This is a genomic window from Aquibium carbonis (assembly GCF_003970795.1).
GTDB classification, from domain to species: Bacteria; Pseudomonadota; Alphaproteobacteria; order Rhizobiales; family Rhizobiaceae; genus Aquibium; species Aquibium carbonis.
Genome location: NZ_RWKW01000014.1, coordinates 1 through 42,134, shown reverse-complemented (window position 1 = coordinate 42,134; position 42,134 = coordinate 1). Strand labels below are relative to the sequence as shown.

Sequence of the window (42,134 nt, the reverse complement as noted above, 5' to 3'; positions counted from 1 at the left end):
GGCCGGTGGCGCCCATGGGCCGGGCCTCGCCTCAGGCCGCCGTCCAGCGGCGGCCGCGCGTCTCGACCCCGAACCGCGCCGGTGTGCGCGCGTAGGCGGCAAGGCCCGTCAGCGCCGCCAGCGGATGGGTGATGACGTAAATCGGGATCGCCTTCATCAGCGCGCTGTGCGGCGCCTTGTCCTCGAAGGCGGCGCGGAAGCGCGGATGCTTCAGCGCCTCGACGATCTTCTGGGCGATGCCGCCGGTGAGGTAGACGCCGCCCCGGCTCATGAACACCAGCGCGAGGTCCCCGGCGATCCGTCCGAGGCAGGTCACGAACATCTCCAGCGTCTCCACCGCGGTCGGGTCGCTGCCGGCGAGCCCGGCGGTGGTGATTTCGGCCGGCGTCGTGAAGGTGGCTTCGGTCCCGTCGGCCTTGGCGATGGCCCGATAGACGTTGACCAGCCCGCGGCCGCACAGAAGCTGCTCGCCCGAAATCCGCCCTTCGATCCGTTCGATGTGCGGGAACACCTCGAAATCGCGCGGGGTGCGGGGGCCCATGTCCATGTGGCCGCCTTCGCCCGGCACCGGAATCCAGGTCCGGCCGGCATGGATCAGCCCGGCGACGCCGAGCCCCGTTCCCGGTCCGAGCACCACGCGGCCAGCCGTCGCTTCCGCTTCTCCGGCGCCGATCTTGACCATGTGCTCCTCGCCGAGCGCGACCACGGCGAGCGCCTGGGCCTCGAAATCATTGAGCAGGACGATGTCCTCGAGCCCGAGCGTCCTTTGCATTTGCAGCGGCCGCACCACCCAGTCGCAGTTGGTGAGCTCGACCTCGTCGCCGTCGATCGGCCCGGCGACCGCCAGTACCGCCGAGCGCGGCATGATCGACGTGCGATCGAGGATCGACGCCTGGATGGCTTCGTCGATGTTGGCGAAGTCCGCAGTCTGCACGATCGGGAATTCCCGCGGCTCCGCATAGGAATCGACCAGCAGCGCAAAGCGCGCATTGGTGCCGCCGATGTCGCCGATCAACACCGGAAACTTCAGCATGGAAAGCGTCTCGCTTGACTGGGCCATGTCGTCTTCAACCATTCTCGGCCGAAGCGGTCGCCCCGGTCCGTCTGAGTGTGTCCGCCGCGGACAGAACGATCTCGGCCGTCGCCCTGTTCAACGCCATGGGGATATCATAGACCGTCGCCAGCCGCATCAAGGCCTTCACGTCCACGTCGTGCGGCAGCGGCGTGAGCGGGTCGACGAAGAAGAGCAGCACGTCGATGCGCCCTTCCGCGATCAGGGCGCCGATCTGCTGGTCGCCGCCGAGCGGCCCGCTCTTCAGCCGCGTCACAGCCAGAGCCGGGCAGGCATCCAGGATGCGGCCGCCCGTGGTCCCGGTCGCCACCAGCTCGCATGTCGCCAGGAAGCCGGCATGGGCGGTCGCGAAGGCAACCAGATCGTCCTTCTTCTGGTCATGCGCGATGAGCGCGAGACGCAATCTCTCCGCCACGGCTCGTGTCTTCCTTCTCGGCTCGGATGCAAGACGCTACTAAACCGATTTAGCGGGCTTTTGCAACGAGACGGCGACGCGCCGGGCGCGCGTCCTCGGCTTTCCCGTCAGCGCTGCGGACGCGGCGTCGGCACGGGGATCGCACCGGCGCGAACAGGCTCGTCGGCGCTCGCGGTCACGGTCACGGAGACGGCGGCCACAGTCGGCCGCCCGGGGCCGCTCAACGTCACCGAAGCTTCCGACGGCGGCGCCGGCGCGTTCAGCACCGCGCGGCAGGCTGCCGGCAGCGCGGCCATCGTCATGATGTCCCGCGCCTTCGGCGCGTCGGGGTTCTTGTTGGGCCGCCACGGCTCCTCGGTGAACCACCAGGCCAGCGACTTGTCGCAGCCTTCGCTGGCCGGCGCCGGTTCCTGTCCCTTGCAGCCGGCCGAGCCGGGCTGGCAGCCGATGCGGATGTGGAAGTGCGAATCATGGCCCCAGAACGGCCGCACCTTTCGCAGCCAGGTCCGGTCGCCCTTCACCGTGTCGCACAGCTTCTTCTTGATGCCGGGATGCACCAGGATGCGCTCCACCTCGCCATAGCTCGCCGCCCGCCGCAGCACTGCCTCGTGCGACCGCGTCCACACCTTGTCGTCGACGAGCAGGCCGCCGTCCTTGATCATCGACCGCGAACCGATGGTCTCGCGCTCCTGCGCGGTCAGGCGCCGATCGGGCATCGGCGTGAACCAGATGTCGGCGTCGAGGCCGATCTGGTGCGAGGCGTGGCCGCTCAGCATCGGGCCGCCGCGCGGCTGCGAGATGTCGCCGACCAGAAGGCCGTTCCAGCCGTCCTTCGCCGCGTCGCGCGAAAAGCGCTCCAGCAGCGTGATCATCGCCGGGTGACCCCAGCGCCGGTTGCGCGACAGGCGCATGGCCTGCCAGTTGGGGCCGTCGACGGCGATCGCCATGCCGCCGGCAAAGCAGCCCTTGGAGTAGAAGCCGAAGGATTCGGGCGCCGTGGCCGCCGGCAGCTTCTGCGCGCCGAACAGGGTCTTGGCCAGCGGCTCGGCAGCCGTGGCGGGGGCGGGCGCCAGAACCGCGCCGAAGAGGGCGGCCGCCAGCGTCGCGGCACGCAGCAGGAAAGCTGTCTGTCTCATCGCCGAACAGTCTCCACCGTTGGTGGCCTTTTCACGACCGCGCCGGCATGGTCCAGCCGGTCGCTTCAGGCCCGCCAGCCTGTGCGGCTCCGGTTACCGAAACCTTAACCGAACCGCTCGAATGCGAATCATACCATTTTTCGCCGCGTCGTTCGAACCTCGTCCGCCTCGCCGTGCCAGTCGTCCTCGCGCCACATGCGGGTCAACGCGGTCTCGTGGTCGGGATAGCCGAAGTCGAAGCCGGTCTGGCGGATCTTCGCATTGGATACGCGCTTGTTCTCGCCCCAGAACGACAAGGCCATCGGCGACATCACGGCATCCTCGAAGGCCACCTCCGGCGGCGGCTCGACGCCCATCAGCCCGGCCGCGAAGCTGATCACGTCCTGCGGCGGGCAAGGCCGGTCGTCGCTGACGTTGTAGACGCCGCCAAGGCTGAGGCCGCCAAGATGCTCCAGCGCGGCTGCGATGTCGGCCACATGGATGCGGTTGAACACCTGGCCTTCGCGGATTACCCGCTTGGCCGTGCCGCTGGCCAGGTTCACCAGCGCGTTGCGCCCCGGCCCGTAGATGCCCGACAGCCGCAGCACCGCAACCGGCACGCCGCGTGCGCGCCCGATCTCCAGCCAGCCCGCCTCCGCCTTCAGCCGCTCGGTGGAGCGTTGCGCGCTCGGCCGGCATTCGCTGTCCTCGTTCACCCAGGCGCCGTCATGGTCGCCATACACGCCGACGGTCGACAGATAGCCGATCCACTCCAGCGCCGGCATCGCGGAAAGGATCGTCTCCCGCGCCACGGCCAGCACCGGGTCGTCGCCATTCTGCGGCCCGGCCGAGATCACGAGATGCGTCGTCTCGGCCAGCAGCGCGCGCGCCTCGGGTGAAAGGTCCGCGCCGTCGAACAGCACCGGCCGCATGCCGTCGCGCGACAGCGCGTCGAACTTCCCGGCCGAGCGGGTGGTGCCGGCGATCCACTCCGCCTTCCCCTCCATGCGCCTTGCAAAGGCCCGGCCCGAATAGCCGGCGCCGAAGATGAAGATCCTCATGCGTGAACGTCCTCGTGATGGTCGTTGGTCTCGAAGGCTTCGCGCCATTCGTCGGCGGTCTCCGCGTCGTCGCCCTGCTTGGCGTGCAGGCGGCGCAGTTCGTCCGGTTCCAGCAGGCGCGCGACGGCCCAGATCGCGGCGCCGCGCACCAGTGGCGAAGGGTCCGCGAGAAGCGCCGCGCAAAGCGGGCCGAGCGCGGCATCGCCCGAATTGCCGGCCGCGATCAGCGCGTTGCGAATGAAGCGGTCGCGGCCGATCCGCTTGATCGGCGAGCCGGAAAAGGCCTCCCGGAAACCGGCATCGTCGAGCGTCAGCAGGTCGGCCAGCGGCGGCGCCCGCCGGTCGTCGCGCGCGGCGAGCTTGGCCTCCGAGGCGGTGCGGGCAAACTTGTTCCACGGGCAGGCCGCCAGGCAGTCGTCGCATCCGTAGATCCGGTTGCCGATCAGCGCCCGGTACTCGTGCGGGATCGGTCCCTTGTGCTCGATCGTCAGGTAGGAGATGCAGCGCCGCGCATCGAGTTGATAGGGCGCTGGAAATGCGTCGGTCGGACAGATGTCGAGACAGGCCCGGCACGAGCCGCAGTGGTCGCGATCCGGCTCGTCGGCGTCGAGTTCGGCCGTGGTGAAGATCGAGCCGAGGAACAGCCAGGAGCCGAAGTCGCGGCTGACGAGATTGGTGTGCTTGCCTTGCCAGCCGAGACCGGCGGCAGCGGCCAGCGGCTTTTCCATCACCGGCGCGGTGTCGACGAAAACCTTCACGTCGGCGCCCGCCTTCGCCGCGAACTGGCCGGCCAGGATCTTCAGCTTGCCCTTCATCACGTCGTGATAGTCGCGGTTCTGCGCATAGACCGAGATCGCCGCGCGGGACCGGCGTTTCAGCACTGCCAGCGGATCATGTTCCGGTCCGTAGTTCATGCCTAGCATGACGACGCTGCGAACCTCGCCCCACAGCCGGCTCGGCGAGCCGCGGCGATCCATGGTTTCGGGAATCCAGTCCATCGTGCCGTGCCGCCCCTGGCGGACGAATTCGGCAAGGCGCATGGCGGCCTGCGGTGCGGCATCCGGCCGCGTGACCCGCAGCACGTCGATCCCGGCGTCACGGGCGGCCGCGTCGAGAAAGGCCCGCAGCCGGCTCCTGTCGGGCCGTGCGGCGCCCCCGCCCATCAGAAATCGAGGTCCGCGTAGTGGGAGACCGGCGGCAGCCCCGACACCCGGTCGGCGAGCAGCGGCCTGAACGATGGTCGCGACTTGATGCGCACGTACCAGTCCCGCGCCGCCGGATAGTCGCTCCAGTCGATCTCGCCCAGATAGTCGAGCACCGACAGCGAGCCCGCCGCTGCCAGGTCCGCATAGCTCAGCGTCTCGCCGGCCAGCCAGTCGCGGGTTCCGGCCAGCCAGTTGGTATACTTCATGTGCGGCTTCAGGTTGGCGCGCGCCACGCGGATCGCCTGCGCGTCCGGCGAGCCGCCACCCTGCTCGCGCGGCATCATCGGCTTGAACGCCCGTTCGCGCGCCAGGTGCTTGGTCACCTCGGCGTCGGTCTTGCCGAGATACCAGTCGACCAGCCGGCGGGCTTCGGCCCGCGCAAACGGGTTTTCGGCAAACAGGCGCCGCTCGCGCTTGATCGCGCCGCGCGTCTCGTCGAGATATTCGGCGATGACGGTCGCGCCCACGATGGCTGCATCGCCTTCTGCCAGCAGCACCGGCAGGCTGCCGGCCGGATTCAGCGACAGGAATTCCTTGCGCCGCACCCACGGTTTCTCTTCGATCAGGGCAAGCTCCTCGCCGAACTCGCCAAAGACGAGACGGACGAAACGGCAGGAGGCGACGAGAGGATGATGAAACAAGGTCAGCATGGGGCGACTGAATACAACCCTGTGGCGTTTTCGCGACTGCGGCGGTAAGAGCGACCGGCGCTCCGGAGCGTCCGCGGCCCGATCGAAGGAGGCCCGTGCTATAGGGGCATGCGGGCATCATGACAAGCAAGCCGCCCTTCTCGCCTCTCTCGAACGGAATCTCACATGGACAGCCATAGCATCGTGGAAGCCCTACTCCTTGGCCTCCTGGAGGGGCTAACCGAGTTCATTCCGGTTTCCTCCACCGGGCATCTCCTGCTCGCGGGCCATTTTCTCGGCTTCGAATCAGCCGGCAAGTCCTTCGAGGTGCTGATCCAGCTCGGCGCCATCCTGGCCATCCTGACCGTCTATTTCGGCCGGCTGTGGAAGATGCTGACCGACTTTCCGGGCGATCCGCGCACGCGCCGCTTCGTGCTCGGCATCCTCATCGCCTTCTTGCCCGCCGCCGTCATCGGTGCCCTGGCGCATGGCTTCATCAAGGCCGTGCTTTTCGAATCGCCGATGCTGATCTGCGTGATGCTGATCCTCGGCGGCATCATCCTGATCTGGGTCGACCGCTGGGCGTTGAGACCGCGCTACACCGACGTGATGGACTATCCGCTCGGCCTCTACCTGAAGATCGGCCTGTTCCAGTGCCTGGCGATGATTCCGGGAACCTCGCGTTCCGGCGCCACCATCGTCGGCGCGCTGCTGATGGGCACCGACAAGCGTTCGGCGGCGGAGTTCTCCTTCTTCCTCGCCATGCCCACCATGGCCGGCGCCTTTGCCTACGATCTCTACAAGAACCACGACATTCTCTCGGCCGATGACCTGTTGATCATCGCCATCGGTTTCGTGGCGTCCTTCGTGGTGGCGATCTTCGTCGTCCGCTCGCTGCTCGACTTCGTGTCGAAGCGCGGCTACGGGCTGTTCGGCTGGTGGCGGATCGTCGTCGGCTCCGTCGGCCTCGCGGCACTGCTCATCTGGGGATGAGCCGCCCGGCGGCGCGGCGCCTCCGCCCGGTTCCGCCGGGCGAGGCCGTGCGGCTCAGGAGGTGACGCTGCCGGTCGTGTACTGGCCGGCGCGGCGGAAGCGCCACAGGTAGGTCGGCAGGATCGCCTGCAGCGATTGCGGCCGGATGCCGAGACCTTCCAGCGTGCGACCCTCGCGGATGGCGGCTTCGGACACGACGTTGTCGACGGCGAGCTGAAGCAGCTGGTCGCGGGTGAGCAGCGGGTTTGGCAGCAACTCCAGCACCGAGGCCTTCATCCGCGCCAACGGCCACGGCACGCTCACGAGCCAGCGTTTGCGCTCGATCACCTCGAGCATCCGCTCCATGCATTCGCGGAAGGAGAGCACCTCCGGTCCGCCGAGGTCGTAGCTCGTTCCGCCGGCAAGCGTGCCGTCGGCGGCGCGTGCGGCCGCTTCCGCCACATCGGCCACGTAGACCGGCTGGAATTTCGTCTTGCCGCCGCCGATCAGCGGCAGCACGGGCGAGAAGCGCGCCATCTCGGCGAAGCGGTTGAAGAAGGAATCCTCGGGGCCGAAGATGATCGACGGCCGCAGGATCACGGCGTCCGGCACGGCCTCCAGCACCGCCGCCGCACCGGCGGCCTTGCTGCGGGCATAGTCCGACCGGGAATCCGCATCCGCGCCGATGGCGCTGATCTGGGTCATCGAGATGCCGTTGGCCCGGCACACCTCGGCGATCGCCTGCGCGCCGAAGCTCTGCACCGACGAGAAGCGCTGGCGGCCGCTTTCATGCAGGATGCCGACGCAGTTGATGGCGTAGTCGGCGCCCTCCAGCGCCCGCTCGATCGTCCAGCGATAGCGCAGATTGGCCTGGATGGGCTGGATCTGGCCGACATTGCCGAGCGGCTGCAGATGGCCCGCCAGATCCGGCCGGCGGCAGGCGACCCGCACCCGGTAGCCGCGCTTGGCCAGCGTCCGCACGATGTGCCGGCCGACGAAGCCGGAGCCTCCGAATACGGTGACCAGTTTGGGCGTGGATACGATCAGCGCCATCGAATTGTCCTCGTCTGGGTCTGCCCGCACGGACGCGCCGCGCGAGAGCCGAATGCCTGCGGTCCTCATAATCCGTTTCGCCGCAAAGGCAAAGCGCGGCGAATGATCTCGCGCGCCGTCCGTGCTGCGGTGGGCTCAGCCGTCCCGGGCAGCCGCCATCGCTTCCGACAGCACCGCCCGGTCGCCGATGTGGTTGGCGAGGATGAGGATCAGCCGCGCGTTCACCGCGTCGCTTTGCGCCTTGCTCAGCCCCTCGTGCAGGGCCAGCAGCTCGGCGTAGAAATCGTCGGGGCGCGGAATGTTGGGCGTGGTGACGAGCGTGTTCATGTCCATGGTCCTCATGCGCGCCCGGTGGCCCTGGCCAGCGCGGCCGCGACGGCGTCGGCGTCGTAATTGGTCCAGCGCGCCGCCACGTGCTGGTCGGGGCGCATCAGGTAGACCGCGCTTCCGGCCGAGCCGAGATAGCGCTCGGCCAGCATGCCGCTTGGATCGTCGGCCGCCGTCAGCGCGATCCGCTCCACCGCGATCTGGTCGAAGTCGAGCCGGTCCGGCGCATCCGCGTCGATCGTCATCAGCCGGAAGCCGCCGCCCAGCCGGTCGCTCAGCCAGCCGCCCTTCACCGGGGCGTCTGCGGCCGGCGTGCCGGGCCGGGTGCGCGCCGGGAGCCCTGCAGCGTCCGGTCCGTTGAGCGGCAGGCCGTCATAGGCGCAAGGCACCGACAGCCGCCCCGAATTCACCAGCGGCCGGGCGAAGCCGTACCGCTCCGACAGGTCGAGCACCGCATCGCGAAACAGCCGGCTCGTCTCCGATTTCGGCGTGATGAAGTCGGTCGAGCGGGTGGAGTTGAGGATGTTCTCGTCGGCGCCGTGGACGCGCTCGACATCGTAGCTGTCGAGCAGGCTCTCGGGTGCTGCGCCGTCGATGACGAGCTTCAGCTTCCAGGCGAGATTGTCGGTGTCCTGGATGCCGGAATTCGCCCCGCGCGCGCCGAAGGGCGACACCTGGTGCGCGGAATCACCCGCAAAGATCACCGGCCCGTGCCGGAAGCGCTCCATGCGGCGGCACTGGAAGGTGTAGATCGACACCCATTCCAGCTCGAAGGCCACGTCCTCGCCCAGCATCGCCTTCAGCCGCGGGATCACCTTCTCCGGCTTCTTCTCCTCGTCCTTGTCGATGTTCCAGCCGAGCTGCAGGTCGATGCGCCAGATGCCGTCGGGCTGCTTGTGCAGCAGCGCCGACTGACCCTTGTTGAAGGGCGGGTCGAACCAGAACCAGCGCTCGGTCGGGAACTCGGCCTCCATCTTCACGTCGGCGATCAGGAAGTTGTCCTCGAACACGCGCCCGACGAAATCGAGCCCGAGCATCGCGCGAACGGGGGAGTTGGCGCCGTCGCAGGCGATCAGCCAGTCGGCGGCCAGCCGGTAGGGCCCGTCCGGCGTCTCGACCGACAGCGTCACGCCGTTGGCCTGGCGCTCCACGGCGGTCACCCGGCTGCCGCCGCGGATTTCGATCGGCTTGCCCTGGGCGGCCAGTTCCGTCACCCGGTCCACCAGGTACTTCTCGAGATGATATTGCTGGAGATTGATGAAGGCCGGCCGCTTGTGCCCTTCCTCGGGCAGCAGGTTGAAACCGTAGACCTGCCGGTCGCCGAAGAACACCTTGCCCAGGTTCCAGGTCACGCCCTTTTCGACCAGGCCCGGGTCGCCGCCCAGCCGGTCGAGGATTTCCAGCGTGCGCTTGGAAAAGCAGATGGCGCGCGAGCCGAACGACACCTTGTCGTTGTCGTCGAGGACCACAACCGGCACGTCCTTCATGGCGAGATCGATGGCGGCGGCAAGCCCCACGGGCCCCGCGCCGACCACGATCACCGTGTGGCGCCTGGGCTCGGCCGCATCCTGGTCGGGCGAGCGCGTGTAGGGATAGAGCGGCGTCTCGAAGATGCGGGTCATGAGAGGCATCCTGGCTGGTGGGCGCCGGATTTGTCGGCCGGCCCGGATTGGCTTAGATTGAGACGAAACAGGGTGTCTGCCATGAACGAGCCTGCACGGCTGGCCAGCGCGATCCGCGTGACGGCAGAGGAGGCCGAGGCGCGCATCGGCGAACTCCTGCGCCGCGCCGATGCCGGCGAACGCATCGAAGTCACCCGCGACGGGAAACTGGTGGCGGAACTGTCGGCAACGGAAACGCCCGCCGCGCCGAAGCTGCCGCGCGTCGGTGCTTTCGAGGGCCAGTTCGAACTTCCAGAAAACTGGGACGAACTCGGTCCCGAATGGGATGAGTACGTGACCCAACCCGCGACGCCGTCATCCTCGGGCTTGTCCCGAGGATCTGCCGACGGGTCTCGGTAGATCGAAACCTCCCCGTACGGCGCATGGGCGAGGCGGTCGGCGCAGTGACCGTTGGGTCCCATGGGCGACGCACGGCAGATCTTCGGGACAAGCCCGAAGATGACGGCGCGCGAAGGTTCGTCGCCCCCTCCGGCTCTGTTGCTCCGTCTGGCTATGCCGCCCACGCAGCGCCTGCCGCCCGGTCCGGCCATGCTCCCCGGTCCCGATCTGTTGCCTGATCCCCCGCCCATCCGGCTCCTCCCGGGCTGCGCTTCAGCCTTGCAGCCGCTCCCACATCTGCTGGTCGCGCTCGGCGGTCCAGATGCGCGGCGTGTCGATGCCCAGCGCCTCGTCATAGGCGCGCGCCACGTTGAAGGGCAGGCAGTGCTCGTAGATCGCATACGAAGCGAACTTCGGGTCGCAGGCCGCGCGGCAGGCGTCCCAGGCCTCCTTCAGCGAACCGCCGCCCTGCGCGACGCGGGCGATCGGCCGGTATGTCGAGGCAACGAAGTCGGCGGTGTTGTCGAGTGCGGAATTGACCATCTCCTCGCCCACCAGTGCATCGCCGCGTCCCGGCGCGATGGCGTCCAGCCCGTAGGCGCGGATCGCCTCCAGCGTCGCCGGCCAGTCGGCGAAATGCGCGTCGCCACAATAGCAGGCCGAGTGGTATTCCACGAGATCGCCGGTGAACATCACGTTGGCATCCGGCACGTGGGCGACGATGTCGCCGGCCGTATGGCCGCGTCCGAGGAACGTCAGGTCGACGCGCCGCTTGCCGAGAAACAGCGTCATGGCGTCGGTGAAGGTCATGGTCGGCCAGGTCAGGCCGGGAATGGACTCGTGCCCCTGGAACAGGCGCGGGAAGCGGCCGAATTCGGAATCCCAGTCTTCCTGCCCGCGCTCCACCACCATGGCGCGCGCCTTGGCCGACATGATCGTCTCCGACGCGCCATAGGCCGAGGCCCCGAGCACGCGCACGGCGTGGTAGTGGGTCAGCACGACATACTTGATCGGCTTGTCCGTGACGGAGCGGATCTTCTCGATCACCTTGTTGGCGAGCCGGGGCGTTGCCTGCGCGTCGACGATCATCACCGAATCGTCGCCGATGATGACGCCGGTGTTGGGGTCGCCCTGGGCGGTGAAGGCCCACAGGTCGCGTCCGATCTCGGTGAAGGAGATCTCCTTCTCGGTCATGTCTCCGGCGGAGGCGAATTGCTTGGCCATGTCTCTTCCCTTGCTTTCAATCAGGTCGTGCGTCGTTCGAGGCTCGCCTCGCAAATGTCTTGTCCCCGTTCGGGGCGTCGTTAGGGCTCGCACCCCGGGAAGCCGGCGCTTGGCGCGAACCGTCCTCGCTGTGTGTTCAGCGCCCTATCCTCGTCGCCACGGTGCGTCTATCGCGAAGGCGGACGCGCCGACCCTCATCCAGGGTGTGCGAACGCGGCGAGCCTCCGCCCCTCATCCTGAGGTGCGAGTGCAGCGAGCCTCGAAGGATCAGCTCCAGTCCCCCTCGATCGTGCCGTTGAAGCGCTTCTTCAGCCCGTCCCAGCAGTCCACGTAATTGTCCTGCAGCGTGTCCAGTTCGGCGGCGTAGCGGGTCAGGAGCTGCGGAAAGCGCGTTTCGAACATGAACGCCATCGTGTGGTCGAGCTTCACCGGCTTCAGTTCGGCCCGCGACGCCTTGTCGAAGCCGTCTGCATCGGGACCATGCGCCAGCATCATGTTGTGCAGGCTCATGCCGCCCGGCACGAAGCCTTCCTCCTTGGCGTCGTACTTGCCATGGATCAGCCCCATGAACTCGCTCATGATGTTGCGATGGTACCAGGGCGGGCGGAACGTGTTTTCCGCCACCATCCAGCGCGGCGGGAAGATCACGAAGTCGATGTTGGCGGTGCCTTCCTCGCCGGATGGCGCGGTCAGCACCGTGAAGATCGACGGATCGGGATGGTCGAACAGGATCGCGCCCACCGGCGAGAAGGTCGACAGATCGTATTTGTACGGCGCGTAATTGCCGTGCCAGGCCACCACGTCGAGCGGCGAATGCCCCATCCCGGTGACGTGGAAGCCGCCGCACCACTTCACGATCAGCCGGCAGGGCGTTTCCTTTTCCTCATACCAGGCGACCGGCGTCTTGAAATCGCGCGGGTTGGCCAGGCAGTTGGCGCCGATCGGTCCGCGATCCGGCAGGGTGAACTTGGCGCCGTAGTTCTCGCACATGTAGCCGCGGGCCGGGCCGTCCATCAGCTCCACCTTGAAAGTGAGGCCGCGAGGCAACACGCAGATTTCGCCCGGCAGCACTTCCATCACGCCCATTTCGGTCACGAAGCGCAAGCCACCCACCTGCGGCACCACCATCAGCTCGCCATCGGCGTTGAAGAAATGGTCGTCCACCATGTCGGTATTGGCGACGTAGATGTGCGCCGCCATGCCTGCTTGCCCGAACACGTCGCCGGCCGTGGTAACCGTGCGTACCCCGGCAATGAAATCGGTCGGCTCCGTCGGCATCGGCACCGGGTTCCAGCGCAGCTGGCCGAGCGGCAGGTCGTGGTCGCCGGCGTTCGGCGCCGACTTCCACAACGGGTAGGTCGCGGCCGAAAAGCGGCCGTGATGCTTCACCGAAGGCCGGATGCGATAGAGCCAGGAGCGCTCATTGGTGCCGCGCGGGGCGGTGAAGGGCGAGCCTGAAAGCTGTTCGGCATAGAGCCCGTAGGCCGGGCGTTGCGGCGAGTTGCGTCCCTGCGGCAGCGCGCCGGCCAGCGTCTCGGTTTCGAAGTCGTTGCCGAAGCCCGGCATGTAGGCAAAGGTCACGGAAAGCCTCCCTCGTCCGGCGGTCGGACCGCCTGCCGATCAATTCGTTGCGTTCGTAACCATTGAAAATGTAACTATCAACCGCGGCGGCAAGGGCCGGTCGGGGTCTGGCGCCGGAACGGGTCCGCTCAGCAGGTCATCGCGATGGTGCAGCGCCATGCATCCCGGGTGCTCACCGTATAGGCCCGGGGCTGCTGGCCCTCGCCCTCGCATTGGAGGGTGGATGCCTGCGAAACCGGAACGCCGACCTTCACCGGCACCGCGAACTTGCCGTTGGCGATGACCTGGATGACGCCGTGCTTCTCGTAGTAGGTGACGGCTTGCTTGCAGGTCATCTCGTCCGCCAGTTGGGCGAAGGCGGGAGCGGCGATCAGGGCCATGGCCGCCGCAAAAACGAACTTCCTCAACATGCTGCCTCCCATCTCCAACAAGCCGACAGGTTAACCCGATCGGTCGCAAGATCAAGCACAAGCAGGAAACATGAAGAACGTTGCCTACCGGGGCGTATAGGTGAAGCTGTCGAAATCGGCCGGTCTTGCCCGGCCGCTGGTGTCGAAGGCGGCCATGCCCACGAAGGCGCCGGTGAAGGACGCGTGCTCTCCGCGGCCCCCTTCGTCGGAGATCAGGCTGGCGTCGAGAACCTCGCCGATGTCCGTCCAGTCCGCCGCGCCCAGCCTGTAGCGGAAGCGCAGCGCCGCCCCCCGAACCTCGGCGGCCAGACCGACGGGACCGTCCCCGCCGATCGTCAACGGCTCATCCAGCCCGAAGGTCAGGCGGCCGTTCTGCCAGTCGCCGAGGCAAGACATGATCTGGAGCACGCGACCCTTGCCAGGATGGAAGGTGACGGCGAGGAAGTGGAACTTGTGCCGGTTGTAATAGTGCACCAGCCCGGCGGCCTGCTGGTAGGTCTCTGGTGCAAACGCCACCGCCGTCTCGGCGTCGAAATCCCAGTCTTCCTGCCGCCGCGCCACCAGCGCCTGCTCGAACCAGCTGCCGATCGACTCGCGCCCGAAGAGCCTGAGGTGTCCAGGCCGCTCTGCAAGCGAAAACAGGCGCTCGGGCAGCGGCGTGCGCAGCCACTGGAAGTCGAGGGGCAGCGCCGGCTCGTCGAAATCATGGCGAACGGCTGGACGAACGACCGGCGTCGGCGCGCCGGCCGGCGCCTCGACCTCGAGCGCCGGCACCAGGCCGCCATGAACCAGCCGCAGCCAGCCGTCCTCGCCCCAGACGCATTTCTGGATCGCCGTCTCGCGCCCGAGCGGCGAGCGCCGCGTGCCGGGCAGGGGCCGCGAGCACAGATGCGTATGGTAGACCGTCCCGTCCGCCATCTCGACGATCTGGCCGTGGCCGTTGCGCTGCAACGGCGCGTCGGGCGCGTCCTTGGCGGTGATCAAATGGATGTCGGGGTGCAGTTCGTAGGGGCCAGCGATGTCGCGCGAGCGCGCCATGGTGACGGCATGGTCGTAACCCGTGCCGCCCTCGGCGGTGGTGAGGTAGTACCAGCCGTTTCGCTTGAAGAGATGCGGCCCCTCGACCAGCCCGTGCGGGCTTCCGGCGAAGATGTTGCGGATCGGCCCGACGAGTTGTCCGGCTTCCGCGTGATACTCCTGCATGAGAATGCCGTCGAAGGACGGGTGCTTGGGGCTGCCGCCGACGCCGTTCGACACGTGGCACCACTGCATGTTCAGGAACCACTTCTTCCCGTGGTCGTCATGGAACAGCGACGGGTCGAAGCCGCTCGAATTGACGTAGACAGGGTCCGACCACGGCCCCTCGATCGACGGCGCGGTGACGATGTAGTTGTGCGCGTCCTTGAAGTTGCCCTCCAGCCGCTTCACGTCGGTGTAGACCAGCCAGAACAGCCCGTCGGCATGGCTGAGGCAAGGCGCCCAGATGCCGCCCGAATCCGGGTTTCCGCGCATGTCGAGCTGGCTCGCGCGGGTGAGGGGCCGCGTCACCAGTCGCCAGTTCACTAGGTCGGTCGAGTGGTGGATCTGCACGCCCGGATACCACTCGAAGGTCGAGGTGGCGATGAAGAAGTCGCCGCCGACGCGGCAGATCGAGGGGTCCGGGTTGAAGCCCGGCAGGATCGGGTTGCGGATCATGGCTTGCTTTCTTCCTCCAGATGACGACGCCATCTGTAACGTTACAGATTTGTGGCGCAAGACAGGATCGGCGTTCCGGCCCCGTCGCGCCGCCGAAGGGGGCTACCGCGCCGGGCCCTGCCGTTCCGCCGAGGCGGCCCAGATGTTGATGTCGCCTTCGCGCGCGTACTGGTCGATCTCGGCCAGTTCCTCGGCGCTGAAATGCGGGTTCTTCAACGCGCCGACGCTGTCTTCCACCTGCTCGGGGCGGCTCGCGCCGATCAGCGCGGTGGTGACGCGGCCCCCCGAGCCCTGGGCGCGCAACACCCAGGCGATCGCCATCTGCGCCAGCGTCTGGCTGCGCCGTTTCGCGATCGTGTCGAGCGCGCGGATGTTCTCGATGGTGCGTTCGTTGAGAAAGGACGGGCGCAGCGACTTGCCTTGCGCAGCGCGGCTGTCTTCGGGGATCCCGCCGAGATATTTCGACGTCAGCATGCCTGGCGCCAGCGGCGAGAACACGATGGTGCCGATGCCGAGGTCGGACACGGTGTCCAAGAGTCCGTCCTCCTCCACCCACCTATTGATCATCGAATAGCTCGGCTGATGGATCAGGCAGGGCGTGCCGAGATCCTTCAGGATCGCCGCGGCCTCGCGCGTGCGTTGCGAATTGTAGGACGAGAGGCCGGCATAGAGCGCCTTGCCGGAGCGCACCGCTTGGTCGAGCGCGCCCATCGTCTCCTCCAGCGGCGTTTCGGGATCGAAGCGGTGCGAATAGAAGATGTCGACATAGTCGAGCCCGAGCCGCTTCAGGCTCTGGTCGAGCGAGGACAGCAGGTACTTGCGGCTGCTCCACTCGCCATAGGGGCCGGGCCACATGCCGTAGCCGGCCTTGGTCGAGATGACCATCTCGTCGCGATAGCCGGCGAAATCGGTGCGCAGGATCTCGCCGAAGGCGGTTTCGGCCGCGCCGGGCGGCGGACCGTAATTGTTGGCGAGGTCGAAATGCGTGATGCCGAGGTCGAAAGCCTTGCGGCAGATGGCTCGCTTGGTGCGATGCGGCATATCCTCGCCGAAATTGTGCCACAGCCCGAGCGACACGGCCGGCAGCTTCAGCCCGGAACGGCCGCAGCGGTTGTAGGTCATCGTCTGGTAGCGGTCGTCCGCCGGTGTCCACTGGGCCATGCGGCCTCCCTCTGATGCTCTCGGAATGAACCGACGGCTCAGCCGCCCCACGGCCCGTGATGTGCGCCCGATGCGTCGATCCGCTCGAATCCATGCGCGCCGAAGAAATCGCGCTGCGCCTGTATCAGGTTCGCGGTGCCGCGCGCGGCGCGATAGGCATCGAAATAGGCGAGCGCCGCCGAAAGGGCCGGCACCGGAATGCCGGCGAGCGCTGCCCGCGCAACCGTCCGGCGCAGCGCCGGCACGGACTCCTTCATCAGGTCCACGAAGCGCGGCGCCGCCAGCAGGTTGGCGACGTCTCCGTCCTCGAAGGCCTCGGCGATCGTATCCAGGAACTGCGAGCGGATGATGCAGCCGGCCCGCCAGATGCGGGCGATCGTGGCCATCGGCAGGCCCCAGTCGAATTCCTTCGACGCCGCCTCCATCACCGCGAAACCCTGCGCGTAAGCGGCGATCTTGCCGGCGAACAGGGCGAGTTCCAGGTCGTCGATCGCGTTGCGCCCCTCGGCACGCTCGAAACCCTTCGTCGGCGTGCCGTAGAGCGCCTCGGCGGCCCCGCGCTCGGCCATCAGTGCTGAGAGACCTCGCGCGGCCACCGCCGCCTCGATCGCGGTTGCCGGTACGCCCATCATCTGCGCCTCGATAACTGCCCACCGCCCCGTGCCTTTCTGGCCCGCGCTGTCGACGATCACGTCGACCATCGGCCGGCCGGTCGCGGGATCGGCCTCCGTTAGCACCTTGGCCGTGATCTCGATCAGGTAGGATTCCAGCCGCCCGCCGTTCCACCGCTCGAACAGCCGCGCCATGGCGTCGGTGTCGAGCCGCGCTCCGTCGCGCAGCATGCCGTAGATTTCGGCGATCATCTGCATGTCGGCATATTCGATGCCGTTGTGGATGGTCTTGACGAAATGCCCGGCGCCATCGGTGCCGAGCCACGCCACACAGGGCGCGTCTTGATATTTCGCCGAGATCGCGGTCAGCACGGCCTTGACGCGCAGCCAGGAGGCCCGCGTTCCACCGACCATGATGGAGGGGCCATGCCGCGCGCCTTCCTCGCCGCCCGAGACGCCCATGCCGATGAAGGTGAGGCTCGAACCGTCCAGCTCGGAAAATCGGCGCATCGTGTCGCGGAAATTGGCGTTGCCGGCATCGATCAGGATGTCGTCGGCCGACAAGAGCGGCCGCAGCGCCGCGATCTGCTCGTCGACGGCCGCACCCGCCTGCACCATCAGGATGATCGGCCGCGGCGGCCGGATTGCCGCGACGAGGTCTTCCAGCGTCTCGCAGGGTACGATCATGTCGGCGAGCGCGCCTGCCGTCTCGACGAAGCGGCTCGTCCGCTCGGTCGTACGGTTCCACACCGCTACGCGGTATCCATTCTCGGCAATGTTCAGCGCCAGGTTCGAGCCCATGACGCCGAGCCCGATCAGTCCGATTTCCGCCTGCTGCATGGTGTTTGTCTGTGTCCGGGAATGGATGCGGGGTTGGAGGCCGAAAGATGGACCGGCGGGATGGCTTGGTCAACGCGTTCCGAAGGCGGTTGGACAGCGCGGATCAACGCTGCCTTACCTTCACGCGGGGGTGAGAAAATCCTGCCTGGCCGGCGTGAAGCTGTCGACCAGCAGTCCGGATTCCAGTGCGCGCACGCCGTGCACCGCGTTCGATGGCACGATGAAGCTCTGGCCCTTCGACAGAACTTCCGTCACGCCGTCGATCGTCACCTCGAAGCTGCCCTCCGCCACATAGGACGCCTGGATGTGCGGATGATTGTGAAGCTTGCCCACGGCGTCCTGCTCGAACGCGAACTCCACGATCATCAACTGATCGTTGTGGGTGAGGATGCGCCGCCTGACGCCCGGATCGGTCGGCGTCCATTGGCTGTCGCTCGGGCGGACGAAAATCGCACTGTCCATGGTCATGGTTCTCCTATCGCGCCAGCCAGCCGCCATCGACGGGTATCACGGCGCCATGAACGTAGCTTGACGCGTCGCAGGCCAGGAACACGGCCGTCCCGCCGATGTCGGAGGCCTGGCCCCAGCGGCCGGCCGGGATGCGCTTCAGAATGTCTTCGCGCCGCACCGGGTCGTTGCGCAGCGCCTCGGTGTTGTTGGTCTCGATGTAGCCCGGCGCGATGGCGTTGACGTTGATGCCTTTCGCCGCCCACTCGTTGGCGAGGATCTTCGTCAGTCCGGCGAGCCCGCTCTTCGACGCCGTGTAGGAGGCAACGCGTATGCCGCCCTGGAAGGAGAGCAGCGACGCGACGTTGACGATGCGGCCCGGGCGTTCGGTCGCGAAGGCCTTGCGGGCGAAGGCCTGGCACAGCAGGAAGACGGACTTCAGGTTGACGTCCATCACCGCGTCCCAGTCGTCTTCCGTGAAGTCGACCGCATCGGCGCGGCGGATGATGCCGGCATTGTTGACGAGGATGTCGATAGGACCGTGCGCATTCCAGGCGCCGTCGAACATCGCCGCCACACCGGCCGTGTCGCCGAGATCGGCTGAAATCTCGACCAGCTTGCCGCCCTCAGCCTCAATCGTAGCTCGGGTCTCGGCCATCGAAGACCGCCCGACGGCCAGGATTTCCGCGCCGGCCTGCGCCAGCGAGACGGCGATGCCCTGGCCGATCCCTGTGTTGGCGCCGGTCACCATCGCCCGGCGCCCCGTCAGGTCGAAGACGCTTCTCAACGAAGGTCTCCCATGCCGACGGGATCGACGTCTGTGTAATCGACATTGTCACCGGCCATCGCCCAGATGAAGGCGTAGTTGGAGGTGCCGGCGCCGGAATGGATCGACCAGCCGGGCGACAGGATCGCTTCCTCGTTGCGCACGACGAGATGGCGCGTCTCGTCCGGCTCGCCCATGAAGTGGAAGACGCAGGCGTTGTCGGCCAGCGCGAAGTAGAGATAGGCCTCCGAGCGCCGGTCGTGAACGTGGCAGGGCATGGTGTTCCAGACCGAGCCGGCGACGAGTTGCGTCATGCCGACCACGAGTTGGCAGGTTCTGGCTCCCTCGGGATGCACGAACTGGAAGATCGAGCGCTCGTTGGAAGTCTCGCGGCTGCCGAGATCGAGCCGCTTGGCGTCGTCGATCTGGATGAGCCGGGTCGGGTGTGTCTGGTGAGCTGGCGCGCTGAGAAGATAGTATTTCGCGGGAGAACTCGCGTCGTCCGAGGCGAAGCGGACGTCCTGCGCGCCCATCCCGACATAAATCATGTCGCGCGCTCCCAGCGCAAAGCGCTCGCCTTCGACTGTTACGGTGCCCGCGCCGCCGATGTTGACGGCGATCAGCTCGCGCCGATCGAGAAAGGCTATCGTTCCTGTCGGCTTGATCGCCTCCAGCGAAAGCGTCCCGTCGACGGGCAGGGCACCGCCGACGATCATGCGGTCGTAATGCGTATAGGTCAGGGACACGAGGCCCGGCTTGAACAGGTCCGGAATGTGGAAATGGTGCCGCAGTTCGTCGGTGCCCATGGCGGCGCCCGCGGCGGGGTCGATCGCGAAGCGCGACGAATACTCGGTGTTGGCAAGTTTATGTGTCATGAACCTTCTCTTGGCTGCGCGATCGCGTGCGTCACGATCCGCGGGGGCGGGAGGCCGTGGTAATGGTCGCGGGATCGAACCCCGCGAGACGCTCCCGGTAACGTTGCTGGCTGGCGGTGAGGTGCGCGCGCATGGCGTCGCGGGCCGCCTGGCCGTCTCCAGCGGAGATGGCCTTGATGATCTTCCAGTGCTCGCGCTGCAGACCGACCTGGTAGTCCACCGTCAGGACGCTCTCGGTGCCCCAGGGGGAAGCCACGTCGCATGGGATCGTGCGGCCGCCAAGCGCGTCCAACACTTCGACGTAGAATGGGTTGTTGGTGGCGGCCGCGATCGCGCGGTGGATGGCAAAGTCCGATTTTCCCGTGGCCTGCCTCGCCCCGAGCTGGCGGTCGAAATCGGCATACGCCTCGTAGATGCGCGCCTCCTGGGCGCTGTTGCGCCGTTGCGCGGCCAGCGCAGCCGACTCGATCTCGATGCCCATACGCACCTCCAGCACGTTGAGCGCGTGGCTGATCTTGTTGCCGACCTCGGCCGATATCAGGCTGAAGGCGCTTGCCGGCTGCTCGACGACGAAGACGCCGGCGCCTTGGCGCGGCTCCACCAGGCCGTCGGCGGCGAGCGCAGCGATTGCCTCGCGCACCACAGTGCGGCTGACACCATAGGTCTGCGTCAAGCGGCTCTCTGTCGGCAGCTTCTGGCCGGGGGCCAGCGTTCCGGCGATCAGCTGCTGGCGCAGTTCGGCCACCACCCGGTCGGCAAGTTTCGGCCGCCGCTCCGGCCTGGGTTCCTGGAGGATGGTCTCGCTCATCGCGTCCTCACTTGAACACGCTGGGCAGCCACAGCGACAACGCCGGCACGTAGGTGATCAAGCCGAGCACGATCAGGCCCGCGCCGTAGAACGGCCAGATCGAGCGCATCGCGCGCCAGACGCTGATCTTGCCCACCGCACAGGCCACGAACTGCACCGCGCCCACCGGCGGTGTGTTCAGGCCGATGCCGAGATTGAGGATCATGATCACGCCGAAATGCACCGGGTCGACGCCATAGGCCTGCGCCACCGGCAGGAAGATCGGCGTGGCGATGATGATCAGCGGCCCCATGTCCATGAAGGTGCCGAGCCCGAGCAGCAGGAAGTTCATAAGGAGCAGGATGACGTATGGATTTTCCGATACCGCGTTCATCGCCGCCACCAGCGAGGCCGGCACCCGCAGGAACGCCATCAGCCAGGAAAACGCCGCCGCCGTGCCGATGATCAGGAGCACCATGGCCGTGGTGCGAACCGCGCCCAGCGTCGCGTCCACGAAGGCTTCCCACTTCATCTGACGGTAGACGAACACCGTTACCAGCAGCGCGTAGAGCACCGCCACGCAGGAGCTTTCCGTGGCAGTGAAGATGCCCGCCCGCACACCGCCGAAAATGATGGCGATCAGGAGCAGGCCGGGCACGGCGACGGCTGCGAGATGCGCCACCGCCTGGAAGCCGGGGAAGGGCTCCGTCGGGTAGCCGCGGCTCTTGGCCACGAAATAGGCGGTGATCATCAGCGCGCCCGCCAGCATCAGTCCGGGGATGATGCCGGCCGTGAACAGGTCGGCGATCGAGATTTTCCCGCCCGCCGAGATCGAATAGATGATCATGTTGTGCGAGGGCGGCAACAGCAGCGCGATCAGCGCCGACATGGAGGTGACGTTGACGGCATAGTCGACGCCGTAGCCGCGCGCCTTCATCTGCGGGATCATCAGCCCGCCGACGGCGGCCGCCTCCGCCACCGCCGAACCGGAAATGCCGCCAAACAGCGTCGAGGCGGCGATGTTGACCTGTCCCAGCCCGCCGCGCAGGTGCCCGACCAGCGATCCGGCGAAGGCGACGATGCGGCTGGCGATGCCTCCGCGCACCATCAGGTCGCCGGCATAGATGAAGAAGGGGATGGCGAGCAGCGAAAAGACGCTCATGCCCGAGTTCAGCCGCTGGAACACAACCAGCGGCGGCAGGCCCATGTAGGCCACCGTGGCGAAGCTCGCGACGCCGAGGCAGAACGCGATCGGCGTGCCGATCAGCATCAGCGTCACGAAGGTGCCAAAGAGGATCCACAGTTCCATGGTTCAACCCTTCGTCCCGGTGATGTCGCTCGCGGCGTCGAGCTCAACCTCCGCTTCGGGACTCGCGAGCTCCAGTCCCTCGTCGACCGGCGCGCCCGCCAGCCGCAGCACGATTCGCTCGATGGTGAACAGCGACACGAGGATGCCGCCGCCGACCACTGGCATGTAGTCGAAGGCGCCGGAGATGCCGAGCGAGGGAAGAATCGCGTTCCAGGTCAGCTGCACGAGCTGGAGCCCGTAATAGATCATGCCCAGACCGAAGGTCAGGATGACGAGATCGGAAATCATGCGCAGCACGCGCTTGCCGCCGCGCGGAAGGATGTAAAGCAGGATGTCGAAGCCGAGATGATTGTTCTCGCGCACGCCTACGGCGGCGCCGAGAAAGATGAACCAGCTCATCAGCATCACCGCGCCCGGCTCGGTCCAGCTGGGGCTGTCGTTGAGCACGTAGCGGCAGTAGACTTGGTAGGCCACCATGCCGGTCATGACGACCAGCCCGGCGCCGGCGGTCCACAGCGCGGTCGTGCTGATCATCCCGAGCAGGCGGGCCGTGGCGGCGAGGGCGCCGGAACCCTGGTTGTGTTGCATCGTGTTCGCGCCTTCGCGAGAAAGGGCGCGGCTTTCGCCGCGCCCCGTCCGCCGATTGCCTTACTGGACGGCCCGGATGCGCTCGACGAGGCTCTTCAGCTTGTCGTCGGTCACATGCTTTTCATAGACCGGGCCCATCGCGTCGATGAAGGGCTGCTTGTCCGGTGTGGTGATCTGCGAACCGGCGTCCTCGACCATCTTTCGCGATGCTTCCTCGCGGGCGGCCCACAGCTCGCGCTGCTTGGCGACCGAGTCACGCGCCGCCTGCTTGACCAGCGCCTGGTCGTCGGCCGACAGTTTGTCCCAGGACGACTTCGCCATCACCAGAACTTCCGGCACGATCAGGTGCTCGTCGAGCGAGTAGTGCTTGGCGACCTCGGAGTGCTTGGCGGATTCGTAGCTCGGGAAATTGTTCTCCGCGCCGTCGATGACGCCCGTCTCGATCGAGGAGTAGACCTCGCCATAGGGCAGCGGCACGGCATTGGCACCGAGCGCCGCGACCATGTCGACGAAGATGTCGGACTGCATGACGCGGAACTTCATGCCCTTGAGGTCCTCGACCGAGTTGATCGGCTTCTCGCGGTTGTAGAAGGAGCGCGCGCCGCCATCGTAGTAGGCGAGCCCGACGAGGCCATGCGCTTCGAAGCCGGAGAGGATGTCGGCACCGATGTCGCCATCCATCACCTTGTGCATGTGTTCGACGGAGCGGAAGATGTAGGGTAGCGAGACGACGCGTGTCTCTGGCACCAGTCCGTTGAACGGACCCATCGACACGCGATTGAGGTCGATCACGCCGGCGCGCGTCTGCTCGATCGTGTCTTTCTCCTCGCCCAGCTGGGCCGAATGGTAGACCTCGACGGCGATGCGGCCGGCGGAGCGCTCCTTCAGCAACTCGCCCATGTACTTGACCGCTTCCACCGTTGGATAACCATCCGGGTGCGTGTCGGACGAACGCAGCAGGATGTCCTGTGCGTAGGCGGCTGTGCACAATGCGACCGAAACGGCGAGAGCCGCGGTCAGTTTCCTCATCAGGTTCATGGTTTCCTCCCTGTTTCCTGACTTTTCCTCAGAGCCGGTAGGCGGCCTTCGCCAGCCGGTATGCGAGATCGTGTGCGAGTTCGGCCGCCTCCTCCTCCACGAGCAGGCCGGCGCGGACCTGTTCGGCGAGGTAGCCGCAGTCCACTCGCCGTGCCACGTCGTGGCGCGCCGGGATGGACGGGAAGGCTCGCGTGTCGTCGTTGAAGCCGACGGTGTTGTAGAAGCCGGCCGTTTCGGTGGCGGCGGCGCGAAAGCGCTTCATGCCCTCCACGCTGTCGAAGAACCACCAGGGCGGGCCGAGCCGCAGGCACGGATAGACGCCGGCAAGCGGCGCCAGCTCGCGCGAATAGACCGTCTCGTCGAGGGTGAAGAGAATGACCGTCAGGCCGGGCTCCATGCCGACCACGTCCAGCATCGGCTTCAGCGCGTCGACGTAGGAGGTGCGGCGCGGGATGTCGAAACCCTTGTCGCGGCCATGGCTGGCGAAGACCGAGCCCGAATGGTTGCGCCAGGATCCGGCGTGGATCTGCATCACCATGCCGTCCTCGACGCTCATCTTCGCCATTTCGGTTAGCATCTGGGCGCGAAACAGGTTGGCGTCGGCGGCATTGGCTCCGCCCTTCGCGACACGGGCATGAAGCGCCGCCGCTTCGGACGGAGAGAGGTTGGCCGTGTCGGCGGTCGGATGGCCGTGGTCGGTCGCCGTCGCGCCGTGGTCGCGGAAATAGGCGCGCCGCCGCCGGTGTGCTTCCAGGTAGCCGCTCCAGTCGCTCGTGTCGCAGCCGGTAAGCGCGGCGAGTTGGACCAGGTTGGCCGCGAAGCCCTCGAACTCGGGATCCACGACCGCATCGGGGCGGTAGGTCGTAATGACGCGGCCGTTCCAGCCCGAGTCCTTGATCTGGCGGTGCCATTTCAGCGGGTCGAGCGCGCCTTCGGTGGTGGCGATCACTTCCAGCTTGAAGCGTTCGAAAAGTGCGCGTGGAAGATAGGCCTCTGTCGCGAGGCACTCGGCGATGTGATCGTAGTAGAGATCGGCGGTCCCCGCAGACAGCCGGACTTCCATTCCGAACAGGTTCTCGAAGGTATGGTCGAGCCAGAGCCGGGTCGGCGTGCCGCGAAACAGATGGTAGTTCTCCGCGAAGAGACGCCAGATCGCCCGCCCGTCGGTCTGCTCCACGCTGCCGTCGGCGCGCGGCACGCCGAGCGCGTCCAGGCTCACACCCTGGCTCACCAGCATGCGGAAGATGTAGTGATCGGGAACGACGATCAGCTGGGCTGGGTCGGGAAAGGCCGCGTTCTCGGCAAACCACCGCGGGTCGGTGTGGCCGTGCGGGCTGACGATCGGAAGATCCCGTACGGTCTCGTAAAGCGCTCGCGCCAGATCCCGCGCCGCGGAATCGAGCGGAAACAGTCGGTCATCGTCGAGCAGTGCTGCCACCTGGCCCGTTCCTCTCCCAGTCGACGGGCGCCTGTCGCTGCGCCTCTTGCCGTCTTGGTATGGCAGCCAAGCGGGAAGTGTCAATACAAGTTTGAGAAGTCATATGATGAATTTTCGAGTGCGCGAGAACTGGCACGCAGCGGCTCTCCGAGGCGCTGACATGACGCCTTCAAAAGCTCTTCGGGGGGCCATGAATGATTGTCCCGGCCAGCTTGGTCCGACGCAATGACAGCCGGTAGTATTACGTGAAGACTCCAAGAGTGACGGCGATCTCCGGAACCAAGGCTATCGATGAACACAATCGGCCTATAGCGAGCCCTCCGAACGCAACAACCGGAGTATCCCCACGGAATGGGACATCGTCTGAACGCCGCCGCAGCCATGATTGCGGCCTCGCTCGCCTTTACTTTCTCGACCGGGACCGCCTCCGCCCAATGTGGCGCCGCTTCCTGGTACGCGCTCACTTCGAAGACCGCTTCGGGCGAACGCATGAACCCCGCGGCCATGACCGCCGCCCACCGCTCCCTCCCTTTCGGCACCAAGATCAAGGTCGTCAACAAGGCGAACGGCAAGTCCGTCGTCGTGCGCATCAACGACCGAGGCCCCTTCGCCAAGGGGCGCGTGCTCGACCTGTCGAAGGCCGCCGCGCAGCAGCTCGGCTTCATCCGCTCCGGTCACACACCCGTCTGCATCGACAGGCTCAGCTGAGCCGCCGCGCCGCCGTCTCGGCGATCGCTTCGGCGAGCGACAGGTCCCACTGCCGCCGGCAATAGTCCCGGAAATCGAAGCATGGCAGGCCGGGGCAGACTTCGAACTCCAGCAGGTGGACGGAATCGTCCGCCTCGACACGGAAGTCTGCGGAAAACACGTCGCGCAAGCCCAGATGCTCCATCAGTTGCCCGCAGATGGTGCGAATTGCTGCATCCGCGCCCGGCTGGCGGCTCGCCACGCTGACGAGTTCCGGTTCGACGTAGCGTCCGTCCGCGCGTGCCGCGCTGCCGGTGTCTCCGTGGAGGGCGAGGCTGTCGGCCATCGTCTGGAAATCGCCGCCGGAATCGACGAAGACCGCGCCGACCGCCTTGGGGCCGCTGTCCGGTTCCACCGCCAGGAAGCTTGCCCGCACGTTTCGCCCGGCGACGTATCGCTGCACGATCGCATCGTCTCGGTAGTAAGAGTGAATTCGGCGGCTGATATCCAGCGCTTCCTCAGGTGTGCGGCAATGCGAATCCGGCCAGATGCCGATTTTCGCGCCAAGGCGGTTCGGCTTGACGAACCAGCCATTCTCGGTGGTCGGCGGCGGAGCGATCCAGTTTCCATCGCGTGCGAGGCCAGCCTCCGGCGTCGGCATGCCGTGTGCCCGCAGGACCGCGCCGGAGCGGAACTTGTCCTGACACAGTGCAAACAGCGAATCATCCGACCCCAGCACCGAAAGACCTTCCAGCCGGGCCAGCGCGGGCGCAGCGCCGCCGCGGAAATACGCGATGCCGTCGGTCATGGTCCACACCAGCACGTTCTGGCCATAGGCTGTGATCAGCCTCGGCAGGTCGTCGAGCGCCAGCGGCACGAAGCCGATGCCTCGTTGCTTGCATTCCCGCGCAATCGGCTCGAGTTCCGCCGCGATATCGGTGGACTGCGCAAGGTAGGAACTGATCTCGGCGGCGCGGTCGGGCGTATAGCCCTCGGCGGCCAGGCGCGCCTGGCAGGCGCGCTCGGGTTCGTAGACGAGGATCAGGATCGGCGAATCCAGCATGATGCCCCCGCCGGGCGCCTGTCGTTGGCCCGGAGTCTCGACGTTCGTTGTTTAGATGACCACTCGCGTCACCCCCGCGCGACGATCATGCATACATTAGGGGCAAAGGTCGCCCCGTTGCAATTCGCAAGTTGCCGTTGCGGAAGCCTATCCCGACATATTGTCGGCCGAGTGTCCGGTTTCCGTTCCGCATGGCCCTTTCAGGCGAGCGCCACCCTCGGATCGAAACGACCACGCATTGGCAGGTCGACCAGAAATGTCTGTCCTGCCAATGGTTCGCGGCCGATGTCGCGTCCACGCGCGGCCGAAGTGACGATCATGCGTTCGGCGTTGGGGCCGGCGAAAGCCGGGCAGGTCGATTGCTTCGCCGGGAGGGCAATGGTCCGGATCCGGTCACCACGCGGGCTCCAAGCATCGACCGCTCCGGCCGCCCAGCGGGCGTTCCACAACACACCCTCTGCATCCACGACCGAGCCGTCGATGTATCCATCCTGCCCGCGCCAATCGATGAACACCGACGGCTCGCCGATCGGGAGGCCCGTCGCCGGATCGCAGGAAACCCTCATCAGGAGCCCCGTCGGTGTGTCGGTAAAATAGGCGATCGTCCCGTCGGCTGAAAAGCAGATCGAGTTCGGCACGGTGACGTCGCGATAGAGCTTGCGGATTTCACCCTTGAGGAACCAGTATATTGCGCCCGCGGCCTTCTCTTCGCGCTTCGACATGGTGCCGATCCAGAAAGCGCCGCAGGGGTGGACGCGCGCATCGTTCGACCGCGTCGTCTCGTTCTCGGCCTCAAGCGGCGTATGGAGCGCCAGTGTCCCGCTGTCGGCATGGCGCCGGTAGAGCCCGTCCTCCGCTACGATCAACTGCGTACGCTCGTCGACGAACCCGAGTGCGCTAGCCATGAAAGGCAAGTGGTGCACGATGGTCTGGCCATCGGGAAAGGACCTCTCGAGCAGTCGCATCCCTTCGATATCGAACCAGAACAGCTTTCCGCTGGCCGGATCGTAGGAAGGCCCTTCGCCCAACGCGCAGCTGATATCGCACAGCACCGTGTAGCCGTCGCCCATCTTCGTTTCTCCTCCCCGCACCATTGCCTTCGCCACCGCCGCTTTCGGATCCCCGTTCAGACGCTGCCTGCGTCGACGATCAGCGTTTGCGCCGTCATCGCGCGCGATGCGTTCGAAGCGAGGAACAGACAGGGCCCCACCATGTCCTCGGGCTCGATCTCGATCTTCAGGCACTGGCGGTCGACATGCGCCTTCAGCGCGTCCGGCGTAACCCACAGCGCGCGCTGCCGCTCGGTCAGCACCCAGCCGGGAGCGATGGCGTTGACGCGAATGCCGAACGGGCCGAGCGCGCCGGCCAATCCCTTGGTCAGGCCCACCACGCCGCCCTTCGCCGCCGTGTAGGAGGGAAAGCCGCCGCCGTTGATCATGAAGGCGGTCGACGTGAAGTTGATGATCGACCCCTTGCCGGCGGCCTTCATCCCGGGCGTCACCGCCTGCACGGCGAAGAACTGGTGGCGCAGGTTGATCGCCTGATTCTCGTCCCAGAAATCCGGCGTGACCTCCTCGATCGCGTGGCGAGTATCGAGCGCGGCGTTGTTCACCAGCACATCGACCGGTCCGTTCTGGTGCTCGGCCATGGCCGCCGCGGCCTTCAGGGCGTCGATGTCGCGCAGGTCGGCATGCAGGAACAGCGCTTCTCGGCCGGTTTCCTCCTCCAGCCGTCGGCAAAGATCCCGGCTGGCACGGTCGGCGATGTCGATGAAGGCGACGCGCGCGCCCTGCCGGTGAAATCCTTCCGTCAGGCAGGCGCCGATGCCGGTTCCGCCGCCGGTGATCAGGACGGATGCGCCCTCGAGATCCGGATAGCGCACGTCGATTGTCATGCGGGCCCTCCTCCTGACTGCCGCGTCTCCTTCGTATGGGAGATTGTCTGCCAACCGGCAAGCCCCCGAACAACGGGCAGGGGTACAGACGACCCGGCGCAGCAGGCGGTGGACGAGGACGATTCCGCCAGTCGTGCAGGCGGGGAGAAGCCGCGTATCCGCAGCTAGGCGAAGGCCGCGCGGGCGCTGGCGGCATAGCCATGCACATGCGCGGCGGTGGCGTCGGCCCGCATCGGCCGGCCGAACAGGTAGCCCTGCCCCTTCTGGCAACCGAACGCGGCAAGCCGGGCGGCCTGGTCCTCGCATTCGATGCCTTCGGCCACGACGTCCTTCTGCAGTCCGCGGCACATGTCCAGGATGGCGCGCAGGATGTGCTGCGTCGGTGCATCGGCCAGCATGGAGGCCACGAACGCCTGGTCGATCTTGATCGTATCGAAATGGAGCTGCCGCAACCGCCCGAGGCTCGACTGGCCGGTTCCGAAATCGTCGAGTGCGATGCGAATGCCCGCCGCGCGCAGATCCTCGACGATTTTCTCAGCCGAGGCAGGTTCGCACATCATGCCGGTTTCGGTGATCTCGATCTGCAGCCGGCTCGGCGGCAGGCCGGTGTCCCGCAGGATCGTCAGCACCTGCTCGCTCGTGTTCTGGTCGACGAGCTGGGACGGAGAGAGATTGAAAGACAAGGAGACCTCCTCGGGCCAATCGACTGCTGCGCGCGCCGCCTTGCACAGCAGCACCTGCGAGAGCTGGCCGATGAAGCCCCGTTCCTCGGCGATGGGGATGAACTCGGCTGGCGAGACGACGCCGAGATCCCGGTCGGTCCAGCGTGCCAGGGCCTCGTAGCCCAGCACCTGCCGCGTCGAGAGGCTGACGATGGGCTGGAACCAGGGCTCCACCTCGCCGGCCGCCACGGCGCGGCGCAACGCCTGCTCGATGCCGGTGACACGCCTGGCCTTGTCCTCGATCTCCTGGGAATAGACGACCACCTTGCCGCGGCCGGTGCGCTTGGCATCGTAGAGTGCCGACTCGGCCTTGAGAATCAGGTCTTCGGCCGCTTCGGCAGCCGTGAAGTAAAGCGCGCAGCCGACAGAGGCCGACAGCCGGGCGCTGCGCTCCCCGAGGTCATAGGGCGCCGACAGCACCTCGATCAGGATGCGGGCCTGCTCTGTCGCCGCCGCCTCGCTGAAGGTGAGCGGCAGGAGAAAGCCGAACTCGTCTGCCCCCAGTCGAACGATGGAGCAGCGGTCGTCGGTCGCCGCCCGCAGCCGCATCGCCGCCTGGCGCAGGATTTCGTCGCCACAGCCCCTGCCGAAGAGGTCGTTGATGGGTTTGAAGCCGTCGAGGTCGATGATCCCCACGACGAAGGGCGCCGGGTCCGCCGCCCGGTCGTTGATCAGCCGCCTGATCTTCGCCAGGAAGCGTCGGTCGTTGCCGAGGCCGGTCAGCAGATCCGTCATGCCGACGTCCGCCGCCTCCTCCAGTCTCGCGATGCCTAGTGCTGCCGTTCTCATCCGATCCAGGGCCGTTGTCGCGATCGAAAGACCACCATGCCCCACCAAGCGTTTAGGAAGGGTGTAGCTCCGCGATGCTTCGGACGTCGGGTCCCGAGGTTCCTTCCGGTTGGGCCAGTCGCCGCTTGCGCATTGGCATGGCCGCGGCTTTTGTCTACATGGCGGGCCGATAGCCTGGCTCCGGAGGATGTTCGATGCCGCTCAGAATCGCCGTGCAGATGGACCACGTCGCCACCGTCTCCATCGCCGGGGACACCACCTTCGCGCTGTCGCTGGAGGCGCAGCGGCGCGGCCACGAACTCTTCCACTATACGCCCGACAGGCTTTCCCTGCGCGATGGCAAGGTGTCGGCCTGGGCTGAGCCCATGCAGGTGCGCGACGTCAAGGGCGACCATTTCACGCTCGGCGAACAGCAGCGTCTCGACCTCGCCGAGGTGGATGTGGTGTTGCTGCGGCAGGATCCGCCCTTCGACATGAACTACATCACCACCACCCACATGCTGGAGCGCATCCACCCGAAGACGCTGGTCGTCAACGACCCGGCCTGGGTGCGCAACAGCCCCGAGAAGATCTTCGTCACCGAGTTTCCCGACCTGATGCCGGAGACGCTGATCACCAAGGATCCGCGCGAGGTTGCCGCGTTCCGCAAGGAGTTCGGCGACATCATCGTCAAGCCGCTCTACGGTAACGGCGGCGCCGGCATCTTTCATCTGGCCGAAGCCGACCGCAACCTCGCCTCGCTGCTCGAAATGTTCGGACAGATGTTCCGCGAGCCCTATATCGTCCAGCGCTACCTGAAGGACGTGCGCAAGGGCGACAAGCGCATCATCCTGATCGACGGCGAGCCGGTGGGGGCCATCAACCGCGTGCCGTCCGAAACCGACTCCCGTTCCAACATGCATGTCGGCGGCCGGGCCGAGGCGACCGAACTCACGGAGCGCGAGCGGGAGATCTGCGCCCGCATCGGGCCGTCGCTGCGCGAGCGCGGTTTCGTGCTCGTCGGCATCGACGTGATCGGCGACTACATGACCGAGATCAACGTCACCTCGCCGACCGGCGTGCGCGAGGTGAAGAAGTTCGGCGGTGCCGACATCGCGGCGCTGTTCTGGGACGCGGTGGAGGGGAAGGTCGGCGCGCGCTGAGGCGAAGCTGGGATAGAAGACGCGGGGCCGAAGGCGCGCAGAATCTCACATGCGCGACAATCCGCGGACAGAGCATTGCCGTTCGGCCACGCTGAGGGCGCTGGCCCACTTCGACATCAGCCCAAACATGCCGCCGAAGCCAAGCTTAGCAGCTTCGGTTTCGGCCGCTTTGGACTCGCCCGAAAGAACGAGGCCAAAAATCGACCATTCCCTGTTGTCGAGAATCTCCTTCACTTTGCCGGCCGCGCAGGAACAATCTGACGATGATTGGCCCGTGACCTGCTGGCAGCGGCTAACGAAAGCGTCCTTGTAGCGGTCACAGCCGCTCAACATCGCGACCGACAGGATCGCAAGGGTCAAAACAAGACCACGTTTTACCATATACATTCACCTGTGAAATCGCTCATCTCATTGTTGCCTCCTACAATATGGATTGTAAGATTTTCCGGCGCGCCACGGCTATTTTAGCGATGGTAGAAATTAGTCCATTGCAGTCTTTAATTTTGTTTTTTAAAGTAATTAATTAACGTAGGTGTAGAGTTGGTGTCCGACGTTGCTGCACTAGAGGATCAGCTTATGGATTACGATCGCGCCCAACTTGAGGCCGCATTTCAAGCGAAGTCGCACTGGAAGTTCATGTTCTTCTGGGGACACCAGCCCGCTAAGGATGGACGGATCACATCCTCCTGCTTCAGCCAGTGGTGGCCTGCCTCATTCGAGGTGGGCGGCAATAGATATCCGACAGCCGAGCACTGGATGATGGCCGAGAAAGCGCGACTGTTTGGCGACGAACAGGCCGTGCAGAAAATCCTTAAGGCGGGGAGCCCGAAGCAGGCGAAACAGTTTGGTCGGGAAGTGCGCGGCTTCGATGAAGCGACATGGGATCGTGAAAAGCGCCGCATCGTCACAGAAGGCAGCTTCGCAAAGTTCGCCCAGAACAAGGCGCTGGGCACATTCCTCCAATCAACTGGTAGCAAGGTTCTTGTAGAGGCGAGCCCGGTTGATCGAGTGTGGGGGATCGGCCTTTCGGCAGAAGATGACCGGGCGGTCAATCCGCTCCTGTGGCGCGGCGAAAACTTGCTCGGCTTTGCGCTCATGAGTGCACGAGATCATCTACGGGGCTGACTGAGCCTCGCATCCGATCCAATAATTCGCTCCCTGGGCCTTCTAGGTCATTCCGCATTTATGGGCTCACGACCCAGTAGGAAGAGGTCAGTTCTTTATTTCTTCGTGGCGCGGCGTGCGTTCTCATGGCGGCGCGGGTCAGCATGGTGGCGTTCAAGGGCATCGAGATCGTTTTGGTCGGCGTGCAGGTGATGACCGCAGGGTTCGAGCGATGCCTTATGGACCATCCTCAGAACAGTCGCCTGACGCTGGAGTCGAACACCGGGACCGGATGCACGCCCCTTTCCCAAAGAGAATTAGCGGCGTTGCGCGTGTTCCTGAATTGTTCTTGCTCTACTTCGACTTCCGTGCTTAGCTTTGCCAGTACCTGTGGTAGCGAAGTCGCACGGGAGACGGAATTATGGTGTCACGCGTCAGCACGGTCGCCTTCCAGGGCATCGAGGCGGTGCCGGTGGACGTGCAGGTGATGATCGCACCCGGCAAGGTGGGCATGCAGATCGTCGGCCTGCCGGACAAGGCGGTGGCCGAGAGCCGCGAGCGCGTCCAGGCCGCACTCCATGCATCGGGCCTGTCGCTGCCGGCCAAGAAGGTCACCGTCAATCTCGCCCCGGCCGACCTGCCGAAGGAGGGTTTCGGTTTGCCCTATTCCGTTTAGCTATTCAAATCGGAATCTAGGTAGCGCAAGGCTTTAGTGCATTTGTCGCTTGAATAGCAGTTCCATACAAGTTCGCGCCGGAGCTGCTTGGGCACTCACTGATTGATCAGCGGAGCCCGCTAGCTCAGGAGGCTGCTGCTTCTGGTCCAGCGGGCGCAAGTTTGGGATAGAGTCTCGTCGTGAATCTCCGCCGGACCGCGACGTCCCGCCTCGCGGCCGACCCTCAAGCTATGGATGTATCGTGTGTCGGGGAGCCGGGCTCTCACGGTAGCGCCTCTCGGCTAAGGAATTGTCCTGCTAGGCGTGGCGTTGGAGCTGAACTCGCTGCCCTTGTCGCTGACGGGCATCCTCGGCCGATCGCGCGCAGCGATCAGCCGAGCCAGCTCGCCAACCAACTGCGCGTCTAATGGCGATGAGTCGACGACTAGCGTCAGGCAGTCGGCCGTGAAGGTGACTTGCCGCGAGGGATCGATGCTCGCTAACCGCGTCGACACGCCCCGCCCTTTTGACTGACATCCAGCGATATAGTATAAATTCGCCGAATCGCAGAAATGACTGCTGCAAATGCGTCGTGTTCAGCTTCGGGGCGTCGAATTTGAATCCTATTCACTAGTCTATCGAATCCTTTCTATAGCACATCGAATCCTTTTGAACTTCGCTTGGGATCGTCGCGATCAGTATCATTTCGGATCTTGGCTCTGTGTAGACAATATAAGTGAATGATATGCCTTCTAATAGGAAGACAAACTATCGGCTGCGCAAGGTTTCAGCCTTTGACGCCCAGCAGGAGATAAGGCTGAGGGTGAAGCGTGACCGCCAAGAGGAGCAGAGGGCGCGCCTCGCCACGCCACCGGAGAAGCGACGGGCGCCGCGCGGGAAGCCCGGTCCCTACTCGATAGGCTTCGTGGTGGGGAAGGAGATGCGCTATACATCTGTGAAACGCTGCCTTCCCGGATACGGACATGACTTCTGCATACGCCTCGCCAGCTCATTACAGCGCGGATTGAACGACAAGCCGTATCTTACGGCGAGGTCATGGGTGACGATCATCAACGGCTTCTTGGTCGCCGCGTCGGAGGCTTCCGAAGGAAGCTCCATGAAGACGCTGCATGAACAACTCACGAGTAGCGATCCAGCCGGAACTCACCCCGGCGTGCTTGAAGCGGCGATCGAAGAGGTGGCAGCGTCGATCGATAGTCCAGACGGCCCTGTCCGTCGACGGGACTTCAAGGGGCTATCCGACGTATTGGAGCTCCTGTCCGTCGACGGCATAGTCCCTGCGGTAGTGCGCCAGAAGTTAAAGGCAACGGCCAAGCCTTGGCATGGTGCGCGGACGAAAAGCCTTGCCGAACTCGGGCCGGATACCGTGCGGTTATCCGCCGTCAAGGTTGAGAGCCATGTGAGGGCCATGTGCGACCTGAATGTGAAGCGAATGGCGGCACTCCGCTCCTGCGCAGTTAGGGAGCTTCAGGACTGTCATCGGCAATTCCGTTGGGGCCAGGAAGCCATGGCGCGACCGGACCTCGCCGACATTCCGCAGATCAGGGAACTAGCGAACATGCAGCTGAAGGCAGGTACGCAGCAGGTTTACCTAGATATGAGGGAGAGGCTCTTCCCGAAAAGTGATCCAGACCGGGCGTTGGCAAGCCTCCTGAGGTACATCCGGGACGAACTCGGAGGGGTCATTCACTATCCAACTATGCCAGCGGCCATCAAGGGGCTCGTCATAGAGTTCGGTGGTCCACCATATCTCGTGCCGCTCTTGGAGGGCACCCCGAAGGCGCTGAACGCCACCCACGTTATTGTTCTCATCGATACGGAAATGAGCGTCGATCCAGTCTACAGGCTGGCGGCCGACCCGTTCGTGGGAAAGGCGCAAAGGGGCAAGCAAGAGATCACGACAGTCACCGGGTTGAAGATGAGGGCTCGGGGCGAGTTTACCGACGGCGACCTACTCGAAGAAACCGGGGTCATCAGAATCAGCAGGGCCGATGGTGAAAGCGTTTCCGGAACCGAAGCCATCAGGATCTGGAAGGAACTCTCCGAGCCGATAAGGCAGCGTGCCAGGAAGCAGGGCAACCATAATGCAGCAGAACACCTCTTCATTGCACCTTCAAGTTTCGGCAATTCTGGGCCCGTCGCGGCTTGCTCGCAATCGATTCATGGCTGGTTCAATGCCTTCCTCCAGCGCAATAAGGAGGACCCCGACATTGGCGGGTTGAAGATCACGCGGCGAATGATCCGCGCCACAGGCGTGCAGATCAAAGAGGCGCGCGGCGAGAGGCGGCATGCCTTGGCCGTCACCCAACACAAGGGCGATGGCAGAGTGTTCATGGGGTACACCGACGCTCCTTACCTGCGATCGGCATTGCTCGCTCAGATAAGGGAGTTCACCGCGCTTTTCGAGGCCATTTTGGTTAACCCGACCCCAGCGGTGGCAGAGAGGCTGCGAACCGATTTACCGACGCTGGAGGAACGTCGGTCACGGGCCGTAGCGACGGGTCTGGGCACGATGTGCGAGGATCCCTTCAGTGGTGTCGCGCCCGGGTCGGAAGAGGGCCAGGCATGCGATGTCTTCGAGTGGTGTCCGCGTTGCCCCGTTCGCTCGTTTAGGCCCCTGCAAAAGTCGATGGAGGACTTGTACCTGATGAACGCGAGGCTCCGCGAGGCGGAGCAACGCATGCTGGTTAACAATCCCGCGCGTTGGGAAAGAGTCTGGCTTCCTTGGCTCGCCATGACGGAAGCTTTTATTGGGAAGCTCAAACAGGGGATGTACGCTCCGGGGTGGCGGCGCGCCTGCTTAGCAGCAGAGATCCGCGTAGCCTCCGGAGAAACTCCTGCGGTCGTCATTCAATGAGTCCGACGATGGGCCGTCTCTCCACCGTCGGTCGCGTGAGCGGCCTATCCCGGACCAGTCATGCCAAGCTCGCAGACCGTCGAAGCCACGACGCGGTTCTCTGCACGATGGCGAGGCCTGCCTGGTTACAGAAGGGGGACGAACTGGAGTCAGACAAATGGCACATCGTGCTGGAGGATCCGAATAAGCTGCGTGATGCGACGGTGACAATCAACTTCCGCGTCCCGGTCGCTCCTGGACCTGTCTACCTGACAGACGCGGGAAGGGAAGACGACCTACTTACGGCGAAGCTCTACGTGATCCATGCCCTCTCGAATTTGCGCGAAGGCTGGATCGATTCCGGGAAGAGCCTAGTTAGGTCGTTCAACTCGTTTTTAGTCTTCCTGAGGTGGCGCCTCGCCATCGGTCTCGACCGGTGTGCAAACCTGACCGGAGACTTCTATGACCTATTCCGGGATACGCTCGAATTGGGGGGGCCTCGTGCCCTTTCGGGCTCAGAAGACAAGGCCCAGACTTACATTGCGGAGCTCCGCGAGAAGGGGTGGCTTCTCCCCGTCTATATGACGGGCGGCGCCAGAACTCTCGCTATGCGCACGATCCTGACGCGTCTAGGCTTCACGCACACGATGCAGATGTCATCCGCTGCCGTCCTGACGATCATTGGTTACCTGCGCGAGACTGATCCCATCGCCTTCGCCAATTATGAAGCCGCACGGCGCGCACCTAAGCGACCGCTACGTGAGGACACCGACAGGATCGCGGGGACATATCTGAGGTTGCTTCGCGTGTGGAAGTCGCTGTGGGATCTCCGACATCGATTGCAGCACGACCCGATCGGATACCGCGCGTTCACGAGCCAGCGAGCCTTGAATCAGGAAGCCGCGACGCTCGCGACCAGGTCTTGGGATAAGACACCCGACGCGCCTCCCTTTCAGACCTGCGCGCTCGTCAGCACTGCTCTTGAGTGGGTACTAGAATATGGGCCGGTGTTACGGCGGTTGCATTCCGATCTCGCCAAGCTCGGGGAAATGGAACGCGCCAAGCCCATGGATAAACGGACTTTGCGCAAGAGACTGCAACAGTTGCTGCCATCGTGTCCACCGAGGCATTCGAATATTGACGCGATCGAAATTATCCCAGCGTTCGGGACTCCGAGAACTCTACCCCCACACGCGATTAGCCTGCGCACTCTACTATTCGTGCTGATGCCGGCGGCATGCGCGATCGTGATTGCCACTTTCACTGCCCGCAGGCGCATGGAAATTGAAAGCCTTCGCACCGACTGCGTCGAACGTGATGCACAAGGCCAACCCTGGCTTTGGACTTGGATTGAAAAGAGCCTGCGCGATCTCGACCGGATACCGATTCCCGAAGGCGTCGTGCAAGCAGTCGACACGCTGATCTGGCTTGGAGATGCCGCTCGAACAGAAGCCAGCTCGCCGTGGCTTTTCGAGTTCCGCGATCTGCTCGGTTCGCAGCGGCCCGTCCAATTCAACCTTGAGAAGGCTCTGGACGCCTTCGTCGAGTTCATAAAACTGCCGCCGCTCGAAGATGGCACTCCGGTCCGGTTCCGCCCGCACATGTTCCGGCGATTTTTCGGCGTAACGTACTATTACCGCTTCGACGCGCCCAACCTCACGGCCCTTTCCGTGTTCTATATGCATTTTAATGCTGACGCGACACGACACTATCTTACCATGAACGCTAGGGGAGCGACGCTTCGCCTAATCGAGCAACGGGACTCCTCACGCGCTGTTCGCGAAGAAGCCAGGAAAATGACTGTGGCCGCCCGCGAGAGACTGTCCCACTTTGAAGCAGCTGGGCGCGGGTTCATCCGCGACCGCTGCTTGTCTGTTGCCAAAGGAACAATGTCGATGACGGGGCGCGGTGCCAAGGCCCTGACCAAGGTCTTTCAGGACATGGTTGCGCAGGCGGATGCGCGCGTCGCTCTGGCGGTGTCAAAGACTGCAGGGGAGAAAGACTTCAACGATATCCTCGACACCTTGTTGTCGGGCAGAACGATGGAACCAAACGCCCAAGGTCACGCCTTCTGCACCTGCGGTAGGGACGCCGTTGATCTTTTGGCCGCCAAGTGTCTGCAGGAGAGCGAGAAATGGCAGGTAGCGGGCGGGAGGCAGGAGACAGCGGCGACAGACGGATCAGGACCAGACGTCGCTTTCGCATCGATACATAACTGTGGGGCTTGCGTCCACGGGATTACCTTCCCCTGCAACAAGCCGGCTTGGTCTAGCGCGATCGCCGCCGAACATCAACTAGCCGACCATGGCCCCTCTGAACGCGCGCGAGAGCGGGCTACCAACCGCCTAACTCTGCTCGAGGAGGAGTTCAAACTACGCTTCCCTGAGCGCAGCGGAGAGAGGGACGGCTGATGACCGGAACAGCGAATAGCGTGAAGTCTCACCTTTCCCCAAAGGAGAAGAGATCGGTAGTTTTGGCCTCGCTGAGGCGCAAGATCGAACTGCTGGGCTCTTGGCTTGAGGATGGACTGCCGCCCGGTCAAACTTGGAAGAAGACAGTCAAAGAAGTGAGTGAGTGGGAAGACACAGAACTTGAAGTGACTAGATGGAAGAGTCCGAACATCACGGCGCCGAGTGGACCGAACCCAAACGAAGCGCGTGCGCTCGTCGCGTTGCTCAAGCAAATCAACACACCTGCTGCAACAAGCCTGGAACAAGAAAATCGCGAGCTTAAGGCGACGGTTAAGGCGCTCTCCGGCCAGATCGCTCGACTTGCGCGGCAACTTCGGGTTTCTGAACGAGACTTGCGCATAGCCAGCGCTCAGGCTTCGGAAGTGGCGTCAGCAACGCAAAAAATGGATGATAGATGAGTGCCCTGGCCGCCGAACCAGCACTGGAGTTTGCGGGGTCCGACTTCGAGATCGCGGGAAAGGCGCTGCCAGGCCACCCGTTCATACGCGACCGCAGGCGTAGAGTGCACCTGCTCTCAGCCGCCTACTTCTTTGAGTTACAGGCGAAGCAGGGGCTGTCCCCCGGTTCGATGCGGGACGTGGCCTACGTGATCATTGACTGGTTCCGTTTCCTCGACCGCCGGGGCTGTCGCTGGGACGCCCCGAAGGACGAACTTCTGTTCGACTGGAAAACCGGGATGGAGAACTCGGTAAAGATGGTGCGGACGGTGCGTGGCGGAATGGAGGAGGTACGGCAGGAAACGGCCTTCTCGCGAAGACGCATTATGCGCCGGGTGTGGGTCGTCTGGAATTACTACTTCCTGCTACAGAACCGCCTCGAACTGGTTTGCGACCTTATGGAAGACCCCGATAAGGGCAAGACCGGACCCGGCTACCCGCTTATGGTGAGGGTTGTGCCCGTCATGAACGCGCACGGGCGCGTCGTCGACGCTCGCATTATCCCACCCGTAGGGTACGGAACGGTGCCGAAGCGCAAGCGGAAGAAGCGACCGACTCCGGACGACGAGCAGATTGAGGAGGTTATGCAGAAGGTGCAGGAGGGCGCTACGGGGACCAAGGGCGCTTACGCGAGCGCGTGCCACTATTTGGCCGCCAGTTTCATGGCGCGTTGCGGCTTGCGCCGACAAGGCGTGGCTTTAGTAACCATCCTTGACCTGGAAAAGGCCCTGCTGGATCTCGGAGTGAATCATGCCACTATCTTTGGATCCGAAGCTGATCCCGCTACGCGGTCGATGGCTTCGCGGAAGCGGATCGACATCCTCGCTATCGTTGATGATCCAGTTTCTCAGGCAGCGGTGAGAAGCGCCCTAGAGGGAGCGAAACAGAAAAAGCACAGAAAGTACGGCTTTTTCGAAGTTACAGAAAAGAGCGGCCCACCGAATCTAGCGCGGATCCCTATCGATTTTATCTGGGAGTGCCTGCTGTTCATCTGGGACGCGCGTGCGCAGTTCGCCGCCGACTTTGTCGCCCGGAAGGCGGGACGCGCCACCTCGAACCACCTGTTGCTATCCATGAAGACGGGCCAAGGGTTCTCAGAAAAGTCGATTGGTAACCTAGTCAAGACCGCCTTCAATGACGCTGGCGTGGAGGGGAGCGGGCATCGGCTCCGGGCGCGATTTGCCGAACGGGTGTCCGAGGATGGCTACGCAAAAGAAAGGGCGCGTAATGGCCCCCTCGGTGATTTCAGGGCCGTCGAACTTGAGGTCAAGGAAGCCCTAAGGCAAGAAAGAGTGGAATCCCAGGCACCGTATATACACGCTGCGGTTCGGCGGGGCTCTCTGTTCCGCGGCGAGCCAGTGTTGCTGGAGGACAGCGAGGATGCGGGAAAGATGCGAGGGCTCGCTCAAGCGCTCAACGAGGGCGATAGCGAAGTCCGAGCTGCCCTCGATCTCATTCTACGCCGTTTCAAAATTTTCCCGGTTCCGGAACGGGACGGGTTCCTCAAGCCGCTTCCACGCAACATCGGGACGAACTCCGACCGCTGATCAATTGGGAGATCGCGATCGGTCCAGTGTGTTTTCCTAGGGCTTGGATATGTCATCCGTTTCGCGAGGGCGGCGCGTGGGTCCTAGCTCCACCAAGGATTTTGACTCGACGTCCGAACCAGAACAAAATAGGAACATTATCCGCAACAGATATGGTGAGGGCGATGTCCAAGGCGGACGTTGCAGCGCTGCGTTCGACTATCGCAGCGCTCGAGGCCGGCCGCCGGCAGGTACAGGAGGTCCTGCCGTTCGGGTTGAAAGAGGTCGACGGGAAGCTCCCGGGCGGCGGGCTTTCGCTTGGAGCGCTGCACGAGGTGGCGGGTGGCGGAAACGGTGCAGTGGATGGCGCCGCGGCGGCCCTGTTCGCGGCGGGAATCGCGGCCAGAACGAACGGACGAATCCTATGGTGCCTCACGAAATCCGACCTGTTTGCTCCCGCACTCGCCCAGGCCGGGCTCTCTCCGGACCGCGTGATCTACGTCGAGGCGGGCGACGAGAAGGCGGTGCTGGCATGTATGGAGGAAGGTCTGCGCCATGGCGGCCTTGGCTGCGTCGTCGCAGAAGTCGTCCATCTATCGATGACCGCCTCACGCCGTCTGCAGCTCGCATCCGAGGGATCGAGCACTATGGGCATCGCTGTCCGGCGGTGGCGACGCCAATCGGAGGCGTCGGATTTCGGGCAGCCGACGGCCGCGTCGACGCGTTGGCGCGTGTCCGTGCTGCCATCGCATCCGTTGCCCGTCCCTGGTGTCGGTCGCCATCGATGGCTGGTCGAGCTGATCAGGGCGCGCGCAGGCGAGAGCGCCGACTTCGAACTGGAAGCCTGCGATGACCAGGGTCGTCTCGGTCTTCCTTCCCAGATGGAGCATCGATCGGCACAGACGGGCCTCGGGCGGCGCTACGCGGCCGGGTAGCGCGCCGCTCGTCCTCGCAGGCTCGGATGGCCGCAGAAGAATCGTTATGGCTGCCGATGACGCGGCTCAGCGACAAGGACTCCGCTCCGGGATGCCGCTGGCCAAGGCGCAGGTTGTGGTGCCCGGTCTGCGGATCGAGGAAGCCGATCCGGCCGGCGATATCGACGCACTGGAACGCCTGGCATTCTGGGCTCTGCGGTACTCACCTGTCGTCGCCGCGGACGCGCTAGACGGGATTATCCTCGACATCGATGGCGCGGCGCACCTGGTGGGTGGAGACGAAGGTCTCGCGCGGGATCTCTATGAGCGCCTCGGCGCTGCGGGCTACACCTGCCAGATCGGCATAGCCGACACATGGGGAGCCGCGCATGCGCTAGCCCGCTTCGGACCAGACCCCATCAGCCTCGTCAAAAGGATTCCGCCCGAACGAGTGCTGGCTCCGATGCCGATTGCAGCACTCAGGCTCGAAGCGGCGCTGGTCGCCGAGCTGCGTTCCCTAGGATTCGAGCAGGTCGCTGACCTGCTGTCTCAGCCACGGGCGCCCCTGACTTTGCGGTTCGGCCCGCAGATCTGGAGGCGGATCGACCAGGCGCTGGGATTGGTGCCGGAACCGATCGATCCGGTCCGCCCCGCCGATATGATCGAAGTACGGCGCGCCTTCGCCGAACCCATCGGCGCAGCCGAGACGATCAAGCGATACATCGCGCAGCTCGTTGAACAGCTCTGCTCGCGGCTGGAGGAACGTGGCCAAGGGGCTCGTCGCCTCGACCTCGTTTGCCATCGCGTCGATGCCCAGCAGCAGTCCGTTCGGATCGGGACGGCCGTCCCCACACGAGACCGGAAGCGGCTCGTGCGAATGCTTTCCGACAAGGTGACAGAGATCGAGCCAAGCTTCGGCATCGAGCTGATGGCGCTGGCGGCCACCTGGACCCAGGCCATGGAGCCTACCCAGAACCTCTCATCCCTGATCGATCCCTCCGCGCCTGACGTGTCCGACCTCGTCGACATCCTCGCCAACCGTGTCGGCGAAGATCGCCTCTACCGCGTGGCGCCGGTGCCCAGCGACGTGCCGGAACGGAGCGTGGAAAGGATTCCCGCGCTTTCACCCGATCAGGAATCCGTGTGGTCTGGCAGCTGGCCACGTCCGGCACGGCTGCTTGCGCGTCCGGAACCGATCGAGACGGTGGCCCTCCTTCCCGATCATCCCCCAGCCTTCTTCACGTGGCGTGGCGT

Annotated in this window: 39 protein-coding genes and 1 pseudogene; 12 read left to right on the top strand and 28 right to left on the bottom strand. The window is 64.9% G+C overall.

Annotated elements, in window-relative coordinates:
* Positions 1 to 31: 31 nt before the first annotated feature.
* The 6 genes from EJC49_RS04620 to EJC49_RS04595 form a co-directional block, all read right to left on the bottom strand.
* Positions 32 to 1,060 (bottom strand): glucokinase, encoded by a 1,029-nt coding sequence (locus EJC49_RS04620; protein ID WP_126698294.1) that lies wholly within the window; start codon positions 1,058 to 1,060, stop codon positions 32 to 34.
* 7 nt (positions 1,061 to 1,067) lie between these two features.
* Complete coding sequence (locus tag EJC49_RS04615; protein ID WP_126698293.1) at positions 1,068 to 1,487, bottom strand: methylglyoxal synthase; 420 nt, start codon at positions 1,485 to 1,487, stop codon at positions 1,068 to 1,070.
* 107 nt (positions 1,488 to 1,594) lie between these two features.
* Positions 1,595 to 2,623, bottom strand: coding sequence for a penicillin-insensitive murein endopeptidase (gene mepA / locus EJC49_RS04610; protein ID WP_126698292.1), 1,029 nt, complete (start codon positions 2,621 to 2,623; stop codon positions 1,595 to 1,597).
* A 128-nt stretch (positions 2,624 to 2,751) separates the two neighbouring features.
* Positions 2,752 to 3,663 carry an SDR family oxidoreductase gene (locus tag EJC49_RS04605; RefSeq protein ID WP_126698291.1) on the bottom strand — a complete coding sequence of 304 codons (912 nt, stop codon included), beginning with the start codon at positions 3,661 to 3,663 and terminating at the stop codon, positions 2,752 to 2,754.
* The gene (gene queG, locus EJC49_RS04600) at positions 3,660 to 4,826 is read right to left on the bottom strand and encodes a tRNA epoxyqueuosine(34) reductase QueG (RefSeq protein WP_126698290.1); all 1,167 of its coding nucleotides are present in this window, start codon (positions 4,824 to 4,826) and stop codon (positions 3,660 to 3,662) included. Before queG ends, EJC49_RS04605 begins: the two co-directional genes overlap by 4 nt.
* Positions 4,826 to 5,518, bottom strand: a complete 693-nt coding sequence (locus tag EJC49_RS04595; RefSeq protein ID WP_126698289.1) for a glutathione S-transferase family protein — start codon at positions 5,516 to 5,518, stop codon at positions 4,826 to 4,828. The genes queG and EJC49_RS04595 overlap by 1 nt, the downstream gene beginning before the upstream one ends.
* A 165-nt stretch (positions 5,519 to 5,683) precedes the next feature.
* On the opposite strand from EJC49_RS04595, the gene EJC49_RS04590 reads away from it, so the two are divergent.
* Positions 5,684 to 6,490, top strand: coding sequence for an undecaprenyl-diphosphate phosphatase (locus tag EJC49_RS04590; RefSeq protein WP_126698288.1), 807 nt, complete (start codon positions 5,684 to 5,686; stop codon positions 6,488 to 6,490).
* 54 nt (positions 6,491 to 6,544) lie between these two features.
* On the opposite strand, the gene EJC49_RS04585 is transcribed toward EJC49_RS04590, so the two are convergent.
* The 3 genes from EJC49_RS04585 to EJC49_RS04575 all read right to left on the bottom strand — a co-directional run bounded on the left by EJC49_RS04585 (position 6,545) and on the right by EJC49_RS04575 (position 9,471).
* A complete protein-coding gene (locus tag EJC49_RS04585) occupies positions 6,545 to 7,522 on the bottom strand; it encodes a complex I NDUFA9 subunit family protein (RefSeq protein ID WP_126698287.1) in 978 nt (325 codons plus the stop codon).
* Between the two features lie 135 nt (positions 7,523 to 7,657).
* Positions 7,658 to 7,849, bottom strand: coding sequence for a DUF2783 domain-containing protein (locus EJC49_RS04580; protein ID WP_126698286.1), 192 nt, complete (start codon positions 7,847 to 7,849; stop codon positions 7,658 to 7,660).
* 11 nt (positions 7,850 to 7,860) lie between these two features.
* The gene (locus EJC49_RS04575) at positions 7,861 to 9,471 is read right to left on the bottom strand and encodes an FAD-dependent oxidoreductase (protein ID WP_126698285.1); all 1,611 of its coding nucleotides are present in this window, start codon (positions 9,469 to 9,471) and stop codon (positions 7,861 to 7,863) included.
* An 81-nt stretch (positions 9,472 to 9,552) separates the two neighbouring features.
* Between EJC49_RS04575 and EJC49_RS04570 the strand changes: the two genes are divergently transcribed.
* Entirely contained in the window at positions 9,553 to 9,870 is a 318-nt protein-coding gene (locus EJC49_RS04570; RefSeq protein WP_210211750.1) for a type II toxin-antitoxin system Phd/YefM family antitoxin, read from the top strand.
* 252 nt (positions 9,871 to 10,122) lie between these two features.
* Here EJC49_RS04570 and EJC49_RS04565 read toward each other — a convergent pair whose 3' ends face one another.
* The 14 genes from EJC49_RS04565 to uxaC form a co-directional block, all read right to left on the bottom strand.
* On the bottom strand, positions 10,123 to 11,073 hold the full coding sequence (locus EJC49_RS04565) for an MBL fold metallo-hydrolase (protein ID WP_126698284.1): 951 nt from the start codon (positions 11,071 to 11,073) through the stop codon (positions 10,123 to 10,125).
* A gap of 267 nt (positions 11,074 to 11,340) precedes the next feature.
* A complete protein-coding gene (gene hmgA / locus EJC49_RS04560) occupies positions 11,341 to 12,654 on the bottom strand; it encodes a homogentisate 1,2-dioxygenase (RefSeq protein WP_126698283.1) in 1,314 nt (437 codons plus the stop codon).
* A gap of 128 nt (positions 12,655 to 12,782) precedes the next feature.
* A complete protein-coding gene (locus tag EJC49_RS04555; protein ID WP_126698282.1) occupies positions 12,783 to 13,064 on the bottom strand; it encodes a hypothetical protein in 282 nt (93 codons plus the stop codon).
* 84 nt (positions 13,065 to 13,148) lie between these two features.
* Positions 13,149 to 14,759: a glycoside hydrolase family 43 protein gene (locus tag EJC49_RS04550; protein ID WP_126698281.1), complete on the bottom strand. Its 1,611-nt coding sequence runs from the start codon at positions 14,757 to 14,759 to the stop codon at positions 13,149 to 13,151.
* Between the two features lie 102 nt (positions 14,760 to 14,861).
* Positions 14,862 to 15,920: an L-glyceraldehyde 3-phosphate reductase gene (gene mgrA / locus EJC49_RS04545; protein ID WP_126698280.1), complete on the bottom strand. Its 1,059-nt coding sequence runs from the start codon at positions 15,918 to 15,920 to the stop codon at positions 14,862 to 14,864.
* Positions 15,921 to 15,958: 38 nt separating this feature from the next.
* A complete protein-coding gene (gene gndA / locus EJC49_RS04540) occupies positions 15,959 to 17,371 on the bottom strand; it encodes an NADP-dependent phosphogluconate dehydrogenase (RefSeq protein ID WP_126698279.1) in 1,413 nt (470 codons plus the stop codon).
* Positions 17,372 to 17,491: 120 nt separating this feature from the next.
* Positions 17,492 to 17,833 (bottom strand): cupin domain-containing protein, encoded by a 342-nt coding sequence (locus EJC49_RS04535; RefSeq protein WP_245453262.1) that lies wholly within the window; start codon positions 17,831 to 17,833, stop codon positions 17,492 to 17,494.
* Between the two features lie 13 nt (positions 17,834 to 17,846).
* Entirely contained in the window at positions 17,847 to 18,605 is a 759-nt protein-coding gene (gene kduD, locus EJC49_RS04530) for a 2-dehydro-3-deoxy-D-gluconate 5-dehydrogenase KduD (RefSeq protein ID WP_126698277.1), read from the bottom strand.
* Positions 18,602 to 19,459, bottom strand: coding sequence for a 5-dehydro-4-deoxy-D-glucuronate isomerase (gene kduI, locus EJC49_RS04525; protein WP_126698276.1), 858 nt, complete (start codon positions 19,457 to 19,459; stop codon positions 18,602 to 18,604). The genes kduD and kduI overlap by 4 nt, the downstream gene beginning before the upstream one ends.
* Positions 19,460 to 19,490: 31 nt before the next feature.
* Positions 19,491 to 20,267 (bottom strand): FadR/GntR family transcriptional regulator, encoded by a 777-nt coding sequence (locus EJC49_RS04520; protein WP_126698275.1) that lies wholly within the window; start codon positions 20,265 to 20,267, stop codon positions 19,491 to 19,493.
* A gap of 7 nt (positions 20,268 to 20,274) precedes the next feature.
* Positions 20,275 to 21,555 carry a TRAP transporter large permease gene (locus tag EJC49_RS04515; protein WP_126698274.1) on the bottom strand — a complete coding sequence of 427 codons (1,281 nt, stop codon included), beginning with the start codon at positions 21,553 to 21,555 and terminating at the stop codon, positions 20,275 to 20,277.
* 3 nt (positions 21,556 to 21,558) lie between these two features.
* Positions 21,559 to 22,143, bottom strand: a complete 585-nt coding sequence (locus tag EJC49_RS04510) for a TRAP transporter small permease (RefSeq protein WP_425358797.1) — start codon at positions 22,141 to 22,143, stop codon at positions 21,559 to 21,561.
* 60 nt (positions 22,144 to 22,203) lie between these two features.
* Positions 22,204 to 23,181, bottom strand: coding sequence for a TRAP transporter substrate-binding protein (locus EJC49_RS04505; protein ID WP_126698273.1), 978 nt, complete (start codon positions 23,179 to 23,181; stop codon positions 22,204 to 22,206).
* Positions 23,182 to 23,209: 28 nt separating this feature from the next.
* The gene (gene uxaC, locus EJC49_RS04500; protein WP_126698272.1) at positions 23,210 to 24,619 is read right to left on the bottom strand and encodes a glucuronate isomerase; all 1,410 of its coding nucleotides are present in this window, start codon (positions 24,617 to 24,619) and stop codon (positions 23,210 to 23,212) included.
* 351 nt (positions 24,620 to 24,970) lie between these two features.
* Between uxaC and EJC49_RS04495 the strand changes: the two genes are divergently transcribed.
* Complete coding sequence (locus tag EJC49_RS04495; RefSeq protein WP_126698271.1) at positions 24,971 to 25,327, top strand: septal ring lytic transglycosylase RlpA family protein; 357 nt, start codon at positions 24,971 to 24,973, stop codon at positions 25,325 to 25,327.
* On the opposite strand, the gene EJC49_RS04490 is transcribed toward EJC49_RS04495, so the two are convergent.
* The 4 genes from EJC49_RS04490 to EJC49_RS04475 all read right to left on the bottom strand — a co-directional run bounded on the left by EJC49_RS04490 (position 25,320) and on the right by EJC49_RS04475 (position 29,774).
* Complete coding sequence (locus EJC49_RS04490; protein ID WP_126698270.1) at positions 25,320 to 26,369, bottom strand: D-alanine--D-alanine ligase family protein; 1,050 nt, start codon at positions 26,367 to 26,369, stop codon at positions 25,320 to 25,322. The genes EJC49_RS04495 and EJC49_RS04490 overlap by 8 nt on opposite strands.
* A 200-nt stretch (positions 26,370 to 26,569) precedes the next feature.
* Entirely contained in the window at positions 26,570 to 27,439 is an 870-nt protein-coding gene (locus EJC49_RS04485) for an SMP-30/gluconolactonase/LRE family protein (RefSeq protein ID WP_126698269.1), read from the bottom strand.
* Between the two features lie 56 nt (positions 27,440 to 27,495).
* A complete protein-coding gene (locus EJC49_RS04480) occupies positions 27,496 to 28,263 on the bottom strand; it encodes an SDR family NAD(P)-dependent oxidoreductase (protein ID WP_126698268.1) in 768 nt (255 codons plus the stop codon).
* A gap of 164 nt (positions 28,264 to 28,427) precedes the next feature.
* A complete protein-coding gene (locus EJC49_RS04475; RefSeq protein ID WP_126698267.1) occupies positions 28,428 to 29,774 on the bottom strand; it encodes a putative bifunctional diguanylate cyclase/phosphodiesterase in 1,347 nt (448 codons plus the stop codon).
* A gap of 194 nt (positions 29,775 to 29,968) precedes the next feature.
* Between EJC49_RS04475 and gshB the strand changes: the two genes are divergently transcribed.
* Positions 29,969 to 30,916 carry a glutathione synthase gene (gene gshB, locus EJC49_RS04470; RefSeq protein WP_126698266.1) on the top strand — a complete coding sequence of 316 codons (948 nt, stop codon included), beginning with the start codon at positions 29,969 to 29,971 and terminating at the stop codon, positions 30,914 to 30,916.
* Positions 30,917 to 30,961: 45 nt separating this feature from the next.
* On the opposite strand, the gene EJC49_RS04465 is transcribed toward gshB, so the two are convergent.
* Positions 30,962 to 31,303 (bottom strand): hypothetical protein, encoded by a 342-nt coding sequence (locus EJC49_RS04465; RefSeq protein ID WP_126698265.1) that lies wholly within the window; start codon positions 31,301 to 31,303, stop codon positions 30,962 to 30,964.
* Positions 31,304 to 31,492: 189 nt separating this feature from the next.
* Between EJC49_RS04465 and EJC49_RS04460 the strand changes: the two genes are divergently transcribed.
* The 8 genes and pseudogenes from EJC49_RS04460 to EJC49_RS04425 form a co-directional block, all read left to right on the top strand.
* A complete protein-coding gene (locus EJC49_RS04460) occupies positions 31,493 to 32,041 on the top strand; it encodes a riboflavin biosynthesis intermediates N-glycosidase (RefSeq protein ID WP_126698264.1) in 549 nt (182 codons plus the stop codon).
* Positions 32,042 to 32,441: 400 nt separating this feature from the next.
* A pseudogene (locus EJC49_RS04455) lies at positions 32,442 to 32,693 on the top strand (magnesium chelatase domain-containing protein); the annotation flags it as partial.
* A 718-nt stretch (positions 32,694 to 33,411) separates the two neighbouring features.
* Positions 33,412 to 35,553 (top strand): hypothetical protein, encoded by a 2,142-nt coding sequence (locus EJC49_RS04450; protein ID WP_126698263.1) that lies wholly within the window; start codon positions 33,412 to 33,414, stop codon positions 35,551 to 35,553.
* 8 nt (positions 35,554 to 35,561) lie between these two features.
* Complete coding sequence (locus EJC49_RS04445) at positions 35,562 to 37,943, top strand: site-specific integrase (RefSeq protein WP_126698262.1); 2,382 nt, start codon at positions 35,562 to 35,564, stop codon at positions 37,941 to 37,943.
* Positions 37,943 to 38,401, top strand: coding sequence for a hypothetical protein (locus tag EJC49_RS04440; RefSeq protein ID WP_126698261.1), 459 nt, complete (start codon positions 37,943 to 37,945; stop codon positions 38,399 to 38,401). Before EJC49_RS04445 ends, EJC49_RS04440 begins: the two co-directional genes overlap by 1 nt.
* Positions 38,398 to 39,987 (top strand): hypothetical protein, encoded by a 1,590-nt coding sequence (locus tag EJC49_RS04435; protein WP_126698260.1) that lies wholly within the window; start codon positions 38,398 to 38,400, stop codon positions 39,985 to 39,987. The genes EJC49_RS04440 and EJC49_RS04435 overlap by 4 nt, the downstream gene beginning before the upstream one ends.
* Positions 39,988 to 40,151: 164 nt before the next feature.
* The gene (locus EJC49_RS04430; RefSeq protein ID WP_245453260.1) at positions 40,152 to 40,901 is read left to right on the top strand and encodes an ImuA family protein; all 750 of its coding nucleotides are present in this window, start codon (positions 40,152 to 40,154) and stop codon (positions 40,899 to 40,901) included.
* Positions 40,902 to 40,947: 46 nt separating this feature from the next.
* Positions 40,948 to 42,134, top strand: a 1,187-nt coding sequence (locus tag EJC49_RS04425) for a Y-family DNA polymerase (protein WP_245453259.1), incomplete at its 3' end; no start/stop codon positions are given.

Coding starts and splice junctions, on each gene's coding strand:
- EJC49_RS04620 (WP_126698294.1), bottom strand. CDS start 1,060: ATGGCCCAGTCAAGCGAGACGCTTTCCATGCTGAAGTTTCCGGTGTTG.
- mepA (WP_126698292.1), bottom strand. CDS start 2,623: ATGAGACAGACAGCTTTCCTGCTGCGTGCCGCGACGCTGGCGGCCGCC.
- EJC49_RS04605 (WP_126698291.1), bottom strand. CDS start 3,663: ATGAGGATCTTCATCTTCGGCGCCGGCTATTCGGGCCGGGCCTTTGCA.
- queG (WP_126698290.1), bottom strand. CDS start 4,826: ATGGGCGGGGGCGCCGCACGGCCCGACAGGAGCCGGCTGCGGGCCTTT.
- EJC49_RS04595 (WP_126698289.1), bottom strand. CDS start 5,518: ATGCTGACCTTGTTTCATCATCCTCTCGTCGCCTCCTGCCGTTTCGTC.
- EJC49_RS04590 (WP_126698288.1), top strand. CDS start 5,684: ATGGACAGCCATAGCATCGTGGAAGCCCTACTCCTTGGCCTCCTGGAG.
- EJC49_RS04585 (WP_126698287.1), bottom strand. CDS start 7,522: ATGGCGCTGATCGTATCCACGCCCAAACTGGTCACCGTATTCGGAGGC.
- EJC49_RS04580 (WP_126698286.1), bottom strand. CDS start 7,849: ATGAACACGCTCGTCACCACGCCCAACATTCCGCGCCCCGACGATTTC.
- EJC49_RS04575 (WP_126698285.1), bottom strand. CDS start 9,471: ATGACCCGCATCTTCGAGACGCCGCTCTATCCCTACACGCGCTCGCCC.
- EJC49_RS04570 (WP_210211750.1), top strand. CDS start 9,553: ATGAACGAGCCTGCACGGCTGGCCAGCGCGATCCGCGTGACGGCAGAG.
- EJC49_RS04565 (WP_126698284.1), bottom strand. CDS start 11,073: ATGGCCAAGCAATTCGCCTCCGCCGGAGACATGACCGAGAAGGAGATC.
- EJC49_RS04555 (WP_126698282.1), bottom strand. CDS start 13,064: ATGTTGAGGAAGTTCGTTTTTGCGGCGGCCATGGCCCTGATCGCCGCT.
- EJC49_RS04550 (WP_126698281.1), bottom strand. CDS start 14,759: ATGATCCGCAACCCGATCCTGCCGGGCTTCAACCCGGACCCCTCGATC.
- mgrA (WP_126698280.1), bottom strand. CDS start 15,920: ATGGCCCAGTGGACACCGGCGGACGACCGCTACCAGACGATGACCTAC.
- gndA (WP_126698279.1), bottom strand. CDS start 17,371: ATGCAGCAGGCGGAAATCGGACTGATCGGGCTCGGCGTCATGGGCTCG.
- EJC49_RS04535 (WP_245453262.1), bottom strand. CDS start 17,833: ATGGACAGTGCGATTTTCGTCCGCCCGAGCGACAGCCAATGGACGCCG.
- kduI (WP_126698276.1), bottom strand. CDS start 19,459: ATGACACATAAACTTGCCAACACCGAGTATTCGTCGCGCTTCGCGATC.
- EJC49_RS04520 (WP_126698275.1), bottom strand. CDS start 20,267: ATGAGCGAGACCATCCTCCAGGAACCCAGGCCGGAGCGGCGGCCGAAA.
- EJC49_RS04515 (WP_126698274.1), bottom strand. CDS start 21,555: ATGGAACTGTGGATCCTCTTTGGCACCTTCGTGACGCTGATGCTGATC.
- EJC49_RS04510 (WP_425358797.1), bottom strand. CDS start 22,143: ATGCAACACAACCAGGGTTCCGGCGCCCTCGCCGCCACGGCCCGCCTG.
- EJC49_RS04505 (WP_126698273.1), bottom strand. CDS start 23,181: ATGAACCTGATGAGGAAACTGACCGCGGCTCTCGCCGTTTCGGTCGCA.
- EJC49_RS04495 (WP_126698271.1), top strand. CDS start 24,971: ATGGGACATCGTCTGAACGCCGCCGCAGCCATGATTGCGGCCTCGCTC.
- EJC49_RS04490 (WP_126698270.1), bottom strand. CDS start 26,369: ATGCTGGATTCGCCGATCCTGATCCTCGTCTACGAACCCGAGCGCGCC.
- EJC49_RS04485 (WP_126698269.1), bottom strand. CDS start 27,439: ATGGGCGACGGCTACACGGTGCTGTGCGATATCAGCTGCGCGTTGGGC.
- EJC49_RS04480 (WP_126698268.1), bottom strand. CDS start 28,263: ATGACAATCGACGTGCGCTATCCGGATCTCGAGGGCGCATCCGTCCTG.
- EJC49_RS04475 (WP_126698267.1), bottom strand. CDS start 29,774: ATGAGAACGGCAGCACTAGGCATCGCGAGACTGGAGGAGGCGGCGGAC.
- gshB (WP_126698266.1), top strand. CDS start 29,969: ATGCCGCTCAGAATCGCCGTGCAGATGGACCACGTCGCCACCGTCTCC.
- EJC49_RS04465 (WP_126698265.1), bottom strand. CDS start 31,303: ATGTATATGGTAAAACGTGGTCTTGTTTTGACCCTTGCGATCCTGTCG.
- EJC49_RS04460 (WP_126698264.1), top strand. CDS start 31,493: ATGGATTACGATCGCGCCCAACTTGAGGCCGCATTTCAAGCGAAGTCG.
- EJC49_RS04445 (WP_126698262.1), top strand. CDS start 35,562: ATGGGCCGTCTCTCCACCGTCGGTCGCGTGAGCGGCCTATCCCGGACC.
- EJC49_RS04440 (WP_126698261.1), top strand. CDS start 37,943: ATGACCGGAACAGCGAATAGCGTGAAGTCTCACCTTTCCCCAAAGGAG.
- EJC49_RS04435 (WP_126698260.1), top strand. CDS start 38,398: ATGAGTGCCCTGGCCGCCGAACCAGCACTGGAGTTTGCGGGGTCCGAC.
- EJC49_RS04430 (WP_245453260.1), top strand. CDS start 40,152: ATGTCCAAGGCGGACGTTGCAGCGCTGCGTTCGACTATCGCAGCGCTC.